The organism is Hymenobacter sp. BT491, from assembly GCF_014349165.1.
GTDB lineage: Bacteria > Bacteroidota > Bacteroidia > Cytophagales > Hymenobacteraceae > Hymenobacter > Hymenobacter jejuensis.
Map to the genome: position 1 here is coordinate 1 of NZ_JACSJJ010000009.1, position 57,671 is coordinate 57,671.

Here is a 57,671-nt window from a genome sequence, read left to right on the forward strand (position 1 = left end):
CTGGCCTTCGTGCTGGTCTCGGCCGGCGTGTGGATCATGCGCCGCTCCGACCCCGCGCAGCCCCGCCCGTTCCGGGCACCCTTGTCCTCGCCCCGTTTTCCACTGGTGCCCCTTTTGGGCGCCCTCCTCTGCGCGCTGCTGATCGTGTCCCTCGACCGGTTTACATTGCAGATCGCGCTCGCTTGGATGGGACTGGGCTTTGTCGTTTATTTTCTCTACGGCAGGAGCCATTCGAAGCTGCAGCAGGGGATCGTGGTGGTGCCGACGGAAGCAGCACCAGCGGCCTTACTAAAAGCGGACGCAGGGAACAGCTAGTCCTTTTCCCAGGGTGCCTAGCAGCCGATGCCCGGGCCTGCCCAGCGACTACCAATAAGTAACGTATTGACTATCAAATACTTATATTTAAGCTTTCCCGTTTTGAAAACAGCGTCCCTGTTGTCGTGGCTCCTGCTGCTTTGCTTCATCGGCGGCCCATTCGCGCGGGCACAGGAGCGTCCTGCTCCGCTAGCCATTGGGCAAACCTTCACGCTTCCTTCGGCCGCGCTTGGCGAAACGCGCCGCATCAATGTTTATCTACCGCCAGGCTACACCGATTCCGCTGCTGCCCCGCTGCCCGTCCTGTATATGCCCGACGGAGGCATGAAGGAAGATTTTCTGCACGTGGCCGGACTGGTGCAAGTCTTAACGGGGAACGGGACCATGCGGCCTTATATCCTGGTCGGCATTGAAAACACCCAGCGCCGGCGCGACCTCACCGGCCCAACTGCCAACCCCGAGGACCGGAAGATTGCCCCTCGGGTAGGCGGGTCTGCCGCGTTCCGCCAGTTCATCCGCACGGAGCTGATGCCGGCCATCCGGCAGCGCTACCGCGCGAGTACCGAAACGGCTATTGTGGGGGAGTCGCTGGCGGGCCTGTTTGTCGTCGAAACGTTGCTGCTGGAACCCACTTTGTTTGATACCTATATCGCGTTCGACCCCAGCGTGTGGTGGAACCACGGCGCCTTGCCTGAGCAAGCGAGCAAAGCCTTGCGCGCCTATGCCGGGCCGGCGAAAACGGTGTACGTCGCCTTCAGCCGCGACGCTGAAAACAGCCCCGAGGCCCGCCGATTGGCGTCCGCGCTCCAAGGCCTTGCGCAGGGCCCGATCATCTGGCATTACAAGCCCATGCCGGAGGAAACGCACGCCACCCTTTACCATCCGGCCGCGCTCCAGGCGTTTCGCATCGTGTTTAAGCCCCAGAAGCTGCCCGCCAGCAAGTGACCAGGCTCAGCGAGGTTCCAAGCAATGGCTGGCGGGAGTGAGGCCTGCTCCCACATCGTTTACCGGGTATTTTTCCAGGGGTGCCTTTCGCCTATTTTGACCATTTTCTGCTTCGCTTCACCCTCAACCTACTAGCTCATCCCATGCGCAAGATTCGCATCATCGAACACCTCTCCCTGGACGGCGTGATTCAGCACGACGACGAAGACGGCTTCGCGCACGGCAACTGGACAACCCCCTATCGCACGCCGGCCGGGTTAGCGGCCCTCGTCGAGGCCTACGGCAGCCCCTTCGACCTGCTGCTGGGCCGCCGCACCTACGATGCCTGGGCCGGCTTCTGGTCCCAGGGCGTGGATAGTCCGATGGCCAAGGGGCTAAATGCGGCGACCAAATACGTGGCTACCCACCGGCCGGACAGCCTCGCCTGGGGCCCGGTTCAAGCGCTGGGCGTGGACATTCTAGCGGGCATTCGCGCCGTCCAGGCCACGGACGGCCCCGACCTGATTGTGTGCGGCAGCTCCACGCTGACGACCCGCTTGCTCGAGCAGGGCTTGGTCGACGAGGTGCTGCTGCTGGTCTACCCGGTTTTGCTGGGCCGCGGCAAACGCCTGTTTTCGGACCAGGCCGCCCCGCACGCACTCGCGTTCGTAAGCACGCAGGTGACGGCCACGGGCGTGCTGCTCAACACGTACCGGCCCGTGGGCGCGCTGCGACCCTAAGGCGGGGCCCTCACATCGAGGGTGTACTCGGAGCCAGGCCGCCCGAAAAGAGCCACTGACTCTCGCTCGACTTGGGCTAGCAACCGCGCCTGTGGGCTGCACGCCGCAATAGCGCCGTTGGCGTAGTCCCCAGCGGGATATTCCTGTTGCTGGAAGTTGGATTTTACGGGCCACCGTTACCCGCTGCCCCAACCAGCGCTTATGAATACATTATTACCGGTCCGTTGTGCTTGCTTTCAACCGGTATGGGTCAATTTAAACAGCATGAGGCTTTCGTCAGCTGCGCTATCTCGCTTAAAATTCAAGTTCTCCAAAACGCGGGTAGAACGTTGGTTTTCGGCGCGAGTATAGGCTTCTATCACGTGAAGGCCAACCTGTTGAAATCCAAAGCGAAGCACTTTTGCCAGGGCTTCTTGCATCAACCCCTTTCCCTGAAAGTCCGGCAGTAGTTCATACCCAATTTCTGCCGTCGCAGGGTTTTCTCCAACGTTAAACAAGCCGACGGTTCCAACTAGTTTGTCCGTCCCGCTCAAGGTAATGGCCCAATAAACTGACTCGTTGCGGTGGACGGCTTCAGTAATAGTTTGGATGAACTTCTGGGCATCAGCCAGTGACTTGCTTGGTTGCCGGTCGAGATATTGGTTGACGCTGGCGTTCGAACGCAACGCCAATATTGCCTGATCATCGCTGCTTCTGAGTTGCCTCAACGTCAGCCTTCCGGTTTGCAACACGGGAAACGGCGTAAAATTTTTGCCCGTCATTTTTTCCTTACTAAGAGCGTGAAGGGTACTGCACATGCTCACTGGCAGGCCCGAAAGTGCTGCAGGTAAATGCGGCGCAGACCCTTAACCCGGTGCCAGACCCTGCTATGCTGGCAGCAGTGAGTGGCGCTTCCAAAGCAGCCTGATAGTCAATATAGTTGTCCTTAACCAAGCGACCAATGCGGGGGTCGCGGTTGGGTTGATAGCCAGCCATTCTACTTCGCATGTAGGCTAGGCCCGCCCGAAAACGATCCCCGCGCCACCGTAGTTACTAATTAAACCTTCGACTCTTTCTACAGGCCTCATTGGCACGGCATGGAGCCGATGTTGGTATTGTCAACCAGCAGCAAGGTAGTGAGGCCGAAGGTTGCCGCTTCGAGCAGCCCACCACGCTTTTGAACACGCGCTCACCTTTGGGCCACCCTTTTCACCACGGCCAACCCGTGGGATCGACAGGGTTTCTTCACTAGGGTCCGACTTGACATAAGGTTTACGTATCCGGCGTTTACATTAATACTACTACTTTCAGCCTTCAGAACGAATTCCTCTTTTCCCGAAGTGCCTGTGGGGATTGCACGGAGTACGGGCCTTGCCGGCCTGCGGACGGGGTTGTTACCCCTTACACGTAAGGAAGAGCAGCCGATGACGCCGAAGCAAACGCTGGCCGCTGGGGCAATGGCCCTGGTGGTGGCCGGCATTTGGGCGGGGTACCGGCAGCAGCGGGCCCATACCTTGCAGCACGGCCGCCAGACCGTCGGCGTCCTCACCCAAGTCGGCGGGAACGTGACCGTCTCTTTTATCGCCAACGGGCTCGCCTGCCGCGGTGTCCTGTCTGCGCCCTACCCGCTGCTCCGTTCGGGGGAAGCTTTTGCCTTGCGCTACGACGCCGACGGCCCCACGACCACGGTGGTGGTCTTCGAGGAGCCGGTATTTAACAAGCAGGCGTTCCGCCCGGCCGCCGCCCGGCGCGCCGCCCGGCGGTGGGAGGACGCGGGCACGGTTACGTTTGCCTACCAGGTAGCCGGCTCCGCGTCTGGTACAACGTGCGGGACCCGCGGATTGCGTATCTGGCGTGGTGAGCCAGCCGGGGCGGGATAGTATAGGGTGCCCGATCCGCGAGCTAGCAAGAAGGCGCCTCCATTCGGTCCTCCCGCTCAAGATTGGCCCTGCCGAGCGGGGAACGTGGTAAGCATGCGGGCCGGAAAACGTTATCCAGTCGGGCCGGCTTAATTTGCAAACGGGGTAGAAGTCGTCCCTGGGCGCAAGACAGGGGTGGTAACATTCTGTAAACGTCCGGTTATGAAATGTCCAAGGGCCGCAACACCTCCTACCGGGGCAATCCACGCCCGCCTGCGGGCACTCGCCAAACGAGGGGCCGCCGTGGCGTCTGGATTGCCGAAGAGGCTAACGGGTTGTTGACCTAGATCCTCAGGTGGAGTTGACATCCTGGCCACGTATTAGGGAAAGACCCCCATGCTGCAAGCCAGCCCTTTGGCGAGGGCGATCAAAAATTGCGTTAGGTGGTGGAGGAGACGTCGCATATTCTTAGCGGGTAACTTTAGGCAGAAACAGGCAAGCGCAATAGTAACAGATTGCTTGCAAAGAGTGATGGCCCTCTAATGGGAAAGGAAAACGGACCGCAGCGGGCCGACTCCCTTCGCGGAAATTCCACTTAGCATAAGATTGCTTCTCGGACTTATAACCGCCTCTTCTCCCCAGCTCCGGGTGGCAACCGCTGGCCAGGAGCGGCGGGCGGCCCGCGATGCCTACTGGTAGTTTACTTTTTCCTTGGCCCGCACCAAACTGTCCGGGGGCGGGAGGGTGTGTAAGGTCCGCCGGTCTACGTAGCCTTCCAGGTAGTTGCCCTGCTCGTGCGCGGTATAGTAGTACAGGATTTTGGCCACCTGCGAATCCTGCTCGAGCACGTACACCGGCCGGACAAACAGCACGCTGCGGAGCGGAAAGCGAAACACTGGACTCTCCTCGCCGTGCAGCAGGCGCGTGTAGTAGGAGACGAGTTCGGCTTTGTCGGCCTCGTCCGTGAGGACCATGACCGGGTTGAGCGGCCCCAAAAAGGTTTCGTAACAATACCGGCGTGGGCGGGCGTGGACGCGCTGGTGAAACCGCTGCACGTAGAAGTGCGCGGCCACGTTCCACAGCGCGATGAAGCAGACGGCGGCGCCAATGAGCACAAGACGCGAAGGACGGGGAAAGGACATGAGAAAGTGGAGGCGCGTTGCCGGTAGAGCGGAACCCGCCAAATCATCGCCCGGCCTAGACCTGTAACGTTCTGTAAACGTCTGGTTGCAGAACGTTACCAGCCCGGACTTGGTATTTTCGAAACGACCGTTCGCAGTCCGTTACACGCCCAAGTAGGGCGCCCGGGGATGGGGTCCACTCGTTAAGAAAAGGGAACGGGGCATACTAATGATCCGAGCCAGCCAGCGCGGTGCTAAGAACGGTGGCCGGGCTACTGGTGGCTATTTCCAGAGCCACCGTGTGCGTCACGGCCAGAAGCAGGCGTGGTTGTTAGTTTAGGACCCTGCTTCAGACGGGCGTCTTGCGCTGGGCTATGCCGAGGCGGTTCCAAGCGTTCATGGCCACCACGGCCAGCAGCACCTGGGCCAGGTAGGCTTCGCCGAGAAGGGCCACGGCTTCATTGTACACCGCCTCCGCCACGTGGTGCTTGGTAATGAGCGTCACCTCCTCGGCGTAAGCCAAGATGGCCCGCTCCTCGGCTGTGAAGAAGGGCGCCTCGCGCCAGGCGGGAAGAGCACGCAGGCGTTGCTCGGTTTCGCCGTGGTCGAGTGCTTCCTGCGAGTGCGTCATGAGGCAGTAGGCGCAACCATTGAGTTGGGAAGTGCGCACGTTAATTAGGTCCCAATGCGTAAGCGAGAGGCCTGACTGCGCCAGTTGCCGGTGCATCACCGTCAGGCCCGCGTAAGCTTTGGGCTCGACGCTCAATAAATCGAAGCGGGATGGCGGCACGACATGGGCAGCGGTAGAAGGAAGCAAGTTATTCATTATGTAGATTGTTTAGCATCAACCTCTTACGCTTTGTAAATAATAGCCGTCTTATGGCGAAAAGCTCCCGCAGCACTCCGTCCGTGTCAGGCGCTACCCTGCCCGTAGGCCTGGGTCGCGATCCCTGCTGCATCAGGCGCGAATGCGGGCAGCGTGTAGGGCAGTTTCGGTGGGCACGGGGCGTTTGAATGCGGCCCACGTTACTGGCGTTGGCCCACTGAAAGTGGGTAAGTACGGGCCCGGTCCAGCAGCATCTGGTCGGCAATGTTCACGCCCTCAGGCACGTTGTTGGGGTTGAAAAACAACGCTTTGTCTTCCTCTGCCGTATTGGCTGCCATTTTTTTGATGACCAGCGTGCCCAACAGCACCCGCTTGCGCGAATCGGGCCAGGCTACGGAGGGGTTCTCAATGACATCGCCTTTCTCGGCCACCTGGGCGTAGAGCTTAAACGTGATAGGCTTCCGGGCCACTCGCTGCTTAATTTCCGTCTGCAAGTAGTCGGGGGCGGCCGCGGCGGCCTGGGCTTTGCTCAGAAAGTGCTCGCCGGCATCCGGAATCAGCTGGTAGCGCACGTAGTGCTCCTGCCCCGCCTGATTGGTGAACTTGAACGCGTTGACCCCGAAAAAGCTGAGCGTGGCCCAACTGGTGGAGAGCGGCTTTTGGGTGGTAAGAAAGGTTTTGGCGATGGGGTGCGTGGCCAGGAAGTCCGTCAGCGGAGCCGGGTTGCCGCTGCCATTGGCGCCGATGGCCAGCAGCAGGCTTCTGAATTCGTCGGTAGTCGCGGTAGGAAAGCCATTGAAGCTGTGGGCGATCAGGTCGGTCGAGGCCGCGCCTGGCAGCTTGAATTTGATGGCCATGCCCCGCGGGCTCGAGGCCCCAACTGTATCCGCAATGTTGGGAATGCCTGTGAAGTCGGAAAACCGTACAATGATGGGCACGGTGGCCCCTTGCAAGTGCGCGGCCCGCGACAAGCTGCGGGCCTCCGGCGCCGGTGTGAAATCTCCTTCGAGAACAATGCCCTTTGCGTGTACGGCGCGGGCATGGTGCGTCCCAAAGGCCGAATGAAACATATCCACCATCTGGATGGGGGTGGCGACGGTTTTCGATTCTACACCTGCGTGTCCATCTTGGGCGTGGGCCGGCACGGATAGAGGCAGAATCAGCGCACCGGAAACCAGCGGCGACACGGAGCCAGCCGCGAAGCGCCGGCCAGCAAAACGGAGTGATAGGAGGTTCATAGTTTCAGGAAGTAAAGGAGGTGAAAAACTCACGTGGGGCACCAGGCAAAACAACAACCGATGGCTTGCTGCATCATTCCGCCGTTTGCAAATCGGGTTGCCGGAGGGCCAGCAGGGCCTTAGTCCAACGGGCCAGTTCCTGGAGCACCGTGACCATCGCGGCCGTCGTCACCTCGTTCGGTACGAACTGCCCGTCTTCGATAAAGTGCGTGAAAAAAGGAATGTTGACGGCTTCCACCAGCGGCACCACCCGATAAGAAGGCAAGTCGCTTTTAAGCGTATTCCAGGCCCGCGTTCCGGCCGATACCCCGCCGTAGCTCACGATGCCAGCGGCTTTGTAGCCCCATTCGTGCACTAGGTATTCCAAGGCATTCTGCAAGGGGGCCGGATAGCTAAAGTTGTACTCCGCCGTCACGAAAATGAAGGCGTCGGCCTCTTCGATTTTGGCGCTCCATTGTTTGGTGTGCGCATGCGTGTACTGGCGTAGCGCCGGATGGGCAGGCTCATCCATGAGGGGCAGGTTCAGGGTCTGCAGGTCCAGCACCTCTACTTGGAAAGCGCCATGCGCTTCCGCTTGCGTAGCTACCCATTCGATGATGAGCGGCCCTTGTCGACCAGGACGCACGGTGGCACCGATTATTTTGAGTTTATACATATTACGGATGGTCAAGTGCATATAAGGCAAGGTGCTCCCGCGCTACTTATAGGCTAGGCCAAGCAACAGGTCGCTCACCTGGTCGGGCTCGGATAGGAAGGGGCAGTGGCTGCTGTTGAGCGTATAGGTCTTGGTGATGCCCGCTGCGGCCACCATGCGCTTTTGCAGGCCTAGGCCCACGGCGTGGTCTTGGGCGGTGTACACGTAGTACTTGTTTGCGCAGCCAAAATTGGCCGCCGTCAGGGTGACGGGGTTGGTGAAGGGAATAGCGGGCTCGGCGCGGTAGTTGGCCGTCACCAGCTGTTGGGCCGCCTCGTTGCCGTCTTGGATAAAGACGGGGATCAGGCGGTCGGGCCGGATGCCCAACGTCAGTTGGTCGGCGGAGGGCACGAGCGCGGCGCCCAGCTGCGAGGTGCTGTCCGTGGACGCCAGCGCCAGCAGCGACTGCCCGTTGGCGGGCAGAAAGGCCCCGATGTACACCAGCTTCGCAATCCGGGCCGGGATCTTTTCGGCGACTTCCGTCACCACCATGCCGCCCAAGCTGTGCCCTACCAGCACCACATTATCGGGTTGCGCCAGGATTGCGGCCACTACTTTGTCGCGGTAGGCGTCGAGGGTGAGGACTGCCGGAGGCGTGTTGTCGGTGCCGTGGCCGGGCAGTTCCACCACAATCACCCGTTGGTTCTGCTGCTCGAGCCGCTGCTTTACAAACTGCCAAGCGTAGGGCGCTTGCCAGGCGCCGTGTACCAGCACGAAGGTTTTGCGCGGAAGGATGGGCCCCGAATACTTATCTGAGCAGGCCACCAAGGCGCCCAAGAGCACGGCCACCAGGAAGGCGGCAAAGCGGGAAGGGTTCATGGGAGTACGAGGAAATGAAAGGATTGCTTATCTGCTCCTTGCCCCGGTCAGGAAGCCCGACTTGCTGACTTTCGGGTCCTGCTGATGGGGCAACTGGTGAAGCCAGGTCAGGATGCACAGGGCGTCTTCGCGCCAGCCCGGCTGGCCGAGCACAAAGTGGTTGCGGCCGGGCAGCTCCCGGTACGCCGTCACGGAGCCCGCATGCTGGTAGCGCCGATAATTCGAGTAGTTCAGCGAGGCCGGGATGATGTGGTCGGTGCTGCCGGCCAGAAACAGCAACGGCGCATGAGGCCGCGTAAAGTCGATTTTGGCCGCTGCCGTCAGGCCGTCGCGCGACAAGCGCTTCGATTCGGGGATGGCGAACGCCTTGTAGGAGGCCCGCTGCTCGGCACCCGGCATGCCGTTGGTGAACGCGTACTGCCACTGCTTCAGCGACATCATAAAGCTTTCGCCCACGGGCGTAAAGTAGCCCAAGGGGCCCCACACCGAGCGGTAAAACGACCATTTGAACGTGATCACGCCCTGCGGCGGCACTGAGTGAATGGCCACCCCGGCGGCGGCCAAATCCTGTTGCAGCAGCAATTGCGTGAGCAGCCCCCCCATGGAGTGCCCGATCAGGATGGGCTTCTGGGGAAGTTGGCGCACAATGGCGGCGTAGTACTCTGCAAGCTGCGTCAAACGAATGGAAGCCACATGCGCATCGGGTTGCCGACTGCGCAAGGTCGGCGCCGACGCATCCTTGTAAAGCCCGGGCGGCACCAGGCAGGCATAGCCGTGTTCTTCAAAAAACACTTTCCACTCGTCCCAGCAACTGCTGCTGACGAAGGCGCCGGTGATAAACACAACGGTTTGGGAAGGGCTGGCTTTCATGGGGCAATACAAAAAGGCGCGAACCCCGTGTGGGGCCACCACCCGGCAGTTGCAAAACCGTGCCACCTGCTAATGCCCCTCAATTACCCGTGTCAGGAATACTTATTGTTATATAAGTTATTTATAATCAGATAGTTATGTTTGCGCAGAGTTTTTCCGTTAAGTCATTGGTGCCTCCAGTTTTTTGGAGATCTCCAGAGGGCTACGAATTATTGTAGCCGTTTTGGATGCCTCATGCCCTGCTGTTTGGCCAGGTGTTGCGACTCGACCGGTTAATGGTGTGGCTGCAATGCCAGGTGGTTAAATTCCAGGCTAATGTGCACGCCGGGTCCGCCCTCGACTTGTAAGAAGCCATCGATCTGCTTGCTCAGGCCTTGGATGAGGCTAAGTCCCAGCGTGTGACTATGGGCGGGTTCAAAATCGGGCGCGTAGCCCACGCCGTCGTCCCCCACGGTAAGCCGGCAGCGGTTGGCCGGCAGCATTTCAAAAGCAATGGTCAGCGTGCCAGAACGGCCATCCGGAAACGCATATTTGAGGGCGTTGGTGATGGCCTCGTTCAAGATCAGGCCCACGGGCACGGCTTGGGCTACATCGAGTTCCACGGCCGCCACCGTAAGCGCGACCCGAACCGCTTCCTGGCAGTCGAAGGAAGCCAGCAAATGGGCCACAATCTCCTGGATGTAGGCATCCATTGGGACACCGGTCAGGCGGTTGCTCTGGTAGAGCTGCTGGTGAATGAGCGCCATGGAGTGCACGCGGTTGCGGCTTTCGCGCACGGCGGCGCGGGCGGCTCCGTCCTGCACATAAACCGCCTGCGAACGGAGCAGACTACCAATGATTTGCAAGTTGTTTTTGACCCGATGGTGGATCTCCTTGAGCATCCACTCCTTTTCCTCCAGCAAGCCATTCTTTTCGGTCAGCACTTCTTCCAAAAACGTATTTTGGGAGGATATCTCCTCTTGCTTGGCCTCCAACAGCCGGGTGTTGCGCTGCTTGAGCCGGTAGCGGTTGTAGCCTAGGCCCAGCACCAACGCCAGCATCAGCACCCCCGCCAGCAGGGAATTGCGCTGGATTTCGCGCTGCCGAATGTTGGCCCGCTGCACCATATTCTGCTTGGTGAGCAGGGCTAAGTCCTGCGCTTTCTTACGGGTGTCGTACTGAATCTGCAGGCTGGCGATCTGCTTGCTTTTTCGCTCGTTAAACACCGAATCGTGCAGGACAAGGTAACGCTGCTGGTGCCCGATGGCTGTCCGGTAGTGGCCCTGCGCCGAATCAACTTTAAACCACAGCTGCTCGGTCGTAGCCTGGCTGATGACGCTGGATTTAACAGGCAGCGCCCCGGCCTTGCCAAGATAGCGGCCGGCTGCCTCGTAGCGCCGCGTGAGCAGGTTCGCCTGGGCCAGCGAGGTATAGGCGCGCCGGAGCATGGAGACGTTGCCGCCCAAGTCGCTGCGGCCCTCCAGCTGCCGAACGATTTGCTGGGCACAGCGTTCGGCGACCGCGTATTGGCCGTTGGCCAAGTAGCAGGCCGTCAGCATGTTCCAACTCGCGATTTGCACATCGCCCCCGACGGGATACGCCTTGGTTTTCTGCAGCGCCAAGGCCAGGGCTTGTTGGGGCTGCTTCTGCTTGATCAGCACCTCGGCCACCAAGCCCGTAAGGCCCAGGATATCGGCCAGGTTTTTCTGTTTTGTGCGCTCAGCGCGGTGCAGGGCCAGCTGGTAGTAGGCCGCGGCATCGTCCAGTTGGTTGAGCGTGCTGTAGATGTTGCCCACCCGGCCGTAAAATAGATTCAGAAACGTCGTGTCGCCGGTTGCTTTGGCGCTCTCCACAGCGGCCATGGCATAGCGGAGAGCCTCCTTGAAATTTCCGGACTTGTCATTTACAACGTTCAGCAAATCATAGGTGTAGTGCAGGCGGCGCTGCCCCAAAGCGCGGTAGCGAGCCAGCACCTGCAACAGCTCCTGTTGGGCCAGGCCCAGGTGGCCCTGGGTAGCGTGCTGGTCGGCAATCGTTTTGAGGGTGTAGGTTGCCCGTTCCTCATCCCCTAGGGCGTGGTACAACGCCCTGGCCCGCCGCAGGCAAGCAATGCCCCGCGGAATGTCGGCCGCCGAAAAGTTGTAGGCCAAGCCACGGTAGTACCAGCCGTCGGCTTCCAGGCGCCGGTCACGAGCTTGGCGACTGCGCGCAAGGCCTTGGACGAGCAGGCGCGTTCCCTCAGCCACTTGGTTGAGGCTGAGGGCGAGGTTACCCAACGCGTATTGGCTCTTGATCTTTCCCCGCAGGTAGCCCAGGCGCTGGCTCAGCTGGGCCGCTTGCTGGCCGAAAGCGGCGGCGCTGTCGAGCGGGGTTCCCAAGCCCCAGTAGCGAGCAACCAGGTCTTCGCACAGGCGCAGGAGCACATCCACCCGCGGCGTGTCGGGCGGCGTATGCCACAGCTGCTGCCGGAGGCTGTCGGCGGCGCCGGGGCTCAGCAGCGGGTACAGCGGCTCGGCCCGCAACAGACGGGTGGTCAGGGCAAAGAGCAGAAGCAGGATAGCGCGAATCATGGAGGGCAGCGGAACGCCGGGTAAGGCAAGTGGAAAGCCGCGGGAGCGCTTCTCACCTATCCGATTCGGAGGTAGTGATCGTTTTGCGGATGCCCAGCTTTTCCATGCGGTATTCCAGGGTCGTGGGCTTGAGCTTCAGCAGCTCGGCCGCCCCGCCGCTGCCGCGCACCCGGCCGTTGGTTTTCACCAACACACTCAGGATGTATTCCCGCTCCGTTTCCCGCTGCATCTGCTTGATGTCCAGCAAGTCCTTGGGCATTTGAGCCGGCTGGGCGTCGCACTTTGGAGCGCCGGCAGGACTGGCCGGCGCGGCTTGCGGTTGAAACAAGGAGCTGGTCAGCGGGCGGCCCAGCACCAGGGGCTGCTGCCCGTCGCTGAGGATAACCGACTGCTCGATGACGTTTTCCAACTCCCGGATATTACCCGGCCAGGGATAAGCCTGCAATTCTTGCAACGCCCTGTCGGATAGGGCTTTAAAGGATTTGCCTAGTTTGCGAGCCGCTTTCTGGGCGAAAAAGGTCGCCAGGGCCGGAATGTCGCTGGCGCGCTGGCGCAACGGCGGCAGTGTAATTGGAAACACGGCCAACCGAAAGTACAGGTCCATTCGGAAGCGCCCCGCGCTTACTTCCTTTTCCAGCTCCCGGTTGGTGGCCACCAGCACCCGCACGTCCGTCCTGATGGGTATGTTGCCCCCCAGCCGCTCGATCTCTTTTTCCTGCAAAACGCGCAGCAGCTTGGCTTGCAGCTCCAACGGCATTTCCCCGATTTCGTCCAAGAAAATCGTGCCGCCCTTGGCCAGCTCGAATTTGCCGATGCGCTTGTCGACGGCGCCCGTGAAGGCGCCGCGCTCGTGCCCAAACAATTCGGATTCAATCAGCGCGGCCGGAAGCGCGGCGCAGTTCAACTTGACCAGAATCTTGTCGCGGCGGGCCGACAGGTTGTGGAGGGCCCGCGCAAACAGCTCCTTGCCCGTGCCGCTTTCGCCCAAAATCAGGACGGTGCTGTCGGTGGGCGCTACCTGCGAAACTTGGTTGAACACTTCCAGCAGACAAGGGCTGGTCCCAATGATTTCCTCAAAGTTGGCCGTGGTCTTGACTTCTTCCTGCAAGTAGGACTTTTCCTGCTGCAACTGCCGGCTGAGGCGGGCAATTTCTTCGAAGGCCAAGACGCGCTCCAGCGTTAGGGCAACGGGCTGCTCCAGGCGGTCGAGCAGCGCCAGGTGTCGCGCCCGGTAGGCGTTGGGCTGACGGCTAAAAAACGAGAGGATGAAGCGGTGAGCTGCCCCCACCGCCACGGGCATGACCAACGCCGAAGTCATGCGCAGCGTCTTGGCGATGCTTCCTAACATAGGATGCTGCCGGCACAAGTCACTGTAAGCTTGCTGATTGTAGCACCCCGGGGCTTCGTACAGTGCCTCAAACATGCCGTGCAATTGCGGCAATTGTACGGCCGGCACGTTAATTAGCCGATAAAAGGCAGCCTCGTCCAGGGTTTCGTATTCATCGGGCCCGGTACGGTAGTAGCGATAGCTAAAGTGATCGGCCCCGTGCTGGTAGCGCACAGCCATAAAATCGAATCCGATAGGCCCCTGTAGGAGCCGCGCCCCTTGCAGCAGTTTTTGCGACCAAGGCACAGGCGCGGCCAAGGCTTCGGTAAGGGCAATTTGCAGCGTTTTTTCCTCCCGTAGCTGCACCTCAACGCGGTGGGCGTGCCGGTAGCGCCCGATCTCCAGAGCCATCAGCACGTCTTTCTCCCGAAAAGGCTTCACGATGTAGCCGCAGGGCTGGGTAGCATTCACGGCTTCCAGCACGCTGGGGCTGTCGTTGGCCGAGATGTAGATGAAGGGGACGTCGGCTTCTGCCAGCGTGCCGGCCAAGTCAATTCCCGTGGCATTGCCCTTCAGGTAAATGTCCAGCAGCACGATGTCCGGCTGTTGGCCGAGCAGCAACCGGGCTTCCGCCACCGAGTCGGCAATGCCCAGCACGCCATAGCCCGCCTCGAGCAGCAGCAGGCGCAGATCGTTGGCAATCACGTACTCGTCCTCGACAATCAAGACGCTGCAAGTGGCAGCGGTAGAACGCGTCGGGGCGGCCGGCTGGTGCATACTCCGTAAATTGCTTGGTAACCTCCACTTGCCGCAGCAAGAAAAATCAACTGTTTAATATACAACTATATACTATACACGGAGCGCCTATGCGCTGTATTCTTATTTCTCAACAGTGCTGGGCTTGGTCCTTGTGTGGTAGAATCAAGTCCAAGCATCCGCCTTACACTGGACAGAACAATCTATTTGGGCAGGGCCTGCGGCCTAGAAGGTTGCTGAATGGGACTGCGCAAAGGTTGAAACAGAGATTCCAGCAGGGTTGCGGTCTATTCCGTCCCAAGAAACGGGCGTATAAGTAACAATTATGTTAAACATACCCATGACTTCAATTCGTTGTACTACCAAGGGCTTGGTTACGGGGTGTGCTCTCGCTCCAAGACGAGCCCCCTGGCGCTGCGGTAGGCCTCTTGCGTATAAAATGCGTTTTTGTAGTCCGCTTTCTAGGTCGTCTGCGGTAAGGAAGAGCTACGGGGAAAGACGTACTGAACCGCACGAGGGCGTCGGTCGCGAGCCCGTAGAGTCCCTCTCGTTGCCTAGACTCCTTTTTTAGCGGCCGCAGCCGCCCACGTTTTCTCTTTCGCTTGCCACTCGGCCAGCAGGAACGCGAACAGGTCTGGCATTCGGACAGGGCCCTGCGAGGGGCGGGGCACCGACAGCTGGTGCACCGCGTGCAGCCCCAGGCGGCGGTAGCTTTCAAACTGGGGTTCGCTGAAAAACTGGTCGCCCGTGGATTGGTGAGGAAAAGCCGGGTCGGCCAGCGCGTATTCCCGTACGTCGCTGGGCTCGTCGCCCGTCAGCGACGTTTTCAAGTACAACAGGTACCCCGAGGCGGTCCCCGGCGGGTCTTCCGGGTAGTGGATGGTCCCCACGGCATGGTGGCTGTCGGACAGCAGCGAATTGCGGTTGGTGATGGGCCGGACGTTGATCGAAATTTCCACCCCGAAATCGATGCGGCAGCGGCGAATGGCATTGGCCAAACCCTCGCAGGTAAATCCATGGTCCTCTTCGCCGTCGCCCAGGATGATGTAGCGGCAGCGGCGGCGCACCAACTCGTAGAGGCCCATGTTGTCAAAGTGCCCGCCGTCGGACAGGTTCACGTAGTTGTCGTCGGTATCCGAACGGCCGAACAGGTCTTTGAGCAGGTACAGCAACCCCAAACGGGGGTTGGCGCTCCGCCAGCAGTCGGCGCTGGGATTGCCAATCCACCAGCCCAACCGCACGTTAAACAGGGTTAACAAGAAGGCCGTTGCCGGGGACGAGTGATAGCCTTCGTTGGGGTTGGCGGCAGCCCCGGAAATGGCCATGGCCGTGCCCGCGGACGGCCCGTTGTCGTCGGGGTAGGCGTATTCCTGGGTCGGACGGTAGCCAAATTCAAAGGACGGACGACCCGAATCCGTGCTTCGCAGCCGGGCGAAATCGAAGCCACAGTAATAGGGCGTAAACACGAACGATTCGGCCTTGCGGTCCTGTTGGGCCAAGTCGGTGACGTGCGTGGCATTCAGCGCGGCGTTGATAATGAGGTAAGGCCCGTCGTAGCCCGTCGGCGAAGGCAGCGGATCGGTCTGCCGTAGGGAGCACAATTTTACGTCGTCGCGGCGGTCGAAGCCGGTAAAGGGATTCGCCGTCTGCACGCGTTCTGCCCGCCGCCGGGACGCACCCAAATACGACCGCTCCAAGCGGTTGCGGTAGAAATGATGCAGCGAGAATTCGTTAACGCCCATGCGGGTGGCCAAGACCCACGCCAATAGGCCGAGCATCCCGGCCAGGAACACGGCCTGTCCAAACAACGGATCCGTCCGTCCCCCGAACAGCGGCCACTCGGTAATGGCAAATAACCATGCCCGGGCTTGTTCAAGCAGGCGCGGGAACGTGGCCAGCACTTGATAGACTACGCTGGTGGGGGCTTCCTGTTGGTGAAGTAGCCAGTAGACCGCTTCGGAGCAGGCCATCAGCATCCCGAAGGCGAACACATACGGGGCGGCTTGCAATACCCAATCTAGCCAGGAACTGGTGCCCGGCTGATCCGACTTTGCCGCCGTGCGTGCGCTGAAGGCGAATCTTACGGCCCACCCGACGAATGTCAGCCATCCCCCAGTCACTGCCACTTTCGCCGCAACTTGGCCGGCAAACAAGTGCACGAGGATGCGCGCGAGCACGGTGCTGCTGGTCAGCACGATCCAACTCACCAAGGCGAGGTGCAGCACCGCGCCCATGCGTCCCCACCATTCGCGGCGCTCGTCGGGAAAGTTTGTGCCCAACAGGGCCATGCGGGTCACCACCGTCAAGACTAAGGCCTCCAACACCAACGGCAGACCCACCACAAAGGCGAGTGTCGAGAAAAATACCGGCGGCATCCGGTTATGGGAGCCAACTAAAACTGCGCCTACTGTATGCAGCAGCGCCCCGTGGGGCTGGTGCAGCAGTCCCTCCGGCAAAAGCATTACCCAAAAGCCGGGATACGCAGGAAGCGGCTGGGACAGGGAGCGCAGCACATCCAGGAGCTTCCAGACCCCGACCAGACCGGCTAGGCCCAGGCACGCAGCCAGCGTGGTGTACACCCCAATCCACGCCCACGCCTGCCAGCGCCGCCGGGGCCACCCGCGGTAGTCTTCGTCCTCTTGGTAGAAACACCGGTCGTAATGCCCCCCGATCGCCACGAGGAGCAGCGCGAGTACCCCCACTACGCCCGCCGGCCAGAGAATCAGGGCTCCTGAAAAGAAGCCCGGGTACGGCACTTTGAACAACAGGCTGCTGGCCAGCAGCCCCCCGATCAGCGCCAATAGCAGGAGTTGGCTCACCAAAGCGGGCACTACGTCGTTCGATCGCCACTTGTAAGCCGCGCGAAACATAGCCATCCCTAGGCCGGTCAAGAACGCCCCGGGCAGCAACAACGCGGCCAGGCCTGTGGTCACAAGGCTTTTAGAAGTTCGCCATTGGTAATTTTGGCGGAACATGCGCATGCCTACGCTCGCCAAAAGCGCCCCGGGCAGCAGCAAGGCCACGCTAAGTGCCGCGACGAAAACGACATCCTGCCACGTGTCCGGGCTTTTGCGCCATTGCACCAACTCCCAAGAACGGAACAACGCCGTTTCCAACGCCAAGACGGCACTCAGCGCGAGGACAATAGTGAGTTGGGTCAGCAGCGTGTTGCGCAGCCACGTCATGCCAATGGTCCACGCATCCGTGGACATGATGCTTGCCTTGGGCGCCAGGTAGTTGCTGTACATGCGCAACCAACGGAGGGGCCGCGCTTCCTCGGCTTTGGGGTCCGGGGAAGTTATCGGGCACAGATACCCTTCCACTCTGGGCAGCGAGCCTTCCCGTTTGATCCACGCCGCGAACCACGCCGCGATGTAGCTCCCGCCCGACACGGCCGACAGGTAATCAACCTGCGGCAACCAGCCTTTGCTGGCCAACCCCTGCAGGATCCCGAGATTGAATGTCGCCGAGCGAATGCCTCCCCCGGAGAACGCCACGCCGCACAAATGCAGGTCGCGGGCGCAGTGCTGCGGATCCGCTTGGGCGGTATGCGGCAAGCCAAACCCCTTACGCCGGGTTGTGACTTCGGCCAGTTCCCTTCGAAAAACCAGAGCAAAAGGCAGGGCACAGCGGGCATTGACCAAGCCGGCCTCCAAGTCGTCGTCGTTCGTCAGCAGCTGGTATTGGCGTTGCTGTAGTACGGCTTGTTGCCGGCCGATTTGCTGGACCAGATTTGCGAGGTCCCCCGCCGGTTTTCGTTGCGTTTGCAGCTGCGTCAGTTCCCCTTTCGATTTCTGGAGGGCGGCGTATTCGGCGCTGCTGGCTTGCCCCACAAGTGTGGGCAGAAATTGCAGGCGGGCGGCCAACTCGTGCCTGTTGCGGCCCTGCTGGTACAACAAGGCCCGCAGCAGCCGGCGCCAACATTCGGGAGGAAGGCACGGCAGGACTGGTGCGAGCAGGCGGGTGGGCGTGCCGACGATGGGAACCAGCCGTGCAAAGGCGGCTATGCTCTTCCGCACGAGCGCCTGTAAAGCGCCTTCCGGGGGGCGGGCAACAGTCCGGGGGGCCGTCTTCAGGACGTCCGCGAGCAAGGCCGGGAGTTCAGGCTGCTGCTGCAAAAACTCCAGCAAAGCCACGGCTTGTTGTCGGAAACGATCGGGATGGGGCAGTTGCTCCCCCGCTGCAGCATTCGCTATGTCCACCGGGTACGTAGGCGGATCACTGAGGACCAAGGCCTGCAAGAGCAGGGCAGGCGTGGCGCAAAGGTGTTCCCACAAGAGCCCTCCCGTGCCGGGAACTTCCTGGCCTGCTTGCTGGGTGCGCGCCCTCAGCAGCGACGTAGGCTCGAGTTCCAGCAGTTTGGGCAGGTGGGTAGGATGGCCCAACTGCGGGGCGGGCAGCAGGCAAAGGGCGCTCTGCAAGGTGTCCAAGTAGGCCGCAGCCCGTGCCGTGAGTTGGGTAACCACATCCATAAGTACCGGCTTATAGGCGCACAAGGCAAGGGTCTGCCCTGGGCCGGCCAAAAACAGTCTTGCAATCGGTGAAAATGCGGAATGGAGCGGAAATGAATAGGTGAAGAGGGAGCTGTTAAAGAAGAAGAAAGACTCCCTGTTGTATAGAATGGTATAGATTCTGACGGCCGTGATGCCGGCCCTTGAATCATGGCAGCTGCGGCCATCGGCGAAGGCCTATCAGGGCCACGCGTGGTGGATACTGGCTACGGCCAGGGTAACCCCTAGCAGCAGGCCCCAGAACAGGATGGCCGTGGCCAACAGGCCGAAGGAAGAGGCCAAACCGAACAGGCTCCACCGGTTGTTCTGGTCCTTTTCCCGGTTTTCCAAATACGTCTCCCAGCCCACTAACTTCGGGTGCGCCTTGGGGGCGTATGCTTCCAGCAACTGCAGGTAGTGGGCGCGTTTCCGCAGGAACAGAATGATGGCCAAACACCGGCACCCGCCCAGCACGGCAAAAAGGGGCGGGATCAGATAAAAATGGGCATTGACATCCCGGTTGTGCTCAGGATCCGAGAGCCACACCCAGAGCGCCCCGGTGGCAAGCAAGGCCGTGCGTTCCAGTATGCGCGTTTCGGCGACATCCGATTCATTTTCCTTCTTCAGCCACTCAAACTGCTTCAACTCAAACTCGGTCAGCGTTTGGCATTCTTCCGGTGCCAGCGCTGCGTGGGGAGTACCCGCGCCATTCTGGGTTTGTCTCGCGATTGCCTGCTGCTCCATGGCTCTGTACAGCTTATATCTTTGCTTGGAACAATATAATATAAAGTATATATTCAATCAAGAGCAACTTCTACCCTAGAGCGCTCAAAAGGCTGGTACGTAAACGTTATTTTAGGACCACAAAGAGACGTCCTAGCTGCCCTGTAAAGCTCCTGAACATGAACCATCTACGGATCCTGGCAGTGACTTGCCTCGCCCTGCTTGTGGCGCCGGCGGCCCACGCGCAGCGGAAGGCCGATTCGCTGGCGATTCACGCCATCCTGCAGGAAGAAGTCACTTCCTGGAACCGGGGCGATGCGGCGACGTACTCCCGCCACTTTGCCGAGAACGGCACGTTTACCAACATTCGCGGCATGTTCTTCACCGGGCACCAGCAGTTTTTGGACCGGCATCGGGAGATCTTCCAGGGAATGTTTTCCAAAACGGTGTTGCAGCAGGCCGTGGTCTCCTTCCGCTTTCTTAGCCCGGAGGTCGCCATCGTCGAAACCCTGACTTGGATCACCGGGTTCGCCAAACAGGGGGCGCCCAAAGGTGTGTACCTGGATGCCCACGGGCGCCTGCATACGCGGCTGCTGCAAGTGTTTCAGAAACAAGCCGGGGAGTGGAAGATTGTCGTCTACCACAACGTGGACGTAAAGCCCGATACCCCGGTGCCCGCCCACCCCTAGAGAGGAGCGTGAGCTGACGCTGCCCAAGCCATACCTGTTAAACGGCTTACCACAGCAGTTTTTCGCACTGCAGCAATCCGCCTCTTCGGTACCGAAGAGGCGGACGGGTTCCGGAATGCGCACACGGCGTAAAGCGGTTAATCGTTGTGCGTTCTTATAACAGCAGGGAGCTGCTGGCGGCTCGCCGATCCGAGGCCCCGTCACAACCCCTGGGGCAAGGCCAGCGGCATCCACAAAACACGGCGCAAACAACTGATCCGCCCCGCCTCCTCAGGCCCCACATCCCCGTACCGAGACTGCCCGCGCAAACCACCGGCTGGGATTCCAAAGAGCAGGCCCCGCCCTACGACGGACCACTGCGGCTGAATGTCTACTCCAACAAGCCCCTGGTATTCTTAGTTCTGGTCGCAACCAGATGTGGGCAAGAGCGTGCCTGGCCGATAAGGGGACCTTTAAGCCGGCACAACGTAAAACACTCTTTTGTTACAGCGCAGAACTAACCCATATATAAGTACTTGTTTATAAACGCGTTACGAAACTTGCCTTTGGGGTCTTGCTGGGCAACCAGTTGTTTGAACTCCGGCAACTTTTCGTATTTGGCTTGTAACACAGCCGGAGACATGGTAAACAGCTTGGCCCAGTGCGGAACCGGATCAAACGGGGCCAGTTGCGCTTCCATCAGCGGCAGCAACCCCCTGACGGTCTCCATATCAGGTTTCCAGGTGGTATGAAATGCCACGCAGGTTTTTTTGTAACACGGGCTCATCCAAAAATTGTCGGCTTGTATGGTCCGGATTTCCGAGATAAACAGATGCGGGCTGAGCTTTTCGTGCAGCTTTTCGATTGCCATCATGGCCTCGTAGGCATGTTCCAGGGGCACAAAATATTCGCTCTGGAGTTCTTTTCCGACGCTGGGGTTAAAGCCCATTTTAAAATGCGGCATTCGCTCATACCAGGGTCCTGGTTTGCCCAGTTGCTCGGTCACGTTTTCGGCGGACTGGTCTTCCACCGGGTGCAAGTTCTGGGTGGCCCGCTTGGCCCCGTACAGGTCAAGGTCGGCGGAAACAGCGCCTTGGTCCACCCGGCTCTTAATCCAGACCTCGTTGATGTTCTGGTTTTTCCAATCGGTAAACAAGCTGACGCTATAGCCCCTGGCTTGCAGAGCATCAAAATTATGTTGCAGCTCCTGCATGGGCAGGTTGCGGTACACCACCTGTTTCATCTCGAAGGTGGGCAGCAGATCGAGCGTGACTTTGGTCACCACGCCCAAGGCCCCCAAGCCGACCACGGCCCCGTAAAACGCCTCCCCGTCTTGGTGCTTCGACACGGTCACCACCTGGCCGGCTGCGTTTACCCATTCTAGCCCCGAGACGGCAGTGGCTAAATTGCCGTTTTTCACCCCGGAGCCGTGGGTGGCCGTCGCGCACGCGCCAATGACGGTAATGTGCGGCAAGGACGCCAGGTTGGGCAAGGCATAGCCGTTTTCATGCAGGGAGGCCACAAATTCCCCGTACCGGGCGCCCCCTTCCACCGTGACGGTGTTGGCCTTTTTATCCAGCGATACCACCTTGTTCATGGCTTGCAGCGAGACCTGGTTGCCGGAGCTGTCGGCAATCCGGTTAAAGGAATGCCGGGATCCGAGGGCCTTCAGGGTATCGCATTTCTTCACCACGGCCTGCACCTCTTCCAGTGTTTTGGGGTAATGCACCTGGCGGGTACTATACTCTACATTCCCCGCCCAGTTGTGCAAAGGCTCCGGGCCGGTCTGGGCGGTCTTTTCTTTGGAAGTTGGGGATTCGCAAGCTTCCAAAGGCGAAAGGAGGGCACCGCCGAGTAACAGGGAAGAAGATTTCAAAAAAGTCCTTTTGTCCATGATGATGATCCCTCTTTTTAAGGAAAGTGGATTTAAGCCGCCCCGTAGCTAGCGAAAGCCCGCCCAGGGGCAGTAAGCCGTCGGGGAAGGCGCAGCAACCGGCACGAAGCGCCCCGGCGCGAAACAGGAGTGTTGATCCGGATAAGATACCAAAGCAACACGACATTTCACGGCCTCCGTTAGAACCGTGCCGCGGAATGAAAGCGCAGTCAGCAGTCCGGTAGAGATCGAGACGCCCGTAGCTGGCCTGGGTTAAAAGGTTGGTCCAAAAGGTACGCGGGGGGGTGTGAGCGGCTGGGTTGCGGTGCGCAGGGACGGGTGCCTTACGGTGGCGTAAGCACTCGTAGGGGTTGATTTTAGAACCGTCCCACTTTCGAGTTCATCCCGTGTCGCGCCCCTTTGCTTGCCGAAGTCTGGGTTGCGCAAGGCCTGACTTTCCCTCGGCCCCGCTAGGCAGTGGGGGCCCGGTCAAGCAAGCGCAGGACGATTTCTTTCTGGAAAGCGCGGAAGGCCGGGTGGCCGGTAGCATTGGCGAAGACGAGCACGCCCGTATGGTGGGCCAGGTCCAGGCACACCACCGAGTCGGCCCCCGGGTCGCCGCCGCTGTGGCTGGCCAGCGGGGTGCCGTTCACCTCGCGCCGGAGCCAGATGAGGGCTTGTTGAATCGTGGGATTGCCGGGCGCGACCGCAATGGCTGGCTGCGGCGCCAGGAAGGCGTGCAGCGTCTCAGGTTGCAGGTACTGGTGATGGCGGCGGGCGCCTTCGTTCGTGAAGACTTCCAGGAGGCGCGCAAAGTCGCGCGCCGAGCTGCGGAGCGCGCCCGCCGGCCAATCGGGGTAGCCCGTCGGCGGCAGCTCCCGCAGTTGCCCCTGCGCCCACTGGTAGGGCTTGGCCAGGTGCTTGGGCGGGATATCGGCGAGCTTCCAGGCCGTGTGGCGGGTGCCCAGCGGCCGGAACAGCTGTTGCTGCGTCAGCGTCTCCAGGGAGGTGGGGCCCACCCGGCCGGCCAGGTAGCCCAGCAGGGCAATGGCCACGTTGCTGTACTGCCATTGCTGGCCCGGCGGCGCGGCCGTAAAGCAGTCGGCGGCGGCGTACCAGGCCCCGCCCGGCGTGAGATAGCCCACCAGGAAGTCGCGCAGGGGCAACGTGGGGTCGCCCACCACGCGGAAGGCCGGGGTTTGGCCATAGCGCACATCCGAAATGCCGGCGGTATGCGTGAGCAAGTGCCGAAACGTCAGCGGCACGTCGGGGAACCGGGGGTGCCGCACGGGAAAATCCAAGTACCGACCGATGGGCTCGTCGAGGTGGTATTTCTGCTGCTCCAGCAGCTGCAGCAAGGCGGTCCCCGTAACCACTTTGCTGACCGAGGCGATGTGAAAGGCCGTATCCGGCGTCACCGGGCGGGCGGCGGCCACATCGGCCTGCCCGTAGCCGGCCGTGAACACGGTTTGCCCGGCCCGGACGATGGCCACGCCGAGGCCGGGCGTGTGCGTTTGGGCCAACCCGGCCCGCGCAAACGCGGCGAATTCCTGCTCCCAGGGCTGGGCGCGGGGCCGACGGCCCCACCCCGCCGGCGCGGCGAGCAGGGAAATGCCTACCTGCAAGGCTTGACGACGGTTCATACAGGGGTCTTCTTAGAAAACGGAATAAAGTGCACGTTAAGGAATTTACCCGACGGGTAGGCACAACACTCAATCGGTCGACTTGGGTGCCGCGGCTTTCCGATGACGGTGGCTGGCGACGCCCCGATGGCCGTACGCTCCGCGTCTTCCGATAGCCCCCGCCGGCGACCGCCCACCCGGCCTCGCACCCGGGCGGAGGCCAGCCCTGCCTGGGTGCCCTACCGAATCAACTCGCGCTCAACCTCAGCCCGGGAGGCGAACAGGTTACACACAAGCCGCCCCGGACCCCAGGTCGTGTTGATGGCATCCGTGAGCGACACCCGGCCCACGCCCCGGAACTCCACCTCCGGCACCAGGTCGAGCAAGGGCTTCTGGGAACGGCCCAGCCGGTCGAGTTTATAACTGTAGACCGGGTCACCGGGGCGCAGGCTGGCCAGCAGTCGGTCGAGTTCGGGCCGCGCCTTCGTGGCCCCGGATGCTTTTTCCGGGAAGATGGTTTCACCGCCGGCCTGGTTCAGGGCGTCGAGTTGGAGTGCCAGGTGCTGGTCGCGGGTTGAAACGCGGGCGTAGCCAATCTTCATCGTTCAAGTACAGGTTATCCGTAACGAAGGTACCCTTGTTTGTAGGTTGATGGCTGAACAAGTTTTCTGAACCGATTCCGATAGTTTCACTTGGTCTTCTGGCAGCGCACCCTACTCGCTGGCTTATTCACTTAAAACGAGCGGAATAGCGTACTTAACGGGAGCGGTGGGGTCGGGAGCACATTGGAAATCCGTTCCCGCCGACTAGGAGCCCTGGCCCAGGGCGGCTTTTCTGGTTTCGTTACGCGAAGGCGTGAGTGCGTGGGTGGCGCGTGCCTCCTCGTGTCCGCGTTTGGCAACCGCCCCGGTGGTGTGCCCCCTGTAACGGCGTGGGGGGGCGGGCTAGGGAGTGCCTTTCCGCCGGCCAGGCACTCGCCAAGCCAGCAGTAACGCCCCCACGCCGACCGCGACGCAGCCCCCCACCCAGAGCAGCAGGTTGTAGCGGTCCGTGAGCACCCGGTAACCCGCCGTATAGAGAAACAGCACGAGGCCCACGAGTTCCCATACTTTACGCGCCTCAACCGCGGGCGCCGGGAGGGGAATCACGGGTTGATTCAAGACGATGCGCAGGCGATTCCAGTCCCAGGCAAGGAGGGCCCCGGTGGCCAGGAGCATGGCGCCCGTAATGACGCTGGTGTAGTGAAAGTCGTAGGAGATCGTGATCACGTAAATATTGGCCACGATGGGCAAGAACAGCAGGGCGCCGAGCAAAGCGTAGCGCTGCGTCAGCAGCAGCAGGCCCGCCACGAGCTGCATGAGGCCCAAAAACTGCCAATACAGCCCGGACTGGTACAGCGTCTCGAAGAAGTGCTCCGGGCTATGGAAGGGGGCGCCCCCACCCGGCAGCGTGGTGAAGCGGTGGCCTTTGAGTTTAACGAGGCTGGCGAAGACGAAGGCGCCTCCCAGTAAGTAGCGGGTATAGATGACGGCGAGTTGCAGCCATATCTTCTGCTTCCAAGCCAAGAGCTGCAGCATCGCGAAGGCAAATAGGGGAAAAGGGAAAGGGCCCGTAAAAGGACGCAGCAAGGTAACGCAAAAGCCGTGCGATTCCGGAAAGCGCCCGAGGTGCAACCACCTGGTCGGGCAGGTAGCAAAGGGCCGGGCGACGGCTTGGGCTACCGCGTGGAAACGGGGCCGGTCTTCACGCCCAAGTGGGCCAGGTAGCGGTAAATGGTGGCCCGGCCTTCTCTGAGTAGCTGGCCGATCTCTTGGACCGTTTTGTCTTGCTGCAAAAACAGCGTCTTGGCCGCCTGGGCTTTGCTCAAGGCTTCTTTGCTCAAGCCTTTGGGCCGTCCGCCCTGCCGGCCTCTCGCCCGAGCAGCAGTCAGCCCCGCCTGGGTGCGTTCGCGGATCAGGTCGCGCTCGAACTCCGCCAGGGAGGCAAACAGGTTGAACATGAGTCTTCCTTGGGCGGTGGTCGTGTCCAAATGATCCTGCAAGCTGACGAAGTGAATGCCCTGCTCCTGAAAGCCCGTCACCAACGTGACCACGTCTTTGAGCGAGCGCCCCAGCCGGTCGAGCTTCCACACGACCAGCGTGTCGCCTTTTCGCAGCCCCGCGATGAGCTGCTGGAGCTGGGGTCGTTCCTTCATGGACGAGATTTTCTCTTGCACAAGGGTGGTGCAGCCGTAGGCCTGCAAGGCGTCGGTTTGCAAGTGGAGCTGTTGGTCGGGGGTCGAGACGCGGGCGTAGCCAAAGATCATGGGCGAATTCTCAACAAGTCAGCGAGCGCGAAGAGCGCGAGACGTTTATTCGGGAGATCAACCTTTGAGACGAAATTTGGGCGCTTTTTAGAGGCGTTTCTCTATGGTCGAGGTGTCTAATAAAACCACCCGTTTTTCCGACCACGAGGGCACTTCCCCCAACACCATCACGACACCCTCGCGGGCGGTGTAACTGATTTCGTATTGGCTGGCCACCGCATCCTGAAGCAGGGTTTCCTCGACGTCGCGGCGCAGGGTAGAATCCGGCAGCTCCGTGGCGGGTATGGCGATTTTGTTGCGCACACTCCGAACCCCGCGCACGGCCTCAGCAATTTGCTCGGCCCGTTCGCGCGATAGCAAGTTGTCGGTATGCCCGGACAAGGTGACGATGCCCTGAGCAGTAGCCACGTCGACGAGGTGAGCCGTGACGCCGCTCTTGCAGCTCAATAAGCACTCGATGGCCGTAGTGATGTCGCTATCGGCCATGACTTTTTGGGTCTCCAGCAATGATTCGAAGGTATTCATGGCCTTGGGGAGATGTGAATGGCAACCAACCGCACTTTGCCGGCCCCGAGCATCAGCAGGACGAAAATGACGAACCGGCAGCGGTCACGGCATGACGAAAAGCCCATGCTCGCATGACTTTTATCAGCTTCTTGCGGCCTGCCTCCCGAAAGCAACCGTATGCGGGGGCGCCTATTGCGCTCCTTCCGGTCCTAGGCCGATTACCTTTGGGACTTGGTGATTGGTGGGGACGGGTAGTGGGTTTCCACCCGGCGCAACATTGGCGGCGAACTGGCTTCTTCAGCGCCACATCGAAAAAACCAGACTCGCCTGGTCGGGTACCGTATGGAGAGCATCAAAAAGGGTGGGGCAGTCGGGGTCAGCAGCTTCTTCGGCTAACTTGGGAAGCCGTACTTGTCGGTGAAGACCATGACTCCATCAACCCTTGTTTCACCAGTTGACCACCTAGCGGTGGGCTACGAGCTCAAGATTCATCTGCTAGGCATCAGCTCGCAAATCAGCCGGCGCGTGTTGGTGCAGGGCGACACTATCTTGGCTGAGTTGCACCACATCTTTCAAGTGGTTTTTCTGATACAGCGAGAATAGCTTTGCGCCATGCAACAGGCGGTTATTTTCGTGCGCGCCTCCAAGAAGGAGCAGGGTTACCAACGGCAGGTGGAAGACCTGCGCGCCGTGGCCCAGAGCCAGGCCGTCCAGGTCGTGGCCGAGATTTCGGAGAAGATTAGCGGAGCCAAGCGGAATCAGGACTGGGAGGGGATTCAGCAGTTGTTGGCGCTGAGCCGGCAAGGAGCCATTCAAAAAGTATTGGTCAGCGAGGTCTCGCGCCTGGGCCGCTCCACGGTGGAAGTCCTGCAGATTGTCGAAGAGCTGACGCAGTTGGGCATCAGCAGTTTGGTACAAAAGATACTGTGATCAAAAGCTAGCTTTTAGCTCAAATTTTTTAGTTTAGCTTCTGTCAAGGAGAACCGTAGGCTCATCCTGTGGAGCCTTAGCCCCCTCAGGGAGTTGGGGGAGCTAAGACGGTTAGCTTTACCCCGGCAAAGCCTTTAGAGTGACCTCCAGTGCACCTTTTGAGGTTTAAGTGAAAAAACTTTCCCTGAAGCAAGCGGTGACGCCGAGCCCGCTACAGGTTAATTTCCGGCCGCGGAACGTCTTGTACTTCTTAGAATAATTAAATAGAAACCAGGCACTTATTTTTCGGCTCATCAGCTGGTCAGTACCCACTAAAAACTTATCCTAAGCTCCATTATTTGAGCGTGGGATACAGCCCGGGAAACTCGGTTTTCAGCAGGTTGATGGCCGCGCCCCCGAGGTTGTCGAATACCTTGTTGCCGGCTTCAAAGTCCCGCAGGAGGGGGTGACTGACTTTCATGAGCCGGGCAATGCGCGCTTCGTCGTCGCCCATGAAGTCCAGCACGTGTTGAATCTGGGCGGCGGTCATCCGAAGCTTTTGCAGCCGGGTCACGATGCGCTGGTGCAGGGTGGGCAGCTCGGTGGGCAGCGCCAGGCTCATCTGCTTTTCGGGGGGGCCGTACCTTGCTCGTCGTGGTCACCGGCGTCAGCGGTTGCCCGTCTTCGGACAAGCGGGTCTGAGACTTGGGAATGGAAAAGCGGATGCCTTTGACCTTCTTGCCCTCCTTGACGGGCTCGTAGGTGACGACCCACCCCAAGGAGTGCAGCTCGCGCAAGGCGGGCTCCAGCACGTAGCGCTTGAAGTCGTAGAAAAGGGTGTAGGTTACGTCGTTGTCGTCGCCGAGCACCTGCTTGCGCAACGTGTCGAAGTCCACTTCCCACAGCCCCACGTCGTCCCAGGACTTGAGCAGCCAATACAGCCGGTGGGCGTGCGCCGACTTGAGCGTAAGCAGCGTTTCGATTTCCACGTGGGTGTATTGCTCGGCCAGCTGCAGCAGGAAGGGCTTGATTTCCGGGGCGAAGTTGCCCGTCAGATAGCCGGTACCTTCGTTCAGGTCGATGTAGCTGATGATGGAGTAAGCCGTGAAGCGCTTTTTGTTGCCCTTCTGCGACTCGATGCTCACCACCTTCGACATGAGGCTTTTGCAGGCGTCGCGGATGGTTTCGTACACGCTGCCGCCCTTTTTCTGGGTCAACACCCGACGCAGCGGGATGGAGATGCCGGGCAGTTCGGTCTGGTCTTGGTGAATGCAGCCCAGGGCCAGCGCGAAGATGCGTGCCTCTACGTGGGTGAGTTTCAGCGGCGCCCGAACCAGGGCGTTGGCCTGGTACGCGCGGGGGTACAGGGCAGCAGCAGGGGTAGGGGTGGGCACCATAGACGAAAGGTACGAGGTCAGGAGTGGACCCGGAGATATACGGATCAGCGTGAAAAGCCAGCGCCTTTCACGCAAAAGATTACAGAGTGCCGTTTCTCACGCAATTGGCCTGAAGCTCTTCGGCACCATTTTTCACGCAGATGGTGCCATTTCTCACGTAGGAGTGCCGTTTCTCACGCTGCAGAGTGCCGTTTTTCACGCAGAAAAGTCACGTAACTATTTTTTAATCAATTAGTTACGTCACCCTGAATATAGAATATAAAAGAATAGCTTTAGAAAACAGAAGACTTTCTGATTTTTTTTGAAAAGTAAGTCTTCTCTGCTACCAAGGCGGTGAGCTTAATTCCCTGCTAAAAAGGCTTTTAGAAAGGTCAGGAGCTGGATTAGGGTTTCGGGAAGGCAAGCAGGGATCGGGAGCAGCTCGCCTAGGATCTCACTGGGCATCTGCGTGAAAAATGGCACTCTCAATCGACCATGCTCCTTTTCCGGTTCGAAATCTCCGGAGACGATCTGCGTGAAAAATGGCACTGCCCGGATGCTGCCAGCACGGCTGGAACGCCGGCCAGCATCCGCTGCTGGCGTTCTGCGGCGGCAACCCGCCTTACGCGAGCGCTTTTTCAGAAGCCAAGACTTCTTGTGGCAAGCAACCTTTCGATGCCTGGCTCCGAGTATGACAACGAGCCTATCGTGGGCCCGCCCTGCTTCCGGGTGGGAAGCCAGCTTTTCTTTAGTGCCATGAAATGCGGTTGGAAAATAATGCTGCCGGCCCTAGGGCTGCTGGTGGGAGCAGGGGCCTGCGGCAAAGACGAGACGACGACCCCGGGCAGCACGACGAATTCCACGACCAGCGCCTCGACGACGAGCCCGGCGGCGGGCTCGACCACCACGGGCACCGGCAGTACCACAGCCAACACCGGCACTACCACAGCCGGAACGACGAGCAGCACCACGAGTGGCACGACCACGGCCGGCACCACCAGTGGGAGCACGACCTATTCGACCACCGGCAGCACGACGTATTGAAGGGCGTCCGCACGAAGGATTCGCCGGGCATGGGCGACCGGCCCGCATAGCAAAAAAAGTCGGGCGCCGAGTAGCAGAAACCAAGGGGGGATACGTAAAAAGGATAACGTTCTATCCTTAAGGCATTTATCGTATGAACGCTTCCACTTATACCTCGTACGCGTATGCGTTGCTGCGCCTCGTGGCCGGCTTGCTGTTTGCCCTGCACGGCAGCCAGAAGCTGCTGGGATTTCCCGGCGACGGCCACCCGGTACCCCTGGGCTCGCTGATGGGCGTGGCCGGCATCATTGAGCTGGTGGGCGGCCTGTTGATTATGGTGGGGCTGTTTGCGCGGCCGGCGGCGTTCCTTGCCAGTGGCGAAATGGCCGTGGCGTACTTCATGGCCCACTTTCCCCAAAGCCCCTGGCCGGCGGTCAACCACGGGGAGCCCGCGATACTTTTCTGCTTTCTGTTTTTGTTGATCGCGGCCGCCGGCGCCGGAGTCTGGAGCCTGGATGGCCTGCGCAACCGACGGCTCCCGGGTACGGCCGTCGCGGCCTAGCCGCGCGGCTCAATGTGCACGAGCACGTTGTAGACGACTGGCTTCGCCTGCATGATCGTGGCTTTGACGGCGTGGGCGATGGCATGCCCTTCCCGCACCGACAGATCGCCGTCGACGATCACGTGCAGGTCGGCAAAGAACTCAAAGCCCATTTTGCGCACGTAGCACTTCTCCGTAGCCACCACGCCGGGCACGCTTTCCGCCAGGGCGCGGATTTCCTCGGTCCAGGTGCCGGCTGGCGCTTCGTCCATGATTTCGCCGAAGGCCGGGCGGAAGATGTGGTAAGCGTTGTAAACGATGAAGCCGCAAGCCACCAGTGCGGCCCAGTCGTCGGCGCTTTCGTAGCCGGGCCCGCCGAGCAGGGCGATGCTGATGCCAATGAAGGCGGTGCCCGACGTGATCGCGTCGGCCCGGTGGTGCCACGCGTCGGCCTTCACGGCGCTGCTGTCCACTTCGTGGCCCACGCGCAGAACCCGGCGGTACAGGGCTTCCTTGAGGGCGATGACCCCGCCCAGCACGGCCAGCGTAAAGGCCGCCGGCAGCGGATGCGGCGTCTGAATCCGTTGAATGCTCTCGTAGGCGATGTAGGCGGCCGCCGCCAGCAACGCCCCGGCCACGGCCAGCGCGGCCAGGGGCTCGGCTTTGCCGTGGCCGTAGGGGTGGTTCGCGTCGGGCTCGCGGGCGGCTGTGCGCAGGCCCAGCCACACGATCAGCGAGCTGAGGATGTCGGTGCCGGACTCGATGGCGTCGGCCACCAGCGCGTAGGAATGGCCCAAAATCCCCGCCATGCCCTTGCCCAATACCAGCGCCACGTTGGCCCCGATGCCCAGTAGGGTAGAGGCTTGGCCGCGCTCGGCGCGTTGGCGGTTGGTCACGGAAGGTTCCATCAAGAATGGGGAGGAAGTGGAGTAGGGCAGGCGAAGGTACCGTGTTGAGGCTGCGCCACCCGAATATGAGGACGGGAACGTGCCCGAACCGCGATTGGTTTCCCAACCCCTTGCGTGGGCTTGCGTAGGTTGGATCGATGCCCTTTTCACCCGGACGCTGCCCCGCCTGTGGCAACCAACTCCAGGCGTCTTGGAATGCCCGGGGAGAGTCTTCCGCAAGCGCCAGGCTGTTGTATGCCCCGCAGCTTGCCGTTCACCCGGCAGCCGCCTTTTTCTTTCACCGTTGCTGCATCCGCGGCCTTGCTCATGCCTGATCCTACTTCCCCCAACACCAACGAAGAGCTCAACACTGCCAAACAGGTTCGCCTCAACAACGTCGGGGCGCTCAGCCGGGTGCAGCTCACGCCCGAAGCCGCCACCGAGCCCCAAGGCCACGACGTGTCCGGCCACGACCACGCCCCGGGCGAACTGAGCCCGGACGAGGACGCGGGAGAGGCCCAAGCGCACAACCACAACCACAACTTCGCCAACAGCAGCCCTTACGCGGGGCCCGGCGTCAGCTTCGCCCTGCTGGTAGCCGGCATCGCCCTGGACTACTACCGCGTCGGCTGGTTCGCCGGCGCCGTGCGGCCCGGGTGGTATGGCCTGGCCTTTTTGCTCGTGGGCTGGAAAGTGATGCGCTCGGCCGTGCAGAGCCTGCCGTCGGGCAACGTGTTCAACGAGTTTCTGCTCATGAGCCTGGCCACGCTGGGCGCCTTTGCCCTGGGCGAGTACCCCGAGGGCGTGGCCGTGATGCTGTTCTACACGGTGGGCGAGCTGTTTCAGGACGCGGCCGTCAACCGGGCCAAGCGCAGCATCAAGGCCCTGCTGGAAATCCAGGCTACGGAGGTCACCGTCGTGCGCCACGGCCAGCCCCTGGTGCTGGATCCCAAAGCCGTGCGGGTAGGCGACGTGATGGAAGTCCGGCCGGGCGAGAAAGTAGCCTTAGACGGCACGCTGAACGCCACGGCCGCCAACTTTAACACGGCCGCCCTGACCGGCGAGTCGGCCCCGCAGACCAAGCAGCCGGGCGAAATGGTGCTGGCGGGCATGATCAACCTCGAATCCCTGATTCAGGTCACGGTGACGGCCGCCTTTACGGACACCAAGCTCTCGAAAATCCTGGCGTTGGTGCAGGATGCGGTGGGGCGCAAGGCCAAAACTCAGCAGTTCATCACCCGGTTTGCCAAGGTTTACACGCCCATCGTGGTGGCGTTGGCCGGGCTGCTCGTGGTCGGTCCCTACGTCGTGGTGGACGACTACGTGTTCCGCGACTGGCTCTACCGGGCGTTGGTGTTTTTGGTCATTTCCTGCCCCTGCGCGCTGGTCATCAGCATTCCCTTAGGCTACTTCGGCGGCATCGGGGCCGCCTCAAAAGCGGGCATCCTGTTCAAGGGCTCCAACTTTCTGGACGTGCTGCGCGAAGTCGACACCGTGGTGCTGGACAAAACCGGCACGCTCACCCAGGGCGTGTTTGCCGTCCAGCAGGTGCAGCCCGCGCCGGGCTTTCTCCCGGAGCAGCTGTTGCGCCTGGTCGGGGCCCTGGAAACCAAATCGACCCACCCCATTGCCAAGGCGGTGGTCGCCCACGTGGGGGCTGCCGCCACGGGGGTAAGGGTGGAAAATGTGGAAGAAATTGCCGGCCACGGCCTGCGCGGCAAAGTTGACGGCCGCGACGTGCTGGCCGGTAACCTCAAGCTGCTCAACAAGTTCGGTGTGGTCTATCCGGCGGAGGTGGATCGGGTCGTCGACACCCTCGTCGTGGCGGCCGTGGACGGCCAGTACGCCGGCTACCTGACCGTGGCCGACGCCCCGAAAGAAGACGCGGCCCGCGCCGTGCAGGAACTGAAAGCCGATGGCATCACCAAAATTGTCATGCTCTCGGGCGACAAGGACAGCATCACCCAGCGCGTGGCCAAAGAACTGGGCATTAACGAGGCTCACGGCGGCCTGTTGCCGGAAGACAAGGCCCGCTACGTGCAGCAGTACCTGGCCGACGGGCGCACGCTGGCCTTCGTGGGCGACGGGGTCAACGATGCGCCCGTGGTGGCTTTGGCCGACGTGGGCATCGCCATGGGCGGCCTGGGCTCGGATGCGACCATCGAAACGGCCGACGTGGTGATTCAAACCGACCACCCCCACAAGATCGCCACTGCCCGCCGCATCGCCCGCGCCACCCACGCGGTGGTGTGGCAAAACATCTGGCTGGCCTTCGCCGTGAAAGCTGTGGTGCTGGCCCTGGGGGCCGGCGGCCTGGCCACGATGTGGGAAGCCGTGTTCGCCGACGTGGGCGTGGCTTTGCTGGCCATCCTGAACGCGGTGCGCATCCAGCGCATGTCCTTCGCCCGCGACCCCATCGCCCCGCCCCGGCCTTAGTTGGTGATCTGCTTCGTCCTTCTGGCTTGGCCCGCCGCCGGGCGATGGGTGCTCGAGGAGGCGCCCGCCATCCCGGCCCTTGGAGGTGGCAAGGGTCGAAGGCGCCCGCAGGATAACTACTTGGTAGTCAATGCTATAGATGCTGAGCGCTTTCGGCGGACAACAAAGCCGTAGGCGCCCCGGAATACGTCAGCGTGAGCTGGTGCATGGCCCGGGTGCAGGCGACGTAGAGCATACTCTTGTCCACTTCCGTGCGGTAGTTGCGGGCGGAGGCAAAGGGCACGATCACCGCATCAAACTCCAGCCCCTTGGCCAGGTGGGCCGTGGTCAGGATGACGCCTTCTTTGAAGGTCGTGGACTCTGAGGTAAGCAATTGAATTTCAAGGAATTGCAATGCACTATGGGCCTGTTTGGCTTGTTGCAGCGTTTTGCAGATGATGCCCAACGAATGCTGGCCGGAGCTTTGGAAGGCCGTAACCAGCTGCCGGATTGCGGCCAGCTCCTCGTCAGGGTTGGCAAAGCCGGCGACCACGGGCTCCGGGCCGTGCCGTTCCAGCGGCAGGATGTCGGGATTCGGGGTGATGCGCTGGGCGAAGGCCGTGATTTCGACGGTCGAGCGGTAGCTGCGGTAGAGCTTGATGACCTCGGCTTGCGGAAAGACGCGCTCGATGGTTTCGGCCGACGACGCGCTGTACGGATTTACCGTTTGGCTGACGTCGCCCAGGATGGTCTTGCGGCACCGAAACAGCCGCGACAAGACGGCGTATTGCACCGGGGTGTAGTCCTGCATTTCGTCCACGAGCAAATGCTTGACGTGGTCGTAAGCGGTGAGGCCTTCCAGGCGGATGCGCAGGTAAATCAGGGCAAAGACATCGGCGTATTCCAGGGTCAGGCGGTGGTCGAGCTTCAGCAGCTCGGGCCGCCCGAGCCAGCGGTAAAAATCCCGGTACAGGTCCAGCACCTGATGAAACCGGAACATGCGGGGCAGGGCTTCCCCGATCGTCGCTTTCTCGCCCCCCGTCAGCTTGCGGCTGGCGGCGTCGCGCACGTACGCCCGGACGTCCTCGGCGACCAGCGCAAACCGCTTTAGGAGCGGCACCCGGTGGTAAGCCTTGAATTTCTGCTGGATGACGGCGGCGGGCACGACGGTCCGGCCGACCCGCAGGTCGGTCACGGTAAAGTATTGATTCTCAATGTGAAGCAAGTACTTGTTCAGCTGGCTGAGGAATTCAAACGAAGATTTGAACCGGATGCGCTCGATGAACGCCGGGTTGTGGTTTTCCAGCAACGCGGACACCTGCTCGAAGAAAGTCTGAAACGGGTATTTGGTGTCGAGCAAGTCGGCCGCCAGCTCTTCCATGACGAGCTCGGGGATGTGTTCTTCCCCCAGCTCGGGCAAGACGTTCGAGATGTAGTCGGCGAAGACTTTGTTGGGCGAAATGATCAGGACGTCTTTGGCCGCGATGGTCTCCCGGTAACGGTACAGCAGAAACGCAATGCGGTGCAAGGCAATGGAGGTTTTGCCCGAGCCGGCCACGCCCTGAATGACCATCACCGGCGCGGTCTCGTTGCGGATCACCGCGTTTTGGTCGCGCTGGATGGTGGCGACGATGGTCTTCATCTTGTCGTCGGCGGACTGGGCCAGCTCGCGCTGCAGCACGTCGTCGTGGATGTTCACGCCGCTGTCGAGCAGGAACTCCAGGCGGCCGTCGCGGATCTTGTACTGCCGTTTGAGCGCGATGTGGCCCCGGACCGTTCCGGAGGGGGTGGCGTAGGCGGCTTCCCCCAGCTCGAAGTCGTAGAACAAGGACGCGATCGGGGCCCGCCAATCGTAGATCAGGTTTTGGCGCTGCTGCTCGTCGAAGAAGGAATGCACGCCGATGTAGACGGGTGCGGCAGCCTGGTTCGCGGGGGCGAAATCGAGCCGGCCGAAGTACGGAGACTGGCTGAGTTTGAAGAGCTTGCGTTTGCGGGCCACGGCGGCTTCGCCCGTAAAGGCCATGCGGTTGATGGACTGACCGGCCGCCACCATGTCGGCGTCGTCCATGCCCGACTGGTGCTCGTGGATGTACTGTTTTTTCTCCCGGAGCTCGTCGGAAAACTGCCGGACGGCGTCGTCCACCCGCCGAATGGCCAGCGTCAGCTTCTCCTTAATTTCTTCCAGGTATTCTCTTTCTTCTGATTCGGTGGCGTTCATCACGGGCGGCCTGTAAAAAAGGACTTCAAAGGTGAGCGCAAATTCCGGTCTGGCGAAGAGTTGCAGGCTTTTTTATTAAGTGAATTTCGCGCGGCCCGCGACCCGCTCCCGCGGGCAACCAACAGGCAGGTCGCCCCCGGATGAGACCTCGAGCAGAGGTTGTCCGTAGTGCAGTGGTAGAGAAAAGCCTACCCTTGTGCAATAACTTACGCATGCGCCCTGCCGACACACGCCACCGGGGGCCTCATCCGACCGATGCCCGCTTGTTTGCGCCCGCGTGGGTACCGGTGCTGCGCAGCGCCGTCCAAGAACTATTCCTGGCTGTTGACGCGCGGGTACCCCCCGAGTGCCACGCTTAAACTGGTCGGCGACCGCTACGCGCTAACCGAGCGACAGCGCGGGGGCGTAGGCCGCGCTGCTTGTTCCGATGCGCAATACCGCCAGCGCGCGGCCACGCAGCTACCGCCCACGGCGGTGAAGGGGCTACCCCTTGCCATCGACGGCTTCAACTTGCTCATCACCCTCGAAACGGCCCTGAGCGGCGGCGTGGTGCTGCGGGGGCGGGACGGCGCCTTCCGCGACCTGTCCAGTGTCCACGGCACCTACCGGGCGGTGCAGGAAACGGACCGGGCCCTCCGGCTCGTAGCCGACGTGCTGCGGCCCCTCGAACCCGGGCCGGTGCGGTGGTTGCTCGACCAGCCCGTGTCCAACAGCGGTCGGCTCGCGGCACGCCTGCGCGCCCTGGGGCCTACGTTGGGTTTGCCTTGGACAGCCGAGGTCGTGCTGAATCCCGATCGGGAGCTGGCCGAAACCACGGACCTTGTCGTGACCGCTGACTCGGCCGTGCTTGACCGCGCCGGCGCCTGGCTTAACCTCTCGGCCCTGGCGTTGGCCGCCGCGCCGCCGAATTGGCTACTCGACTTGGGGTAGGGTAGTAGCGGGGCGAACGTGGCTAGTGGCTAGCCGGGCTCATGGGCTGGTTTCGACGCGTTTCTACGGGGCAAGTCAATGGTAATACCTGGCTGTTACGCCGGCCCCGCCACCGGGGCCCGCCAGGTGCTGGGTAGCCGAGGGCTAGCTACTTGATTCGCCGGTAGGTGAGGTTTAAATCGGGCTCCCAGTTCGTGCCGTCGTGCGAGATCTCTCCTCGGCTGAGGATGGTATCGCCCTGGTCGGCGAAGGTAAATGCATAGCGTTGCGAAAATTCCGGCCCGCTGCGCCACCAGGTCCACCCGTTGGCTTGCAACATCACTTCGTATTTGCGTGACACTTGCCGTTCGTCAAAATAGAGCAGGAAGTATTCCCCCTTGGTGTTGTCGCTGCCCAAAATGGCCAGGCCCGCGGGGATTTTGCGCTCCTCACTGGTCGAATGCAGGAGTATGAAGGCGCCGCCTTCCAGCCAGCGAAAGGACGCGCGGCCGTGTATTGGGAAGGTGGGGGTGGGAGCCGACGGTTTCCCATTCCCCCACCAAGGCCCCAAAGGGTTCGAGCGCCGGATTGGGAAGCGCAGCGCCGGGGTCCGTGTTTTGCAAGGGGTTGTCGTTCATGTGGTTACCTGTATGCAGCTGCTCTTTGTTGCCCGAAGCTCATTCGCGCTTCTCCTCTTCCCCTTTCCGGTTTCGACTTCCGTCTCCTTCGCTCCCCTGGAATCAGGTCCCTTCCCTTGGGGGCAAGTTAATTGATGATTTCGGCGCGCGCATCCGCCGTGAGCCGCGCCACCTTCTCGCGCCATTGTTGCAGTTTTCCCGGCGGGAGGCGCTCCCACTCGGAAACTTCGCCCACGATTTTCAAGGGCGCTTGGCTGCGGTAGGAGCGGGTCGGATTGCCAGGGAATTTCTTGTCCGTCACGTTGGGGTCATCTTCAAAGCGCCCCGTCGGTTCCACGAGGTACACTCGTTCCCGGCCTTCCCCTCGGGCCAAGGCCGCCGCCAGGCCGGCCCCGTGGACCAAGGCGGTAAAATAAATGTGGTTCATGATCACGTCGGGGCGATAATTCGACCGGAACCCGGCGGTCAGCAACTCGCCCACCTGCAACTGGGCTTTCGTGCCGTGGTAAAAAGGGCCGGGGTCCGCGGGGGACTCAGAACGGAGGGTTCCAGCGAGGTCTGGCATGAGAAAAGACGTTGGGGTGGAGGAAATAGGCGTACGCGACAGGCTGCTTCGAGCGGAGAGGGAAGATGCTAACTGCCCTCCGCAATTCCGCACGGGGTACCACTCTTGGAGTACGGTTTGGCGGCTGGTCAGCCCCATCAACCCGCGGCAAGCGAGGGCATTCTGCTGTAGTAATACGACCACGCAGGCAAGAGGGTAGCAGCAGGTATCGGCGCTTTTGACGGTAGTAATCAGACAAAAAACTAAGATACGGGTTATCAGAATTTTGATAACCCAAACGGTGCTCACCCATCCCCGAAGTTATGGGCGCCGTTTCGTCCCCGCCTGCGAGGCGCCCTCCTCATCTGGCCACCGTAACCCCCCGCAACCCAGGGAACTACAAAGCCGCAGAGCTAGATACCAACTATCTACAAGTCAGATGTTTGCACGCAATCGGTGTGGTAAGCTTTTAGCACAGTGGAGCGCCGTTGAAAAAAGCCATCGTCGAGCAGCCGCTCGCCCTTGGCCTCCGCGCCGGTTGCCCCCTATCACCAACGCGCGCTGGCGCTAGCTTATCAGGGCCAAATGGGTTTACTTGTCTGCACTAAGAAATGAGATTTCTTAGTGCAGACAAGTATGAGCGAGCAGGGGCGTGTTGCCCTTGCCCGCCCTTGCCCTGTTCTTCTTACCTCCCCTTGCCGGCATGACGAAACTCTTACTACTTCTGGTCGTGCTCAGCGCGCTGCTGAGCAGCCGGCTGGCCCAGGCGCAGGCTTCGCCGCCCGATGCGCAGCTGCTCGCGCTGCTGCGGGCCTTTGCCCAGACCAGCGCCGTGACCGGGCGCGAGGAGGAAGCCCAAGTATTCCTGGAGTCGCTTTTCCAAGCCCACCCGCTGCAGCGCGACAAGCTGGGTAACCTATTTTTGGTGCTTGGGCAGGGGACGCCGCGCCGGCTGCTGACGGCCCCACTGGACGAGCCGGGCTACGTCATTAGCCAAATCCAAAGCAATGGCTACCTGCGCCTTACGCCCGTTGGCGGCGGCCAGGCGGGGACGCTGTTTCACCAATTTATCGAAGGCCACGACGTGCGCATCCACACGGCGCAGGGCGCTCGCAACGGCATTTCCTGCGTGCCTTCGTCGCACTACGATAACCTGCGGGCCGTGCCCGAAAAAAGCAAGCCGCCCTTTGCGTGGCAGGACGCTTTTATCGATGTGGGGGCCTCTTCGGCGACGGCCGTCGCCAGCCAGGGCATCCGACTGCTGGACCCGCTCACGCTCTACAAAAAGCCGGTGGTGCTGCCGGGGCCGTGGGTGGCCGCCCCCGCCATGAAAACCAAAGCGGCGGCCGTGGCCTTGGCCGTGGTCGCCCAAACCCTGGCGGCCAAGCCCATCCAAGGCACCGTCGTGCTGGCCTGGACCGCGTTGGAGCTGCTCAATGGCAAGGGCTACGAGGCCATCGCCAATCAGCACGGGCCCTTCGACGAGGTCTACCGCTTCAACCGCTTCCTGGAAAGCGCCGCCGCGGGCAAGGGGCAGGTACTGGCCGACCAAGCCCTGCCGCGCCCGGTGCCGGCGGTGCTGCTGGCCAAACCGCAGCGCGGGTTTCGCGCGCCGGTGCTGCCCAATTCTAAGCTGGTCGGCGCTCGCGTGTACCAGCTGGGGCTGCCGGCCACCTACCCCAACACCCCAGTAGAAGCCGTGGCGCTGGCCGACGTGAAGCAGCTCGCGCAGGTGTGGTTACAATCTATTGATAGTCAAGCGAATACATTATCGATTCCTCCGCTTCCGCAAGCGACGCCGGCTTCCTCCAAAACCCCAGTGACCGGTGCCACGGCCCAGCTCGCCGGACTGGTCAGCCGCTACGGGGTCAGCACGGCGGAGCAGCCGGTGCGCGAGTACATTGCCCGGCAATTGCCGGCCTGGGCCAAGCCCACCGTCGACGCCCAGGGCAACCTCGTGGTGAGCTTCGGGCAGGGCAAAACGCACTTGGTGTTTGTGGCGCACATGGACGAAGTGGGGTTCGTGGTAGACTCCATTCGGCCCAACGGGCGCTTGGTATTGGGGACCAAGGGCGGCTTTTTCGACTGGCTCTGGGAGGCGCAAGCCGCCGTGGTACACCTCCCGGGCCACGCCGAGCTGCCCGCCGTGTTTGAGCCGCGGCCCAATTACCTGCAAGCCACCAAAAGCACCATGCCCGGCCCCGTGACGGCTAATGCGGGCTTTGCCTCGGCGCAGGAAGCCCGGGCCGCCGGCGTGCAGCCGGGCCTGACCACCGTGACCATGCCCAAACAGCTGCTGCCCCTGAGCGCCGAACGGGCCGCCGCGCGCGGCTTCGACGACCGGGTGGGGTGCGCCGTGCTGCTGCGCACCCTGCAGCACCTCAACCCGGCGGCGCTGCCCTGCCGCGTCACCTACGTGTGGTCGGTGGGCGAGGAAACGGGCTTGGTGGGCGCGGCCTTTGCCGCCCAAAGCCTGCAGGATGCCACGGTGGTTTATCCCATCGACACGTTCGTCTCCTCGGATGCGCCGCAGGAGTCCCGGGCCTTCGGGTATTGCCCACTGGGCCAGGGCGCCGTGATTCGGGTGCTGGAAAGCATCAACTTTGTCAACCGCGATCTCACGCGCTACGTCACGGAGCTGGCGGCCCGCAACCACATTCCGCTGCAGGCGGGCATGACGGCCGGGGGCACCGACGGGCAGGAATTTCTGAATTACGGCATTCCTTCGGTGCCGCTTTCCTGGCCCGGCCGCTATTCGCACTCGCCCGTGGAAGTACTCGATTACCGGGACATGAACAGCTTGACTCAGCTTATCGAAACCCTCATCAAAGACAAGAAGCCGCCGTACTAGCGCAGCTAAACTTGTACTTATATCCTTTGTTTGTATATAAATACTTGATTATCAAGTATTTATGGTTTGAATATACTTCCCGCCCATGCGCCTTTGTTCTACTCTGCTTCTCGTTCTCAGCTTGTGCGCTTCGTCCGGGTGGGCGCAAGATCTGGCGCTGGTGCATATCAACGTAATCGACGTGGCCACCGGCCGCATTCTTCCCAACCAAACGGTGGCCATCACGGGCCCGCGCATCGTGCGGGTTAGTCCTTCAACCCGGGCGCAACCCAAGGCCAAGCGCGTGGTGGACGCCACCGGGCAATACCTGATTCCGGGCCTGTGGGACATGCACACGCACGTGTATTTTGGCAGCACCGCCGCCGCCGGCAGCGACCTGATTCTGCCCCTGCTGGTGGCCAACGGCGTGACGGGCATCCGCGACATGGGCAGCGAGCTGGAGGCCGTGTTGCAGGCGCGGGCCGCCGTGGCGGCGCACCGGCTGCTGGGCCCGCGCATGGTGGTGTGCGGGCCTATGCTCGACGGGGGCAAGTCGCCGTACCAGGCGGCGCTGTCCGTGGCCACGGCCGCGGACGGGCGCCAGGCCGTGGACCTGCTCAAGCGCCGGGGCGTCGACTTCATCAAGGTGCAGTCGCTGGTGCCCCGGGAGGCGTACATGGCCATCATGGCGGAGGCCAAAGCCGTGGGGCTTTCCGTGGAAGGGCACGTGCCGGATGCCGTGCGGGCCACGGAAGCCGTAACCGCGGGCCAGCGCACGTTTGAGCACCTCATTGGCATCTTCGAAGCCAGCTCCACCGACGAGGACGCGTACGTAGCGGGCGGCCAAAAATCGCCCGGCCGGTTCCTGGCCACTTACGATCCGGCCCGCGAAGCAGCCGTCATTCAGCTGCTGGCGGCGCACCGGGAGGTGTGGCAATGCCCCACGCTGTTCTGGGAGCGGGGCCAGTGGCTCGTCGACGCCCTCGACTGGCGGCAGGATCCGGACCTGCGGTACGCAGGCCGCAGCTGGGTGGAAAAGCGCTGGCCCGCGGCGCAGAAAAACATTGGGCAAACGCTTGATACCGAGCCACTGGCGGTGCGGGAGAAATTCGTGGCCCACGAGTTGGAGTTGGTTCGCCGGCTGCACGCGGCCCAAGTGGGCTTTCTGGCCGGCACCGACATGCCCGCTGGCGTGGATTTGCTGCCCGGCATCAGCCTGCACCTGGAGTTGCAGCGCTTCGTGGCGGCTGGGTTTACCCCCTTGGAGGCGCTGCAAACGGCTACCCTGAATCCGGCCAAATTCTACCACCGCTTGCAGGATTTTGGTCCCATTCAGGCCGGACGGCTTGCCGATCTGGTGGTGCTCAGCGCCAACCCGCTAGCGGACATTGCCAACACCCGCCGGATCGCGGGCGTCGTGGCCGACGGCCGGTATTGGTCGCGGCCGGAGTTGGATCAACTGCAGCGCCAGCTGCTGCAGGTAGCGGCCCGCAAATAGACCCTCCTTCGCCCAGCCGCAGGCCGGCTGGGCTTCGGGTGAGAGCGGCCCGCCCGCCCGCTTACCACGATGGGGCACTAGACAAGCACGACTTCCGGGCCCACTACATACTGCTGATAGTCAGGGGCTAGTTCAACGCCCCACCCGGGTTTGTTGGGAATAAACCATTGGCCCTGCGTGAAGGTGTACCCACTCGTCAGGAGCGAATGCTCGAAATACCGGGAGTCCTCGACAAACGGAATGTTGGCTTGGATTTTCGAGGCGTGCAAGCTCATGATCAGCCCCAACTGGTTTTGCCACACGTGCGGAATGAGCTTGACGTGCGGAAAAGCGGCCGCTTTTTGGGCCGTGTACACGATGTTGCTCAGGCCGCTGGTGGCCATATCCGGCTGAATGTAGTGGTACACGCCGTCGCGGCAGTGTTGGTCGAACCGGCGCAAATCCCGGATGCCTTCCCCGGTGGCAATCGGCAGGAACATGTTGGCTTGCAACAACACCTCGCGCAGTTTGGCGTACTGGGCCGGGTTCTCCGGAAATAGTTCTTCCATGAAAAACAGGTTGTGCTGCGCGCCGGCCTTCATCAGCTTCACGGCCCAGTCGAAGTGATTTTGGTAGCCGTTGTTGGCGTCGGCCATGAGGAGGTGGTTGTTGCCGACGGCCTCGCGCAGCGTGGCCAAGGCTTCGATATCGCGGTTGAGCCCGGCTTCGCCGGGCAGCCATTTATACGGCCGGCCTAACTTCATCTTGATGGCCCGGTAACCGTCGTTTTTGCTTCGTTTTCCGAGCTCCGCGAGGATGCTGACGCTGGTTTTGTTGGCGATTTCCTCGAAATACAAAGTGCCATCGTAGGCATCCATCCCGTCGCGGACGCTGGGGCCAAACAGCTGCCAGACAGGCACTTGCCGGAGCTTGCCGAGGGCATCAAGCAAGGGGGCTTCCAGCCAAGCATATTCCGGGTCGAAGAACCAGTCGTGAAACGGCGAAGCGGCCACCCCGGTGATGCGGTTTTTATCCCAGGTATACAAGGCCCCGGGGTCTTGGCCCAGCAACGATTTTACCTTGCGCAGGAGCTCCTGGGTAGTCTGGCCATATCCTCGGGGCCCGACCCCCACCGTGCCATCGGAGAGCACAATTTTAACCAGCGGCGTGGTAGCAGTAATGCCTTTGGGAGCGGTGTCGTACGCGTTCATGCCCACAAACCTGGCAAAGGTGCCCGTCCCCGTGAAGAGCGTAATGCTGCGGACGGTGGGATGCTTTTCCCGCGCCGTGGCGGGTGAGGCCAAGGCCTCCGCCGCGGCAAAGTGGGTGCCGGCCCACACGGGAACTGCCCCGGCAAGTTTTACAAAATGCCTTCTCGATACCATCGCCTTAGGGGTTGGTAAAACTTTATTGTAACATATTGACCGTCAAGTATTTATAATAAGAGCGGCGCCCGCGCATTCACCCAGGCCGCCCGGGTAACCGGCGGTGGGGGTAAGTAGGGACCACGCTCCCAGCCGCCCCACCGGTAGCGCACTAAGTATAAGGCTTTTCAGCTACTTTACCGGGGCCCAAGCCCGGCTGGTGGGTGCGGGGCGCCGATGGTTGTCGCTGTGGCGCATCCCCGACCCGGACGGGGCGCGGAAAGCCCGACGCCCCCCGCACTTGGGGATCCGCGAAAGCCTAATGAAACTGCCGGAACACTAAAGCCAGTATCCGATGACCAATAGATTGAAAGAAAAGCTTGTCAACGGCCAGCGCCCGCTGGGCACCTTCGTGCAGCTGGGCGGAACGGCCATCGTAGAGTGCCTGGCCCTGGCCGGCTTGGATTACATTATCCTGGACACCGAACACGGCCCCGGCGACGTGGGCAGTGTCCTCCCGCAACTCATCGCGGCGGAACGGCACGGCCTGACCCCGCTGGTCCGCCTCCAGGACGGCTCCCGGGCATCGATCATGCGCATGCTCGACAGCGGGGCCCAGGGGTTGGTCTTGCCCTTCGTCAACTCCGTCCAGGAGGCTCAGCAGCTGGTCCGCTACGGCAAATACGCCCCGCTGGGCGAGCGCGGCTTCGGGCCGGCCCGCGGCTCCGGGTTCACCCACGCCGCCGGGGTGCAGGACCTGGGCTCCTACCTGGACGCCTGCAACCGGGAAATCCTGTTGCTGCCGCAGTGTGAAACCCGCGCGTGCCTGGAGCACATCGAGGACATCGTGGGCGTGCCGGGGGTGGACGGCATCTTGGTCGGCCCGTTTGACCTGTCGATTGCCCTGGGCCGGCCCGGCGCTTTTGCCGACGCGGCGTTCCAGGCGGCGCTGGCCCGAATCCTGGCCGCGTGCCAGCAGACCGGCAAGTTCTGCTTTATCTATGCCGACCGGAAGACGGCCCGTCACCGATTTGACCAGGGCTTCGACAGCGTAGCGACCAGCGTGGATACGCTCGAATGCATTGCCGCCTACCAAGCCTTGGTAACCGAAGTACGCGGGTGATGCCGGGCCCTGCCCGCCCTGCCGGGTAGCCGCGCCCGTGCACCCGTCGTTCCCTGGCACTCGCCCGGATGCTGCCCTTGCCCGTAAACTAAGAATCTGAACTTCCCTTAGGCAGTCGCATGTACCGAAACTTCCTCGCCGCCTTCTTGTGGCTCCTTCCCTGGGGGCTAAGCGCCCAAACCATCCCCGTGGCCGACCAGCCGCTGAACATCTTCACGCTCGGCGACAGCAACGGCACCTTTCCCTACAGCTGGCCCGCGCAACTTCAGCAGGCGCTGCCCACGGCCCAAGTGTTCAACCTGAGCAAATCGGGCCGCACCATCGGCTTTGTCAACAACGGCGACAGCACCCTGAATTCGCTGCTGGTCCTTGACGCCAACCTGCAAAAAGCGGCGGCTTTCACCCAAGAGCGGCCCTTTGACTTTGTGGTGGTGGAGTTGGGAACCAACGATGCCAAAGCCGTCTTTGCCGACCGGCAGAAGGAGGTGCCCGCCAACCTGAAGAAGCTGCTGCTCGCCATTCGAAACTGCAGGTACCCTACGATCAACCGGGCAACGATCCTCGTCGTTTCGCCGCCGCCATACGGCTCCAAAGCCGAGGTTACGGCCAAGTACCAGGGCGGCGGGCGGCGGGTGCAGGCGATGAGCACTAGCTTCCGGAAGGTGGCCCGGCGGACCCACTGCCTGTTTGTGGATGGCTTCCACACGCCGGGCTTGAACGTGGAGACCATGACGGCCGACGGCTTGCACCTGGACGCGGCCGGTTCGCGGAAGTTGATCGAACCGGTCCTCCGGTTGCTGGCGCGGTAGGCTTGGCCGCGGGCGCGCCCGCCCGGAAATACGAAGCGATAAGGACTGATAAGGTTTACTTATCGATCCTTATCTTCGCGGAGCAGAAAGGTGTACTTTCCGCTCCGCTACTCCTTGTATTGTATGGCTCCCGAAAATCCGCTGCCCGTCGTTCCGTCCCCGGCCGCCGCCCAAGTGCCCGCCCACCTGGTGGAATCCACCCACCGCTACGTCGAGTCGGGCCTGCGCGGGGCGGCCAACACGGTGCGCGCCTATGCCGGCGATTGGAAACGGTTCTCGGCTTGGTGTACGCTGCATCAGCTCGCGGCCTTGCCGGCGCCGGTCGAAGCGCTGGTGGGCTTTCTGACGGAGCTGGCGGACGCGGGCAAAAAGTTTGCGACCATCGAGCGGCACGCGGCGGCCATCGCCAAGGCGCACGAGCTGGCCGGCGTGGAGTCGCCCACGACGGATAAGAAACTCAAAGTGCTGCTCAAGGGCATTGCCCGCGAAATCAAGACCCGCCAAAAGCAGGCCCCCGCATTTTCGCTCGACTCATTCAAGCGCACCATCCGAAGCATCGATGTGAGCGGGCCCGCCGGGCTGCGCAACCGGGCCCTGCTCCTGCTGGGCTTTACCGGCGCGTTTCGCCGCTCGGAGCTCGAAGCGCTCAACATCGAAGACTTGGCCTTTGATGACGAGGGCTTGGTGGTGACCCTGCCGCAGAGCAAAACCAACCAGCTGGGACAGGCCGAGGAAAAGGCTATCTTTTACTCGCCCGACGCGGCGCTGTGCCCAATTAGGTCGCTGCAGGCTTGGCTGCGGGTGCTCGGCCGCTCCGCAGGACCGGTGTTCGTGTCGCTGCGCAAGAACCAGCGGGTGACCACCCGGCGCATGACCACCAAGTACACCAACCTGATTGTGCAGCAGTACTTGGGCCTTCCATACACGGCCCACTCCCTGCGGGCGTCGTTCGTCACGGTGTCCAAGCTCAACGGGGCGGATGACTCGAAGGTGATGAATCAGACCAAGCACAAGACCTCGGCCATGATTCGCCGCTATACCCGCTTGGACAACGTGCGGCAGCACAACGCAGCCAAGGAATTGGGCCTGTAATACTACCAGTAGGTTCCGATTCTTACCCGTTTTCATAACCAAAATAGAAGGCAGAGGCAGAGCAACTGCTGGCCGGGCACCCGACCGCGGTAGCAGGCATGATTAACCACCGGAACCAGCGGTTTGACGCGACGGTGCAGCTCGATCCGGTCAAGCGGCAACTCACCTTCCACGAGGCCCGGCCCCAGGCAGTACCTGAACAGGCGCCTGCTCCCGAGCGAGAGCACCCCCGAATCCACTGGTAATTCTTTCTCCGACGGTAACGAAGCCGCCTCCGGACGGGAGAGGCTTTCCGGGATGGGTGTTCCCTTGCTGACGAGATATAGATTCCCTTAACGTAGCTATGATAAAGAATTCAGGCCATTGTCACAATTGTGACAATGGCCTGAATTCTTTAAAACCGAGCTGATCTTCCCAAACTCAATCACTTAAGCAATTGCTAAGATGATCGACATTGTAGCAATGCTAACAATTTGAATAATTCTAAGAATTGTAACCATTTTTACAATTGTGAAAATGCTAACAATTCTTATCAGGTATATCGCTAGGCAACAAATGCCCTCAAGTACTAACATCCCATTGTAACAATTCCCTCCACTGTCACAATTTCAACAATTGTAACGATGGTAAGAATGTCTCACATGGATTGAATTTTCATAATTGTTCTTATTTCTCCTATTGTCTACATTGCAGCCATGCAGACAATTGTATTCTCCAACCATAAAGGCGGCACGGGCAAAACCACCTCCTGCCTGAACGTGGCCTATGCGCTGACGCAAGCGGGTAAAACGGTCCTCCTGGTGGACTGCGACAGCCAATGCAATCTCTCTCAAAGCTTTTCGTACCGCGCGCCGGAGGGCAAAACAATCGGGGCCGTCTTGCTGGGCCTGGCCAGCTTGTCCGACGTCGTGCAGGAAGTGGGGGAGGGGCTCTACCTGGTGCCGAGTTCCCCGGACCTGTCCGAGGTCGAGGAACGCATCAGCAAGAAGCCCGGCGCGGAGTACGCCCTGCGGGAGGTTCTGGAAGAAGTAGAAGAGATTGACTTCTGCTTGGTCGATACACCCGGGGGCTTGGGCAAGCTGACGTACGCGGCCCTCACGGCCGCCGATGCCGTCTTTATTCCCGCGCAGCCCGAATACTACGGCATCGAGGGCCTAGTAGGCCTGCTCGACGTCTGTCAGCAGGTGCAAAAGCGACTCAACAAAACCCTCAAAATTGGGGGTCTGTTTTTTACCCAGTACAACCGCAGTGATCGCCGCCGGGCGCAGCGCGATATGGTCAGCCTGCTCGAATCCCACCCCGTGTTTGGCCCGTTGGTGATGCACACGACGATTCGGCCCAACGTGAGCCTGGTGGAAGCCCAGATTGAAAAAGAAAACATTTATACCTGGGCCCCCCTGTCGGCCGGGGCCCAGGACTACCAAGCCCTCACCCACGAAATTCTTTCCCGACTATGAGCGACACCAGCAGCAAAAGCAAGCCCCGCTTTGGTAACAAAGTCCTCGCCTCCATCACGGAGCGCATCGAGCCAACGCCGGAAAAACCGCCGCTGCTCCCCGAAGAGGAGCAGACGGTCTGGGTCTCCTTTACTACCGCCGTCACCCGCGAAACGTATATGAAATTGAAGCAGGCTGAGTACTGGGAGCCGGCTTTCCTTTTCAAAGAGGTGACGGAAGCGGCGCTCCTGAACGAATTAAAAAAGTACCCCAACGCCGAAAAGCCCCTGCCTCCCGCCGCCCTGGAAAAGCTGCTGCGCAGCAGTAAAAAGTTGCGTTAAGGGGTGGACAGCGCTCCGCTGGGACGGTCGCCCGCGAGCCCGACTGCGTCTTGGTTTTCCCTTCCGGTATACGGGCATCGCTTGGCCATCGCGCCTCTGGCCCCATCCATCTCCTGGGCTAGCTCGGTAGGCGCCCCGCTGAGGGCCACGGGTAGCGGCGCCCACCATCAACAACTACTAGGAGCCCTACGACGCCTTCTGGCGCACAGCGGGCACGCTGCCGCCCGCCAAGCAGAGTGGAGCAGGTTATTTTGTCTCCCCGGGCAACCGCCTTGCTTCAGGAGAGGGGCCGGCTCCGGGGACGGTAGGGGAGGGGACAGCCGCCCGCCCGACATGTTGGGCCGCCCGCTTCCATTCCTGGTCCTGGAACCTATCCGGAAACAGAAACTCGCCTTTGGTCAACCAGGAAATCCCAAACGCCACCAAGGCCACGCCCTCGAGCCAAAACACCGGCCTGAGTTCCTGCAGCCGGCTGTGCTCCCCCACAGAAAGTAGGCCCCCAGCAGGACAATGCAGGTGGCCATCAATACCCCACAGCCCCGGTAGATCCGGTTTCGGATCCGTTTGCGGGGAGTAACGAGTCCATCGGTTCTGAAGAAGAGAACCAGGGAGAAGAACGTAAATACGCCAAATAACAAGCCGGCGGAAATGTAGTGCACGGTGCCGACCCAGGGGGCGAGGGCCCGGGGTTCCAAGGTGCAGAGGGGATAGGGCTTTTCTAGGGGAGTGGGGAAGAAGGCAACTCCCAGCGCAAAGAGAGAGGCGGCCTGGCCCGCTCGGGCATCCCACCGGGAGTGGGCCCGGTACGAAAAGAGAAAAAAAGCAACCATGCACAGTACCCCCACCAGTACGTCCCGCATTCCGGTGTGATAGTAGCCACTGATGGAGCTCTGCAGCCCAGGCCAGGGGCAATTCCCCAACACCAAAGAACCCACGACCAGGAGCCCGGGTAAGGCAATACCCAACAGGCCAACCATCTTGCGCAACGTTCGGTAGGAAATGACAAAGGATGGATCCATGCCCGTGGCGGTTGCAGGCTAAAAAGAAGAGGAGAGGCCCCTGGGCGAGGGAACGAAAGCCCAACCGGTCAGGCTTCCTTGAGGAGCCAGGCTACTCCCTGCGCATCCTGTTTTTGGCAAAATCCCTGTGAGAGGTAGACGAGCTCCAGGTGTTCCTCAAACGTAGCCCCCTTGGCCGAATTCTTGCGCTGCAGCACGTCGAAAGCTTCCCGGGCCTCCTGCAGGCGGTAGCGAATAACTTGCGCCGGGGGGGCCGTAGTTGGCTTGCGAGCGGTAGCTTTCTGCCGCTGCTGCAGCGCCTTGCGGTATTCCTCCACCAGGTGGCCTTTCGTGATGGCCGTAAAAACGGCGCCCGCCAAGCTTTTGATTTTTCCCTGGCTGTTTTTGGCCCGTTGCTGCTGCACCACGTACGGCACGTACCCAGCCTCCACTTCCCCCTTATCAATGAGTTCCCCAATCGTCGCAATGCTGCTGGCCGAAACGCCCGCTTCCAGCAGGGCTTTTTGCCATTCCGTGGTCGCCGGCAGCGAAGGCAACAGGACCTCACTGGTCACGGGAGCAAAGCGGAAGCGGATCTCCTCGACGCTGTTGTTTTTGCCCCGCAGCAACTCGTATTCAAAGGCCAGGTTCGTTTGCGAGAGCTCATGCTGAGCCCGATCCAGCACCCGCAGGCGAAACAAGGGGAACTGTTTGTACTGCCCTTCCAGATCCAGCACGCGCTTGAGCTCGTCCACGCTGATGGTGCGCGTGCCAAAGCTTCCGTACTGTTTGAGCAGCCAATAAATGCGGTAGGAGTGGGCACTTTTCAGCTTGAGCAGCTGCATGAGCTGGGCCTGGGTGAAGTTGCCGTCGTTGAGCTGCAGCAGGTGCTCGCGCACCCGGTCGTTGAAGCGCACGACGAGGGCGCGCTCTTCGCTGCTGTAGTCAGCGTAGGCCATGAGCGGAGTGTTGGAAAAGCTGGGGGCTTCTTCCAACGTTTTGCCCGCCCTTTTTTTCTTACTCGGCCGTTCAATGTAGAGCACCCGCGAAGCCAGCAGGGCGCACATATCCTTGAGCTGCTGGTAGTCGTTGCTGCTGGGGCGCCGGCCCGAAACGGCCACCACCTCCGTCACCGGAATGCGGAGTTCGTGAAATTCCGTATCCTCCCGGTTGATGCGGGCCAGCATGGCCATGAACAGCCGCATTTCCAAGGTGGTGAGGGCAAAGCGGGCATTCACCAGGTCGTTGCGTTGCACGACCAGCTTGCTGACCGGCTCGGGGGCTTCGTGGCTGAACAGGTCTACCTGCATAACGGATACACATCAAAGGCGGGTTGGGGAAAGCAAAGTATTACAAAAAATGATGCTGTAATAGGCTTTCGTGCTTTTGGTAATAGGGGAAACGCCTCGTCTCGTGCTTCTGGTAATAAGCGCTTCGTGCTTTCCGTAATAAGCTTTCGTGCTTCTGGTAATAGGGGTTTCGTGCTTCTGGTAATAGAACTGGCAATTAAGCTGCTGTAATTCAGGAAGTTATGCAACCCGTAATAATAGGTAATATTATAAATAAGGAAAAACTACCGTTTAAAAGGGGACGTTTTTTAAGAATTTGTTGGGATAGATTACCAAGGAACGCCCGCAGTAGAGTTCAGCGGTAAGGTCGTAAATCTGGCGCGGCGCGGCGCCCCTTCGTGCTTTTGGTAATAGGCTCCGGATGATGATTTCTGTGTAAATTGCTGTATTACAGATGATTACGAAGTAGCCAGTTTCCCGGAAGCAATGGGTACATACGGCAGGGCTATTACCAAAAGCACGAAAAAATACATCCGTTTACCTTAAAGCAAGGCCCCTATTACAAAAAGCACGAAGGCTAGGGAGGCGCCATCTTCAGCGGCAAGTTTACAGCCTATATTTTTCGTGCTTTTTGTAATAGAGGGCTTGCTGGATGCAGGATGGATGTGGTGACAGGAATTAGTAGCGGTCAAGGGAATCACGGAGTTCGGGTCTGATAGTAAATAACATTATTTTAAGCCGTAATGGATTTAGTAAAAGCTAAATCAAAATATAAAGGGTTGGGTTTACACAGTATAAAAATGCGATCTGCGGGCTTCTACCGCATATCTTTGGTATATAATTTTGGCGTGGCGATTGGAAAGCTGTAGAGGGTATGTAATAGTATTAAACCTGTAAGTGCATTTGTACTATTTTAGACTATGGAAAGCGGCCATCAGTAGGGCTTCCGTCGGCAGGGGCCGGAAGCCAGGGGGCTGCCTGCGATAGCACTCTTCCCATTATGCGTTGAGCACCTTGGCGCGGGCCTGCACGAGCAGGTGCGCGCCTTTTTTGGTCTATTGCCGGTCCATTGCCTCTGTTGCCGCTTGACCAAGCGCTTGGTCAGGGCTTGATTTACTGCCGACTCGACAAAGCCGGTAGAGACGCGTTCACCGTAGCGCCGGTGCGCCGAATAGTCTACGGTGGCGGCGCTATTCTGCTCCACATAGGTTTGAAAATCAGCGATTAACCAAAGAAGCGGCTGACTCCGACTGCCCCCCACTTTTTGATGCGCTCGGCGGTTTGGGCCGTCGCTTTCCGCAACTCCTGCCGGAGCCGGTACGCCCCACCTACCGCGCCTCGACACCTGTCGAGGCGCGGTAGGTGGGGCGTACCGGCGGACAAATTATAGGAAGACGCGCGGGCTACTTGAGCTTGATGCCCTGCGCCTCCATTGCCTGTTCCTGCTTGGCGTGGTTGGCCAGGAACTCGGCGTGCTGGGCCTCCGTGCGCTCGGTGCCCAAGCTGGCCAGGTGCTCGCGCAGCTTATCGGCCGGCATATCGGCGCCGTACGAGGGGGTGCCGGGCTGCTGCCGCCACGATTCGTGCAGGGTGCCGTCGTCCACGGCATCAAAGCCCAACTCTTCTACCAAGGCCATGACCTTCTGCTTGGCGGCGGCATCGTCGCCGGCCACGGGCAGGGCAATGCGGCCGGGCGTACCGGCGGGCAGCCCCTTGCCTTCGAGGTGATGGGCGTAGATGTTGTTGAACACCTTCACCACCGGGCGGCCCAGGTGCTGCTGCACCCATTCGCTTTCGGTAAGGCTGCCCGTTTCCAGCTCCGGAATTCGGCCGTCGCGCAGCATGGGGTAGTAGTTGCTCGTGTCGATGACGGGCACCTCGGCCGGTACGCCCTCGAAGAGGTCTTTGGGCAGGTCGGGGATGTTTTTCAGCGGAATGGTGACCACGATAATATCGCCGTGGCGGGCCGCTTCCTGGGCCGTGACGGGGGTGGCGCCGGTCTTTTGGGCCAGGTCCTGCAGCGTCTCGGGACCGCGGGAGTTGGCAATGTAAACCGAATGGCCGAGGCTGGTGAGCCGTACGGCAAGGGCGCTGCCGATGTGGCCGGCCCCAATAATTCCAATGTTCATGTTCGTAAGATTAACGAGGAGGTAGGCCCCTGCTACGCGCAGCAACCCACCTTAAGACCACTCACCCAGTCCGATTGTTTGGATGGGGGCCGTTGCAACGGGGCGCAACCGGGCGCTTGGCCGCCGAAGCAGCCTGCGCCTAGTGCAACACGGCCGTACGCCCTTGTTCACCAGCCCGTTCTTTCACTCACCCCCAGAAACGGCAGCAGGTGAGCCGGCGCCGCGGCGCGTCGGGCTTAGTCGCAGCACCAGGAGGAAAGACAAGCATCGGTGGCAAACTTCAGAATGCCCAAACAGGTAGCCAAGGCAGGATGTGCCGGGGTCAAATCCTCAATATGCCCCTATAATCAATTGGCAATCAATGGATTATAACATAAAGCTATTTTAACGAAGCCGCAGTGTGTATGCTTAAGAGCTGCGGAAAACATGATAGCGCCCCAACGGCAGCGGGCATCCCGGTAGAAGGGTGGCAAGCGGGTCAAGGGGCCTGCCCCACAGGGAGGGAAAACAGAACAGGTCGCGTCGTTAATCGGCTCAAGAATATCCCGTAAGCAACTCCCCTTAATGCAATAACTGTAGAAAATTTCTAATAAAGTTTATTCACATTCCATTACCTTGTACCGCTTTCGATTATAGTGTGCTCAATTACTATTATGCTGGGTATTAGCTGATTCAGGGGTGCAAGCCGGCAAGGCCAGGCTGCTGAGGTAACTGCCGGGTGGTGCCCCAATGGATTATTCATTCTTCTGACTGGGTGTACCCATTTGCCAGTGCCTGTTGCTGAGTTTCGCGGCCGCTCGGCGAAGCAGAACCTATCGTAATTAGTTGGCCCCTAACCGGTCGAAAAACCCATTAAGAAGGGCTTGATCCTTCGTTGTTGCCCTGCTTGGTGCCACCTGAAAAATGAAGCATGAATAGAAAATTTACGCTGGTTATTTTAGTACTGGTTGGTTTCCTGCTGGGGTCAATACAGCGAGCGGCGGCGCAGCGCACGGATATCCGGGGCTTTGCCGATGCGTACAGCTACTACCAAAAGGGCAAAGTCAATTTTGGCTTGGGCGAACAGGATTTGTTCATCACCTCGGCGGTAACCGATCGGTTGTCTTTTCTGGGCGAAACCGTGTTCAAGTATTCGCTGGCTTCTCCGACGGATTTTGACATCAGCATCGAGCGCATCATTCTGAAGTATAATTACGCCGGCAACCACAGCATCTTGCTCGGAAAGCACCATACGCCGGTCAATTATTGGAACGATACCTACCACCATGGCCGGGTGTTCTTTCCGACCATTGACCGGCCCCTGGCCTTCTCGCAGGGCATCATCCCGCTCCATACCACGGGCGTTAGCTTGCAGGGCCAAAATCTGGGCCGGCTGCGCTTCGGCTACGACGTGATGCTGGGCAATGGCTTGGGCTCGGGAGATGTAGACGACAACAACGCCTTCAAATCGGTTACGGTGGCCGTGCACGTCAAGCCCAAGGACGGCTTGCGCCTGGGCGCCTCCTTGTACCGCGACGTCATCTCCAAGGGCAGCACCCTGCACAACCACTCGGGCGGGGTGAACACGCTGGCCCGGGCCAGAATAAACCAGCACATCATGACCGCCTCGGTTTCCTACACCGACTCCGTCTTCTCGAAGAAGTACGAACTGCTCGCCGAGAGCAGCATGGCCGTCAACAAAGCCGACAGCCTGGGCGCGCAAAACACCATGGCCTCTTACGTCTACGCGGGCGTCCGGCTCACCGATAAATTCATTCCCTACGTTCGCCTCGATGACGTCCGGTACCGCAAGCACGAGGTGTATTTTCTAAACAACAACATTCAATCCTTCGTCGGCGGGTTACGCTACGAATTAAATTATCTGGCAGTGCTCAAACTCGAATACCAACGCACAAAAAGTCAGATGACCCCTGACTTTGACAAAATAGTTTTTCAGGTAGCCGTTGGCTTTTAAATGCATCCGCGTATGGCTTGGGTCTGCCGATTTATTTTCCGGGTAACCATCCTTCTGTTAGGCTGCCACGCGCCCGCATTTTCGCAGGACATGAACCTGGTCGTCATTGCAAACGGCAAGGGCGTGCCCTCCGAAATGAAGATGGAACAGCTTAAATCCGTTCTGAAAGGCGAAAAATTGCGGTGGCCGGACGGGAGCAAAGTGGTGATCGCCCTCTTGAAAAGCAATACGCCCATCGGGGTGAGCACCAGCAAGAAGATTTACAACATGAGCGCAAACGAATTGAATAAGTACTGGCTGGCGCTGGTCTTTCAAGGCAAAGCCGACGCGCCCAACTTTTTTAATTCCGAAGCGGAGCTGGAAGAATTTGTCTCGCAAACCACGGGCGCCATTGGCGTGGTCAGCCAGCCGCCGGCGGGCGGCAAAACCGTCGTCGTCGACGGCAAGCGGGTGTTATAACAACGTTTTCGATTTGGTCTACTCTGTATCGTAACGCACTGATGCTTAACAACTTATACTGGACGCTGCTCTGGCAAAATGTTCGGCGCGCGCGCCTGACGGTGAAGACCAAGATCTGGATGACGGTGACCAGCATCGTCTTGCTATTTTCTTTCTTCGTGCTGTTTTATTTGCCCGCCGTGCAGGAACGCTACCTGCTGAGCAATTTCAACAAAGAGGTGCAGAACCACGCCAACACGGTCGCTTTGGGGGTGAAAATTGCCATGACCGAGCAGAACTTCCAGGGGGTGCAAACGGCCATGGACTTTGTGAAGAAAGACCCGCTGTTGCAGTTTGTCAGCTTGGTGCAAACGGATACGGTTTGGAACGCCACGCATTCCCGCTACCGCATAAACCGCACGGTTTTTAAGACTTACCCGGAGCAAAAAAAGATCGACGTCAATGCCGTCGCCAACGACTCCACGGTGATCAAGCGCGCGGGTTTCAGCACCCCGAGTATGAAAGGGGAAATTGTGTTGGCGTTCTCAACCCGGGAGATTATTCAAAGCAAAAAGCAGATCCGCATCACCTCGTTATTTTTCAGCTTCGTCGTTTTCAGCATCGGCATCGTCATCGGGTTTGGCCTAGCGCGCAACATTTCCATTCCCGTGTTGCAGCTACGGGATGCCGCGACGAAAGTGGGCCGGGGCGACCTCACCCAGCGGGTGCTCAGTAATTCGCGCGACGAGATCGGCGAACTCGGAATTGCCTTCAATAAAATGGTGAACGACTTGGCCATGGCCCGCCGAGAGCTGGAAGACCGGAGCAGCGAGTTGCTCCTGCAAAAGAAAAAGGCCGACGATTTACTCGTGGGGCTTAACAAGACCCTCACGGACTTGAAAGAAACGCAGGAGCAGCTCATTCGCCAGGAGAAACTGGCTTCTATTGGCCAGCTAACCAAGGGGTTAGTAGACCGCCTGCTTAACCCGTTGAACTACGTCAGCAATTTTGCGGGCATCACCACCGAGCTGCTCGAAGAAAGCCGGGAGCTGCTGGCCGTTGATAAATACGCCGCCGATGAACACGTGCAGACGGAGCTGATTCCGTTGCTCACGATGATCGGAACCAACACCGAAAAAATCAAAGAGCACGGGTCGAGCCTGACGAGAATCGTTCGGAGCATGGACAAATTGCTACAGGTTAAATCGGATCTTTTTGTCGAGACGGACCTCAATTCGTTTATTGAAAACCAGTTGGTGGTCTACAAAAGCGAAGCCGGGAAAAGCCAGTGCCCGCTGGAGTTTATCAAAGGCATACCTCCCAAAAATGGGGTCGTCAAGATACTGCCCGCGGAACTGAGCTCCGTGCTTTTCAGCCTGTTGGACAATGCCTTGTATTCTTTGCAAGAGAAGTCCCGCTTAGACGAGCATTTCAAGCCGAAGCTTACGGTCAAAACCGCCTTTTCCGAGGAAGCTGTGGAGATCATCATTCAGGACAACGGCACGGGCCTGTCAGACGCGGAGAAGAAGCAGCTGTTTTCTCCGTTTTTCACCACCAAGCCCACGTCGCAGGGCACGGGGCTGGGCCTGTTTGTGAGCCAGGATATTGTCAAGACGCACAAAGGCAACATATCCGTCGATACAAAGCCGGATTCGTTTACCGCCTTCATCGTTAGCTTGCCGGTCGCCGCGTCGGCATTAAGCTGATCCGTACGGCAAGTGACACCCGCCGCCCTCGCCCCGAGACTGCCGCCCGCAGGGGCCCCCTGCTGCCGCGGAACCTCGTACCTTGGGAGCAGTCCTTAGCCTTGCTCATGTCCGATTCTCCTCGCCTGCCCACCGGGCCCGATTCCTTAGCGGCCGAAAACCAGGCGTTGCGCGCCGAAGTCCGCCACTTGCGGGCCCAACAAGCCGCCCCGCCCGACGCGGAGGCGCCTAGCCAAGCGCGGTTTCGCACTGTGTTCGAGAATTCGCCTCTGGGTCAGAAAATCATCACCGCCGACTTGACCATCCGCCAGGCCAACCGCGCCGTGGTGCACATGCTGGGCTTCACCCGGACCGACGAACTGGTCGGGCGCAAAATCCGCGAATTTGCCCACCCCGACTTCCAGGCCGATTGGCAGGAGCTGCAGCAGCGCCTGTGGGAGCACCAACTGCCGGCCTTCACACTGGAAACCTGCTTGGTGCGCGCCGACGGCTCCTCCTTCTGGTGCCAGGTGCACTCGGTGCTTTTCCCCGACGCCGACGGGGAGCTGGGGTATACGATCCTGGAAGACATTTCCGCGCGCAAGAGCCTGGAAGCCAAGCTTAAACGCCTCTACGACGCCCAGGAAACGATCCTTCAGCTGGCCACCCATGACCTGAAGGCTCCCATTGCCCAGATCGAGCTGCTGGCTGACCTGCTGCAACGGGAGGTAGCCAGCCGGGAGAGCCCCGACGGCCCGCCTCCGCCGGAAATGGTGCACTATTTTGCCTTGATCCAGCACGCGTGCGCCCACGCTACGGGGCTGCTCGACGACGTGCTCTACGTGGGCGACCTCGACGCGCAGGGGCTGGCCAAGCAGCCCACGGACCTGAACGCCTACTTGGCCGCGCGCCTGGAGGGGCACCGCCTGCTGGCGGAGGAAAAGGGGATTGCCCTGGCCCTGGCGGTGCCGGCCGAGAGCGTGTACGCCGCCCTACACCCGGACAAGTTTGGCCGGGTGCTGGACAACCTGCTGGGCAACG

Annotated in this window: 49 protein-coding genes (1 of these 49 running past the window's edge); 23 read left to right on the forward strand and 26 right to left on the reverse strand. The window is 60.6% G+C overall.

Annotation, left to right across the window (positions count from 1 at the left end; translation table 11 throughout):
• The 3 genes from H9I52_RS21730 to H9I52_RS21740 all read left to right on the forward strand — a co-directional run.
• On the forward strand, positions 1-315 hold a 315-nt coding region (locus tag H9I52_RS21730), incomplete at its 5' end, for an amino acid permease C-terminal domain-containing protein (protein WP_316248067.1).
• A 102-nt stretch (positions 316-417) separates the two neighbouring features.
• Positions 418-1,260, forward strand: a complete 843-nt coding sequence (locus H9I52_RS21735) for an alpha/beta hydrolase (RefSeq protein WP_262386183.1) — start codon at positions 418-420, stop codon at positions 1,258-1,260.
• An 80-nt stretch (positions 1,261-1,340) separates the two neighbouring features.
• Positions 1,341-1,979, forward strand: a complete 639-nt coding sequence (locus H9I52_RS21740; protein WP_316248068.1) for a dihydrofolate reductase family protein — start codon at positions 1,341-1,343, stop codon at positions 1,977-1,979.
• Between the two features lie 236 nt (positions 1,980-2,215).
• Here H9I52_RS21740 and H9I52_RS21745 read toward each other — a convergent pair whose 3' ends face one another.
• Positions 2,216-2,776, reverse strand: coding sequence for a GNAT family N-acetyltransferase (locus H9I52_RS21745; RefSeq protein WP_222940604.1), 561 nt, complete (start codon positions 2,774-2,776; stop codon positions 2,216-2,218).
• Positions 2,777-3,304: 528 nt separating this feature from the next.
• On the opposite strand from H9I52_RS21745, the gene H9I52_RS21750 reads away from it, so the two are divergent.
• Positions 3,305-3,838, forward strand: a complete 534-nt coding sequence (locus tag H9I52_RS21750) for a hypothetical protein (RefSeq protein WP_187455613.1) — start codon at positions 3,305-3,307, stop codon at positions 3,836-3,838.
• Between the two features lie 668 nt (positions 3,839-4,506).
• Here the strand turns inward: H9I52_RS21750 and H9I52_RS21755 are convergent.
• From H9I52_RS21755 to H9I52_RS21800, 10 genes are all read right to left on the reverse strand, one after another.
• Positions 4,507-4,959, reverse strand: coding sequence for a hypothetical protein (locus H9I52_RS21755; protein WP_187455614.1), 453 nt, complete (start codon positions 4,957-4,959; stop codon positions 4,507-4,509).
• Positions 4,960-5,287: 328 nt separating this feature from the next.
• Positions 5,288-5,764, reverse strand: a complete 477-nt coding sequence (locus H9I52_RS21760; RefSeq protein WP_187455615.1) for a carboxymuconolactone decarboxylase family protein — start codon at positions 5,762-5,764, stop codon at positions 5,288-5,290.
• 200 nt (positions 5,765-5,964) lie between these two features.
• Positions 5,965-7,002, reverse strand: a complete 1,038-nt coding sequence (locus H9I52_RS21765; protein WP_187455616.1) for a catalase family peroxidase — start codon at positions 7,000-7,002, stop codon at positions 5,965-5,967.
• 73 nt (positions 7,003-7,075) lie between these two features.
• Positions 7,076-7,678: an NADPH-dependent FMN reductase gene (locus H9I52_RS21770; protein WP_222940605.1), complete on the reverse strand. Its 603-nt coding sequence runs from the start codon at positions 7,676-7,678 to the stop codon at positions 7,076-7,078.
• 21 nt (positions 7,679-7,699) lie between these two features.
• Complete coding sequence (locus H9I52_RS21775; RefSeq protein ID WP_187455617.1) at positions 7,700-8,515, reverse strand: alpha/beta fold hydrolase; 816 nt, start codon at positions 8,513-8,515, stop codon at positions 7,700-7,702.
• Between the two features lie 27 nt (positions 8,516-8,542).
• Positions 8,543-9,385 (reverse strand): alpha/beta hydrolase, encoded by an 843-nt coding sequence (locus H9I52_RS21780; protein WP_187455618.1) that lies wholly within the window; start codon positions 9,383-9,385, stop codon positions 8,543-8,545.
• A gap of 272 nt (positions 9,386-9,657) precedes the next feature.
• Positions 9,658-11,934, reverse strand: coding sequence for a sensor histidine kinase (locus tag H9I52_RS21785; protein ID WP_187455619.1), 2,277 nt, complete (start codon positions 11,932-11,934; stop codon positions 9,658-9,660).
• A gap of 52 nt (positions 11,935-11,986) precedes the next feature.
• A complete protein-coding gene (locus tag H9I52_RS21790; RefSeq protein WP_187455620.1) occupies positions 11,987-14,038 on the reverse strand; it encodes a sigma 54-interacting transcriptional regulator in 2,052 nt (683 codons plus the stop codon).
• 533 nt (positions 14,039-14,571) lie between these two features.
• Entirely contained in the window at positions 14,572-18,489 is a 3,918-nt protein-coding gene (locus tag H9I52_RS21795) for a patatin-like phospholipase family protein (protein WP_187455621.1), read from the reverse strand.
• 219 nt (positions 18,490-18,708) lie between these two features.
• Complete coding sequence (locus tag H9I52_RS21800) at positions 18,709-19,251, reverse strand: hypothetical protein (RefSeq protein WP_187455622.1); 543 nt, start codon at positions 19,249-19,251, stop codon at positions 18,709-18,711.
• Positions 19,252-19,409: 158 nt separating this feature from the next.
• On the opposite strand from H9I52_RS21800, the gene H9I52_RS21805 reads away from it, so the two are divergent.
• Positions 19,410-19,919 (forward strand): YybH family protein, encoded by a 510-nt coding sequence (locus H9I52_RS21805; protein ID WP_187455623.1) that lies wholly within the window; start codon positions 19,410-19,412, stop codon positions 19,917-19,919.
• 496 nt (positions 19,920-20,415) lie between these two features.
• Here H9I52_RS21805 and H9I52_RS21810 read toward each other — a convergent pair whose 3' ends face one another.
• The 6 genes from H9I52_RS21810 to H9I52_RS21835 form a co-directional block, all read right to left on the reverse strand.
• Positions 20,416-21,792 (reverse strand): FAD-binding protein, encoded by a 1,377-nt coding sequence (locus H9I52_RS21810; protein ID WP_187455624.1) that lies wholly within the window; start codon positions 21,790-21,792, stop codon positions 20,416-20,418.
• Between the two features lie 449 nt (positions 21,793-22,241).
• Positions 22,242-23,414 (reverse strand): serine hydrolase domain-containing protein, encoded by a 1,173-nt coding sequence (locus H9I52_RS21815; protein ID WP_187455625.1) that lies wholly within the window; start codon positions 23,412-23,414, stop codon positions 22,242-22,244.
• A gap of 218 nt (positions 23,415-23,632) precedes the next feature.
• Positions 23,633-23,995, reverse strand: coding sequence for a recombinase family protein (locus H9I52_RS23145; RefSeq protein WP_262386184.1), 363 nt, complete (start codon positions 23,993-23,995; stop codon positions 23,633-23,635).
• 342 nt (positions 23,996-24,337) lie between these two features.
• The gene (locus H9I52_RS21825) at positions 24,338-24,970 is read right to left on the reverse strand and encodes a hypothetical protein (protein ID WP_187455626.1); all 633 of its coding nucleotides are present in this window, start codon (positions 24,968-24,970) and stop codon (positions 24,338-24,340) included.
• A gap of 140 nt (positions 24,971-25,110) precedes the next feature.
• Positions 25,111-25,698, reverse strand: a complete 588-nt coding sequence (locus H9I52_RS21830) for a recombinase family protein (protein WP_187455627.1) — start codon at positions 25,696-25,698, stop codon at positions 25,111-25,113.
• Between the two features lie 87 nt (positions 25,699-25,785).
• Positions 25,786-26,223 (reverse strand): BON domain-containing protein, encoded by a 438-nt coding sequence (locus H9I52_RS21835; protein WP_187455628.1) that lies wholly within the window; start codon positions 26,221-26,223, stop codon positions 25,786-25,788.
• 408 nt (positions 26,224-26,631) lie between these two features.
• Here H9I52_RS21835 and H9I52_RS21840 point away from each other — a divergent pair, with 408 nt between their 5' ends.
• Positions 26,632-26,808, forward strand: a complete 177-nt coding sequence (locus H9I52_RS21840; RefSeq protein WP_187455629.1) for an IS1096 element passenger TnpR family protein — start codon at positions 26,632-26,634, stop codon at positions 26,806-26,808.
• Positions 26,809-26,817: 9 nt separating this feature from the next.
• Entirely contained in the window at positions 26,818-27,135 is a 318-nt protein-coding gene (locus tag H9I52_RS21845) for a recombinase family protein (protein ID WP_187455630.1), read from the forward strand.
• A gap of 334 nt (positions 27,136-27,469) precedes the next feature.
• Here the strand turns inward: H9I52_RS21845 and H9I52_RS23150 are convergent, their stop codons facing one another.
• Positions 27,470-27,595 (reverse strand): hypothetical protein, encoded by a 126-nt coding sequence (locus tag H9I52_RS23150; protein ID WP_262386185.1) that lies wholly within the window; start codon positions 27,593-27,595, stop codon positions 27,470-27,472.
• A complete protein-coding gene (locus H9I52_RS21850; protein ID WP_187455631.1) occupies positions 27,561-28,511 on the reverse strand; it encodes a replication initiation protein in 951 nt (316 codons plus the stop codon). Before H9I52_RS21850 ends, H9I52_RS23150 begins: the two co-directional genes overlap by 35 nt.
• A 740-nt stretch (positions 28,512-29,251) precedes the next feature.
• Between H9I52_RS21850 and H9I52_RS21855 the strand changes: the two genes are divergently transcribed.
• Positions 29,252-29,584 carry a hypothetical protein gene (locus H9I52_RS21855; RefSeq protein WP_187455632.1) on the forward strand — a complete coding sequence of 111 codons (333 nt, stop codon included), beginning with the start codon at positions 29,252-29,254 and terminating at the stop codon, positions 29,582-29,584.
• Positions 29,585-29,667: 83 nt separating this feature from the next.
• On the forward strand, positions 29,668-30,075 hold the full coding sequence (locus H9I52_RS21860) for a DoxX family protein (RefSeq protein ID WP_187455633.1): 408 nt from the start codon (positions 29,668-29,670) through the stop codon (positions 30,073-30,075).
• Here the strand turns inward: H9I52_RS21860 and H9I52_RS21865 are convergent.
• Entirely contained in the window at positions 30,072-30,962 is an 891-nt protein-coding gene (locus H9I52_RS21865) for a cation diffusion facilitator family transporter (RefSeq protein WP_187455634.1), read from the reverse strand. The genes H9I52_RS21860 and H9I52_RS21865 overlap by 4 nt on opposite strands.
• A gap of 306 nt (positions 30,963-31,268) precedes the next feature.
• On the opposite strand from H9I52_RS21865, the gene H9I52_RS21870 reads away from it, so the two are divergent.
• The gene (locus tag H9I52_RS21870; protein ID WP_187455635.1) at positions 31,269-33,377 is read left to right on the forward strand and encodes a heavy metal translocating P-type ATPase; all 2,109 of its coding nucleotides are present in this window, start codon (positions 31,269-31,271) and stop codon (positions 33,375-33,377) included.
• A gap of 133 nt (positions 33,378-33,510) precedes the next feature.
• On the opposite strand, the gene H9I52_RS21875 is transcribed toward H9I52_RS21870, so the two are convergent.
• Positions 33,511-35,574 carry a HelD family protein gene (locus H9I52_RS21875; RefSeq protein WP_187455636.1) on the reverse strand — a complete coding sequence of 688 codons (2,064 nt, stop codon included), beginning with the start codon at positions 35,572-35,574 and terminating at the stop codon, positions 33,511-33,513.
• 255 nt (positions 35,575-35,829) lie between these two features.
• Between H9I52_RS21875 and H9I52_RS21880 the strand changes: the two genes are divergently transcribed.
• Positions 35,830-36,504, forward strand: a complete 675-nt coding sequence (locus tag H9I52_RS21880; protein ID WP_262386186.1) for a DUF434 domain-containing protein — start codon at positions 35,830-35,832, stop codon at positions 36,502-36,504.
• Positions 36,505-36,652: 148 nt separating this feature from the next.
• Here H9I52_RS21880 and H9I52_RS22895 read toward each other — a convergent pair whose 3' ends face one another.
• Positions 36,653-36,844, reverse strand: coding sequence for a hypothetical protein (locus tag H9I52_RS22895; protein WP_222940606.1), 192 nt, complete (start codon positions 36,842-36,844; stop codon positions 36,653-36,655).
• Positions 36,845-37,248: 404 nt separating this feature from the next.
• Positions 37,249-37,686 (reverse strand): NAD(+)--rifampin ADP-ribosyltransferase, encoded by a 438-nt coding sequence (gene arr, locus H9I52_RS21890; protein ID WP_187455639.1) that lies wholly within the window; start codon positions 37,684-37,686, stop codon positions 37,249-37,251.
• A gap of 682 nt (positions 37,687-38,368) precedes the next feature.
• Between arr and H9I52_RS21895 the strand changes: the two genes are divergently transcribed.
• Together H9I52_RS21895 and H9I52_RS21900 are read left to right on the forward strand one after the other, a co-directional pair.
• On the forward strand, positions 38,369-40,516 hold the full coding sequence (locus tag H9I52_RS21895) for a M28 family peptidase (protein ID WP_187455640.1): 2,148 nt from the start codon (positions 38,369-38,371) through the stop codon (positions 40,514-40,516).
• 121 nt (positions 40,517-40,637) lie between these two features.
• Positions 40,638-41,993 carry an amidohydrolase family protein gene (locus tag H9I52_RS21900; RefSeq protein ID WP_222940607.1) on the forward strand — a complete coding sequence of 452 codons (1,356 nt, stop codon included), beginning with the start codon at positions 40,638-40,640 and terminating at the stop codon, positions 41,991-41,993.
• Between the two features lie 77 nt (positions 41,994-42,070).
• Here H9I52_RS21900 and H9I52_RS21905 read toward each other — a convergent pair whose 3' ends face one another.
• The gene (locus H9I52_RS21905) at positions 42,071-43,357 is read right to left on the reverse strand and encodes an enolase C-terminal domain-like protein (RefSeq protein ID WP_187455642.1); all 1,287 of its coding nucleotides are present in this window, start codon (positions 43,355-43,357) and stop codon (positions 42,071-42,073) included.
• A gap of 334 nt (positions 43,358-43,691) precedes the next feature.
• Between H9I52_RS21905 and H9I52_RS21910 the strand changes: the two genes are divergently transcribed.
• The 6 genes from H9I52_RS21910 (at position 43,692) to H9I52_RS21935 (ending at position 48,137) form a co-directional block, all read left to right on the forward strand.
• Positions 43,692-44,459 (forward strand): HpcH/HpaI aldolase family protein, encoded by a 768-nt coding sequence (locus tag H9I52_RS21910; protein WP_187455643.1) that lies wholly within the window; start codon positions 43,692-43,694, stop codon positions 44,457-44,459.
• Positions 44,460-44,578: 119 nt separating this feature from the next.
• Positions 44,579-45,268: an SGNH/GDSL hydrolase family protein gene (locus tag H9I52_RS21915; protein ID WP_187455644.1), complete on the forward strand. Its 690-nt coding sequence runs from the start codon at positions 44,579-44,581 to the stop codon at positions 45,266-45,268.
• Between the two features lie 123 nt (positions 45,269-45,391).
• The gene (locus H9I52_RS21920) at positions 45,392-46,360 is read left to right on the forward strand and encodes a tyrosine-type recombinase/integrase (protein WP_187455645.1); all 969 of its coding nucleotides are present in this window, start codon (positions 45,392-45,394) and stop codon (positions 46,358-46,360) included.
• Positions 46,361-46,458: 98 nt separating this feature from the next.
• Positions 46,459-46,605, forward strand: coding sequence for a hypothetical protein (locus H9I52_RS21925; protein ID WP_187455646.1), 147 nt, complete (start codon positions 46,459-46,461; stop codon positions 46,603-46,605).
• Between the two features lie 450 nt (positions 46,606-47,055).
• Positions 47,056-47,817, forward strand: coding sequence for a ParA family protein (locus H9I52_RS21930; protein ID WP_187455647.1), 762 nt, complete (start codon positions 47,056-47,058; stop codon positions 47,815-47,817).
• Positions 47,814-48,137 (forward strand): hypothetical protein, encoded by a 324-nt coding sequence (locus H9I52_RS21935; RefSeq protein WP_187455648.1) that lies wholly within the window; start codon positions 47,814-47,816, stop codon positions 48,135-48,137. Before H9I52_RS21930 ends, H9I52_RS21935 begins: the two co-directional genes overlap by 4 nt.
• Before the next feature lie 1,087 nt (positions 48,138-49,224).
• Here H9I52_RS21935 and H9I52_RS21940 read toward each other — a convergent pair.
• A complete protein-coding gene (locus tag H9I52_RS21940; protein WP_187455649.1) occupies positions 49,225-50,445 on the reverse strand; it encodes a replication initiation protein in 1,221 nt (406 codons plus the stop codon).
• Positions 50,446-51,827: 1,382 nt separating this feature from the next.
• On the reverse strand, positions 51,828-52,598 hold the full coding sequence (locus H9I52_RS21945; protein ID WP_262386187.1) for an NADPH-dependent F420 reductase: 771 nt from the start codon (positions 52,596-52,598) through the stop codon (positions 51,828-51,830).
• Between the two features lie 865 nt (positions 52,599-53,463).
• Between H9I52_RS21945 and H9I52_RS21950 the strand changes: the two genes are divergently transcribed.
• From H9I52_RS21950 to H9I52_RS21965, 4 genes are all read left to right on the forward strand, one after another.
• Positions 53,464-54,507, forward strand: coding sequence for a hypothetical protein (locus H9I52_RS21950; protein WP_187455651.1), 1,044 nt, complete (start codon positions 53,464-53,466; stop codon positions 54,505-54,507).
• A gap of 12 nt (positions 54,508-54,519) precedes the next feature.
• Positions 54,520-54,966, forward strand: coding sequence for a hypothetical protein (locus H9I52_RS21955; RefSeq protein ID WP_187455652.1), 447 nt, complete (start codon positions 54,520-54,522; stop codon positions 54,964-54,966).
• 41 nt (positions 54,967-55,007) lie between these two features.
• Positions 55,008-56,651: a sensor histidine kinase gene (locus tag H9I52_RS21960; protein WP_187455653.1), complete on the forward strand. Its 1,644-nt coding sequence runs from the start codon at positions 55,008-55,010 to the stop codon at positions 56,649-56,651.
• 107 nt (positions 56,652-56,758) lie between these two features.
• A protein-coding gene (locus H9I52_RS21965) for a PAS domain-containing sensor histidine kinase (RefSeq protein WP_187455654.1) crosses the window boundary here: on the forward strand, positions 56,759-57,671 show its 5' portion. The gene runs 284 nt beyond the window's last position; only the first 913 of its 1,197 coding nucleotides appear in the window; its start codon is at positions 56,759-56,761; its stop codon lies off the right edge, out of view.

Coding starts and splice junctions, on each gene's coding strand:
- H9I52_RS21805 (WP_187455623.1), top strand. CDS start 19,410: ATGAACCATCTACGGATCCTGGCAGTGACTTGCCTCGCCCTGCTTGTG.
- H9I52_RS21860 (WP_187455633.1), top strand. CDS start 29,668: ATGAACGCTTCCACTTATACCTCGTACGCGTATGCGTTGCTGCGCCTC.
- H9I52_RS21925 (WP_187455646.1), top strand. CDS start 46,459: ATGATTAACCACCGGAACCAGCGGTTTGACGCGACGGTGCAGCTCGAT.
- H9I52_RS21905 (WP_187455642.1), bottom strand. CDS start 43,357: ATGGTATCGAGAAGGCATTTTGTAAAACTTGCCGGGGCAGTTCCCGTG.
- H9I52_RS21760 (WP_187455615.1), bottom strand. CDS start 5,764: ATGAATAACTTGCTTCCTTCTACCGCTGCCCATGTCGTGCCGCCATCC.
- H9I52_RS21810 (WP_187455624.1), bottom strand. CDS start 21,792: ATGGACAAAAGGACTTTTTTGAAATCTTCTTCCCTGTTACTCGGCGGT.
- H9I52_RS21800 (WP_187455622.1), bottom strand. CDS start 19,251: ATGGAGCAGCAGGCAATCGCGAGACAAACCCAGAATGGCGCGGGTACT.
- H9I52_RS23150 (WP_262386185.1), bottom strand. CDS start 27,595: ATGAAAGTCAGTCACCCCCTCCTGCGGGACTTTGAAGCCGGCAACAAG.
- H9I52_RS21880 (WP_262386186.1), top strand. CDS start 35,830: ATGCCCGCTTGTTTGCGCCCGCGTGGGTACCGGTGCTGCGCAGCGCCG.
- H9I52_RS21875 (WP_187455636.1), bottom strand. CDS start 35,574: ATGAACGCCACCGAATCAGAAGAAAGAGAATACCTGGAAGAAATTAAG.
- H9I52_RS21790 (WP_187455620.1), bottom strand. CDS start 14,038: ATGCACCAGCCGGCCGCCCCGACGCGTTCTACCGCTGCCACTTGCAGC.
- H9I52_RS21845 (WP_187455630.1), top strand. CDS start 26,818: ATGCAACAGGCGGTTATTTTCGTGCGCGCCTCCAAGAAGGAGCAGGGT.
- H9I52_RS21910 (WP_187455643.1), top strand. CDS start 43,692: ATGACCAATAGATTGAAAGAAAAGCTTGTCAACGGCCAGCGCCCGCTG.
- H9I52_RS21745 (WP_222940604.1), bottom strand. CDS start 2,776: ATGTGCAGTACCCTTCACGCTCTTAGTAAGGAAAAAATGACGGGCAAA.
- H9I52_RS21770 (WP_222940605.1), bottom strand. CDS start 7,678: ATGCACTTGACCATCCGTAATATGTATAAACTCAAAATAATCGGTGCC.
- H9I52_RS21960 (WP_187455653.1), top strand. CDS start 55,008: ATGCTTAACAACTTATACTGGACGCTGCTCTGGCAAAATGTTCGGCGC.
- H9I52_RS21780 (WP_187455618.1), bottom strand. CDS start 9,385: ATGAAAGCCAGCCCTTCCCAAACCGTTGTGTTTATCACCGGCGCCTTC.
- H9I52_RS21825 (WP_187455626.1), bottom strand. CDS start 24,970: ATGCTGCAGCTCTTGGCTTGGAAGCAGAAGATATGGCTGCAACTCGCC.
- H9I52_RS21930 (WP_187455647.1), top strand. CDS start 47,056: ATGCAGACAATTGTATTCTCCAACCATAAAGGCGGCACGGGCAAAACC.
- H9I52_RS21940 (WP_187455649.1), bottom strand. CDS start 50,445: ATGCAGGTAGACCTGTTCAGCCACGAAGCCCCCGAGCCGGTCAGCAAG.
- H9I52_RS21935 (WP_187455648.1), top strand. CDS start 47,814: ATGAGCGACACCAGCAGCAAAAGCAAGCCCCGCTTTGGTAACAAAGTC.
- H9I52_RS21915 (WP_187455644.1), top strand. CDS start 44,579: ATGTACCGAAACTTCCTCGCCGCCTTCTTGTGGCTCCTTCCCTGGGGG.
- H9I52_RS21775 (WP_187455617.1), bottom strand. CDS start 8,515: ATGAACCCTTCCCGCTTTGCCGCCTTCCTGGTGGCCGTGCTCTTGGGC.
- arr (WP_187455639.1), bottom strand. CDS start 37,686: ATGCCAGACCTCGCTGGAACCCTCCGTTCTGAGTCCCCCGCGGACCCC.
- H9I52_RS21765 (WP_187455616.1), bottom strand. CDS start 7,002: ATGAACCTCCTATCACTCCGTTTTGCTGGCCGGCGCTTCGCGGCTGGC.
- H9I52_RS21850 (WP_187455631.1), bottom strand. CDS start 28,511: ATGGTGCCCACCCCTACCCCTGCTGCTGCCCTGTACCCCCGCGCGTAC.
- H9I52_RS21870 (WP_187455635.1), top strand. CDS start 31,269: ATGCCTGATCCTACTTCCCCCAACACCAACGAAGAGCTCAACACTGCC.
- H9I52_RS21865 (WP_187455634.1), bottom strand. CDS start 30,962: ATGGAACCTTCCGTGACCAACCGCCAACGCGCCGAGCGCGGCCAAGCC.
- H9I52_RS21955 (WP_187455652.1), top strand. CDS start 54,520: ATGGCTTGGGTCTGCCGATTTATTTTCCGGGTAACCATCCTTCTGTTA.
- H9I52_RS21855 (WP_187455632.1), top strand. CDS start 29,252: ATGCGGTTGGAAAATAATGCTGCCGGCCCTAGGGCTGCTGGTGGGAGC.
- H9I52_RS23145 (WP_262386184.1), bottom strand. CDS start 23,995: ATGAAGATTGGCTACGCCCGCGTTTCAACCCGCGACCAGCACCTGGCA.
- H9I52_RS21835 (WP_187455628.1), bottom strand. CDS start 26,223: ATGAATACCTTCGAATCATTGCTGGAGACCCAAAAAGTCATGGCCGAT.
- H9I52_RS21920 (WP_187455645.1), top strand. CDS start 45,392: ATGGCTCCCGAAAATCCGCTGCCCGTCGTTCCGTCCCCGGCCGCCGCC.
- H9I52_RS21795 (WP_187455621.1), bottom strand. CDS start 18,489: ATGGATGTGGTTACCCAACTCACGGCACGGGCTGCGGCCTACTTGGAC.
- H9I52_RS21895 (WP_187455640.1), top strand. CDS start 38,369: ATGACGAAACTCTTACTACTTCTGGTCGTGCTCAGCGCGCTGCTGAGC.
- H9I52_RS21785 (WP_187455619.1), bottom strand. CDS start 11,934: ATGATTCGCGCTATCCTGCTTCTGCTCTTTGCCCTGACCACCCGTCTG.
- H9I52_RS21840 (WP_187455629.1), top strand. CDS start 26,632: ATGACTCCATCAACCCTTGTTTCACCAGTTGACCACCTAGCGGTGGGC.
- H9I52_RS21755 (WP_187455614.1), bottom strand. CDS start 4,959: ATGTCCTTTCCCCGTCCTTCGCGTCTTGTGCTCATTGGCGCCGCCGTC.
- H9I52_RS21815 (WP_187455625.1), bottom strand. CDS start 23,414: ATGAACCGTCGTCAAGCCTTGCAGGTAGGCATTTCCCTGCTCGCCGCG.
- H9I52_RS21830 (WP_187455627.1), bottom strand. CDS start 25,698: ATGATCTTTGGCTACGCCCGCGTCTCGACCCCCGACCAACAGCTCCAC.
- H9I52_RS21950 (WP_187455651.1), top strand. CDS start 53,464: ATGAATAGAAAATTTACGCTGGTTATTTTAGTACTGGTTGGTTTCCTG.